The organism is Photobacterium sp. 1_MG-2023 (assembly GCF_030547945.1).
Taxonomy (GTDB): domain Bacteria; phylum Pseudomonadota; class Gammaproteobacteria; order Enterobacterales; family Vibrionaceae; genus Photobacterium.
Genome location: NZ_JAUORR010000005.1, coordinates 1 through 57,671 on the forward strand (window position 1 = coordinate 1; position 57,671 = coordinate 57,671).

Here is a 57,671-nt window from a genome sequence, read left to right on the forward strand (position 1 = left end):
TTCTGAAACTCATTGATCCTTCAAGAGCAACGGTTGTAAAAGGCAAGCTGGGCAGCACTGAGTATGACTTCCTTCAGACAAAAGTGGTTTGCGTGGGTCAATATACAGGCTCAAATCAAGTTGCAATTCAATCAAATGCCGATTTGACGCTCAATCAGGAAGTCTGGATTGCGATCAAGAAACACGGTGAAGGCACAAATCCGGAGGAGTATTGGAATGACTTGGCTGAGCCATTAACCAAACAAATGCCACCATGGCACATGAAAAATGGGCCGGAGGCTAAGCTTCCGATTACGGTGGATGGCACCGTTCAGATCCCGGACATCCCGTTCAAAATTGAGGCCGGGGAACACTTGGGCTATCTGGGTAAATATGAATTTCTGAAAAATGCGCAGGGCAATATTGATCAGGAATATCGTGTCCATCTTGAGGTCTTTTCAAACGATCGCCCGCCAGAATATTTCCTCAAAGCGCTGGCAGGCGGTCAGGAAGAACATGGCTTTCAGGTGATCGACGGCAGCGGCAGTACCGGCGTCATGGAACCAGCAAACGCCTTCTTCAACGACATTCGCCGCGCAATCGACACAGATAACGACGGCCAGATCTCAGAAAACGAACTGGTTGCCTTCTATCAGGCCGCCACCAACAGACTTGAAAAAGTAATCGCCAAGCACCCGAGTGAGTGGTATTTCAAGGCAGAAGAGCACTGGTTTAATCAAGTATTGGCAATGAGCCAAAAGTTGACAGAAGCAAGTTTAAGCCGATACTTTGATTCGACTGAAAGTTATATGTCGTCGGAATTTCGTAATAACTTCGTACAGTCATACGACAGTTTTGCCATCCATGAAAAAGAGCGCATCGATAACACCAGCTGGATGCAGGACATCAACCCTGAAAAACTAGAACTAAAGCCAGAGGTCTGGCATTTTTGGCCGCTGGGTGTCACTTCTTTATTAGATGATGAGATGGATGTGAGATGGCTGAATGTAACAATTGGTCAGCTTACATTTAATGCTGAAGGGAATGATAGGAATGACTCAATATATTTTTCAAGAGTCATTCACTGGCCTGGTGGGGTGTCAGGTGTGACTATTGGGCGAGGTTACGATCTAGGTACTAGAACGGAGCAAAGCGTTTTTAGTGATCTGACAAATGTTGGCATTAATAACGAAGTGGCAAGAGAAATTAGTCGTGGTGCGGGGATTATAGGGAGCGCAGCTAGGGATTTTGTACAACAAAATAGAAATAATATTGGCGAGATAACTAGAAAGCAACAATATATGTTGTTTGATATGATATTTCCTAGGTATGTAGATAGGGCGCAAAGGAATTATGATAGATGGACTGAAAGATATACTGATAGGGTTGAATGGGAACAATTAGATGCTGCAATAAAAGATGTATTAATAGATTTTGTCTATCAAGGCTTCACTCAAGGTGAAAACCCTATGATACATGGGATGAGAAATGATAGACAGGTATTGATAAATTATATAGAAACTAATCAAACTATGAGATCTTATGAAGAAGGCCGTCATAGGGCGGACTACTTGAGGAATAATTAAATGAAAATTTTTTGGCTTATTGTTTTTACTCTTGTTTCATTTTCTTCTAGAGCGGACAGTGAGGATGTTTGTAAAGATAGCTCTGTTTCAGCTATGTATTTTTGCGCTGAGAAAAATCATGAAGTTATAAAAATGCAATATGAAAGAGAATATGAAGAATTAATCAAAGCTATAAATATAAATGAAGAGTATAAAAAAAATATAGTTAAAGCTAACAGTTTATGGAAGGAATTAATGGTTCAGGATTGTGAGAATTCAGCATATTATGTGGCAAAAGGTACGGTTACTTTTGAAACGTGGAAGCTAGAATGTACAAATAGTATGCTAAAAAATAGAACTGAATATTTAAGGGTTTTAATACAAAGAGCTCGAGATTTGAGCTAGTTTGATGATAAACGTTGACACTATTCATAGCTCAGTGTCAACGTAAAACACAGCTCCATATATTGACCATCCTGCTAGGGAATAGATACTCAGCAGGCATAAATTTAGAATCAATCATCGGATGTATTTATTATGGTGACCGTAGGTTTCCTTTCTATTGTGATGAAGGTTGAAAAATGCAAACCTTAATTTTTATAATGTTGATTTTTTTCAATAGATACCGTGTTGGCAGTAGACACTGAGTCATTTGAGTATAAACTTGTTTGCGTTGATTTACAAAAAGGAAGAATGATAGAAAATAAAGGAATCGGATATTATCCTAAATACGGAATGGATGATGGATATAGTGGTATTATTGATTTCAAGTTGGTAAATGATGAAATAAAAATTTACCATCAAGGATCACTTGTATCTTTAATAGATATAAAATCCGATTCGGTTGAAGTTAATGGTGAACAATTTACTGTTATTGCTTCACCATCTAAATATTTCACTTTTGCGTTTATGAATGAATTGTCAAATATTGAATATGTCAATCTTGAAAATGAAGGGAATGAAGAGGAAATATTTACGTGCAAAAACCAAAATACAAAAGATGAAACAGAAAAATTGATAAAGTATATAAGAAAAATAAAGTCTAACAACATGGAGGTAGTGAAGTTTATGATAAATATGAGTTTTGTCTGATATTATGTAAAGGTGTTAATATCAAAAGACTATTTTAATGATCTATATAATAGCTGTAAAAATTTCCAGAAGTAAAGATTCTGCTGGTGATTTTTTAAATTATAAACTCTCTGAGAGTAAGTTGATTACACTAGATAATTCTTTGTATTCCTGAATTCAGATTAGATAGGAGGGGGCGTGAGTTCTGTGAAAAGTATATTTGTATCAGTTTTGCTGCTCTTCAGCATGAAGTCATTTGGTGAATCTGAATCTGGTTGCCTTGAGGGCGATCTGAGTATCATCCATCAATATGAACAGGGAAACGATGCTGAATTCAGAGGCAATATAGAATCGATTCAGTGTAAAACACATCCGCAGCATGAAGATATCGTGTTTGCTTCTTATATCAGGAGTCAGCATAAAACTGAGCGACATCAGAATTATTTGTGGCGTGTGTTGTTGTTAGACTCCCCATCAGGAAAAGTTATTTCCAGTTACAAAGATGTCATCGTTGAAGGTGGTGATACTGAGATAAAAAGTACAAGCATTCAGCTGGACACAGCGAGATATTATTTGGACGATAATACTCGCGCATTAGGTATCCGACTGAATGTTGGCACAGCTCCCCGATGTGCTAATTTTTTAGTCGATGATTATCTAACTTTGTTTGTTCAGGATGGCGATAACCTGAAACCTGTCCTTAAAAATATGCCAACTTATTTCTGGTATTTAGCCGAAGGAGACCACTGCAATGATTATCAAGGCGTTATTAAAGAAAGAACGGTTAAAACTGTATTGCATCTATTAAACTCTGATTCAAATGGATTTAGAGACATAAGATTATCAAATAAAATTGAGGAAATGACTCATTATAAATACAATGATGAACAAGTTGAAACGAAAAGGGTCAATAAAGTCATAAAATATAATGGGGTGCAGTATTTCATTCCGCAAGGAACATTTTCATTTTTTGATGGCAATTATGAAAATATAGGGTCATCAAAATATAACCGATAAGAAATCTATCGAAGTCCCTTGTGAGCTTACTCAAATTGATCATCAGATGAGTCAATCATTGATATATGGATAAATCCAAGATTGGCTCATCAACAGCCTACACGCTTCATCGCTCTGCTGATGGCTGGGAAGCTGAGCTAGTTTTATGTGCGGTGCTATCAACTTATTTAACAATTTGGTCGCCTTGAATGATATGGCCGGATACAAGAAGTTTCGAGTGGCGTAAATGAAAGTAAATAATAAAGTTTTTTTCTATTTTATATTATCTTTGCTCATGTTTCTGATACCAAGAGCTGATGCTGAGGTATTTCGCTATGCGCTGGTTTGTCATGATCTTCACAGGGGGGAAATGATCGTTGATCCAGTTATTGGAGCATATCATGAATATGAAATGGATGATGGATACAGTGGTCAAATTAACCTGATCGTTTCTGATACCCAAGTTTTTATTTATAAAAACAATGATCTTATGGTGAATGCTGAATTAACTTCCGATGCTGTTGAAATAATAGGATCATCTAGAATAAAAGTGTCAAAAACGAATGATGAATATTTTTCTTTTCATCTGGGTCGTACAGGTTTGGTGTTGATACAGCATTTTATACAAGAAGGTAAAACATTTAGAGATTTCTTTCTGGAGTGCCCAAACATGCCGACGATAGGAAATGCAGAAAAATTATTTGAACATATACATAATATTAATCTTAATTAATGACTATAAGAATGCTTACTGGTATTGTGCTTACTGGAGATTATATGGCTAAGTTTTCCCGATTCAACACTGACTTGACCCTGAATAGATTTCATATCACTTTGAACCGATAGTTTTAATGACTGAATATGAGTACAGATAAAATGCAGAAAAATGATATCAAACTGTGTGTAAGAACTATCGTGACCGCCTCCTTGCTTATCCTCAGTATGAAGGTGAATGCTGCGTCAGAGTCTGGGTGTCAGGAAAGCGATCTGAGTCTGATTCATGAATATCAGGATGGCAACGATGCTGAGTTTCGGGGCAATATAGAATCGATCCAGTGTAAAACACATCCGCAGCATGAAGATATCGTGTTTGCTTCTTATATCAGGAGCCAGCATAAAACTGAGCGACATCAGAATTATTTGTGGCGTGTATTACTGCTTGACCGGAGGACCAAGCAAGCAATCGCGAGCTACAAAAATATCATCGTCGAAGGAGGCGATACACGCATCGATGAAAACAACATCATGCTGGATACAGCAAGATATTATGTGAGCGAAGAAGTTCGTGCATTAGGTGTGCGTTTACATACGGGGGATAAACCACGTTGTGCCGGATTTCTGGAAAATGATTTTTTGACTTTGTTTGTCCAGAAAGGCAAAGAACTCGTTCCGATTCTGAATAACATGCCAACCTATTCTTGGAGATTAGTTGAAGGGGATCATTGCAATGGCGATGACGGTGTGATTCAAGAGGAAACCGTTCACACCATTTTGCATTTACTGAATACGAAAACGAATGGTTACAGAGACATCCGACTTTCGAATAAAGTTGAGGATTTTACATTTGATCCGAAAGGAAGCTCAGAAGAAAAAACGAAACGAGTCAACCAAATCATTCGGTTCAACGGTATACGATATGAAACATCGTCGGGTGGATTCTTATTAAACGATGTTTTAGAGAGCCAATCGGCGTCAACGCTTCTGGATGAACTGAACGAAGAATCAACCGAAGAATATCAATCCCGTGTAAGTATTGATGCTGATGGTCTCTACCTTGATCAGACGATAATGAATGAAAATATCATTAAAGCAAGTACTTACGCTTATCAGGTTGCGGAAGAGAAAGCAGATGGACATCTGAAAGTCGTAAGATATACCTTTCATTCCAGTACCAATCAGGAATGTCTCTTCAACATGAACATTGTGAACGACAGTATTCAGTTGAATGATGTCATTTGTTTGAATTCATTATACGACAGAGAAAAAGAGCAATTGAATCATTATCTGTATCAGTACGATTATCATGGACTCAATCTGAAAGCATTTGATGAACTGCCGTCAGAAGAAATATTTTCTTCAAAGTTTAACCGTCTGGAGCAGTCATTTTCGAATGTCCCTGTCATGGATGAACACGGCAGTGATAAAAGCATGACTCGAAAATGCAAGATAAAAACTGAAGTCAGGAAAAGTGGCTTTGATAGTTTTGATATCAGTAGTGTTTACTGTGATATTGAATCAAAGTTGTGACTTTTATCTTCAATGAGTGCTCTGTGTTTCATCCCAACCGTCTGCTTGTCGAAAAAATGAATAATCCAGAAAATGGTTTTGAAAAAGGAAACATAAAGCCTATATTTGACCATTTTTGCGAAAAAAAAGGACGATTTTACGATCTATACGATGGCAGGGAATCAATTTGATGAAGTTTTCCGGTTGGAATATTGGTATGGGAAAGATTACCAGAAAAAACACCCTGAATGGAAAGATAGTGACTATGAGAAAATATATCTTGAACAAATGAATATGAGAAAATCGCTGCAATTTTAAGATAAGGCTTCGTTCACACTCATCATCAATGAAAGAACACAGGAGCGATTCGCGATGATACGCATGATTTTATTTATGATTGGAGCTCTGGTGATTTGCTTTCCAGCATCTGCCACGCGCTCGGTGAGCCTGTGCCAAAACGGGCAGGCGCAAATTTTTGAGTGTCACACGGAAAATGGGAAGCTGATCTCAATTTGTGGGCGTGACCAAGTGCTGATGTATCAATATGGTCGCCCTGGTCATGTTGAGCTGGCCTTGACACCCACGATGCATTTCAGCCGTCAATCTTTTGCGGGCTGGAATGAAGGGATGCTGTTGTCGTTTCAAAATCACAGCTATCAGTATCATGTATTTGGCTTTTACAGTCAGGCTCTGGAAAGAAAAGGGAATCAATCTCAGGTGACTGCAACGCATTTCCAATCCGGTATCTATGTTGAAAAAAACGGAAGGCCGCTGACGACGATTCGTTGCTCGCAGAGTTCAATCGGGATGGTGCCAGACGATCGTGAAACCGAAACACTGCTGTCGCAGTATCGTAATCTGGTACCGGCCGAGTTCGATTTTGAAGTCTGGATCAATAAAGACCAAGATGCAGACGACTACGGAGAATAATGGGATGAGTCGAGTGGGTTTTCAATGCCGCTTAGTTTTTGCAGGGATTCTGGCTGTGTTTGGCAGTATCTCTTCTGCGAATGCGGATGATCGGGTCAACCCCGGGGCCTTGAAACTGTGACGTTCATGATTTTGAAGAATACACTTGCTTGAAATGGAAACTGACTGATGAAAAGTACCATCCGTTTTATTTTTACGTTGTGCGTTTTATTGTTCACCAGCCACCTTTATGCGTCCGACAATCAGCCTTGTTCTGAGGCATCGAAATCAATTCTGTTACTCGACTTATCTCATCAAGGATTCGCCGATAAAAAGTTTGATGCGATTGCTTGCAAAATATTGCCTCACAAACAAAAGAAAATGTTCGCGTCGTATCTGAAGAATATGACGCAAGTCGGTCACGGTGATCGATATGTATGGCGTGTGTTAGTGATTGATCAATCATCCGGAAAAATCGAATCCAGCTATCGGGATGAAGTTCAAGAAGATGGTGGTATTCGAGTGAGTCCATATAGTATCAAGCTGGATACTGCCAGATATCACTTAAATGAAACAACACGAGCATTGGGAGTCCGGCTAATGATCGGCACTGCGCCCCGGTGTGCTGATTCTTCCATGACTGATTTTCTCTCGCTGTTTGTAGAAAAAGATTCAGAGCTGACGCCTGTTCTTTTGAATCTTCCCACGAATCTTTGGCAACGACTTGAAGGGGATCACTGTACGACGAACGATGATCTGCTGATAACAACACAGAGCCATGTGTTCCTTTCTTTTCTCAAGGATCAAACCCAGGGTTATCGGGACATTCGAATCACAACAAAGGTCGAAAAGTCGACCGATTACCCATTCAAGAACATCCATGAATCTGACGTCACGAAAACAGACCAAACGCTTCGTTTTGATGGGAAATTTTATCAAGCGACAGAAGTACAGCCAACTGATTCGCAATTACTGAAAGATGTCTATGAGAATCTGGATATCACCACATTCAGAAGTTCTTTGATGCCGAAACGTATAGGGAATGAAAATCGTTTTCCAGAATTTGAGAGCATTCCCAAGCCAGTTTATTCAGAAAAGATGATTGTGATGGAAAGTGAATATTGGTATTACGCTTTAACCCTCACCAAAGAGAACCATTTAGGTTATCACTTTTGTTTTGTGGATAAGTCGACACTGGGTACTTATTTTTCGACAAGTTCCTTATTGCTGAGGAAGTACGGGAATCGCTATGTCGCATTGAATTTTGAGATAGATGCGTGTGAATAAATGATGATATTCAATCTATGAAAGGACATGAATCATGAAACGATTGAAATTGATGGTGCCGGTTGCCCTCTTTTTCTCTGTGTGGGGTGGTACGGCACACGCCGCACAAACTCAGTTATGCAGTAACGCCATGATGTCGGTGTTGAAGTCTGATGCCCGTCTTCAGAATGATTCTGAATGGCGCGAGGATAACTTCAGCTCGGTTGCATGTAAGCGCTTACCGGGTACGTCAGGCATCATATTGGGGTCATATTTTCAGCGCAATTTTACTGATTCGCTCGATGACTCATCTCAGTACCTTTGGCGCGTTGTTCTGGTTGATACCACAGCGCAGCAGGTGGTTTCTGCTTATACCGGTTCCGTTGGCGATGAAGGGGGAATTCGGATTGATCATGATCAGATCTGGCTGGATACCGCGCGTTACTATCTGAACGATGAAACGAGAGCCTTCGGGGTCCGCTTGGATATTGGCCATGCTTCCCGGTATGCAGAGGGTGGCGCGTCTGGCTATATGACGCTCTTTGTGCGCGAGCAGGAAAAGTTGCGGCCTGTACTGAAAAGTTTGCCGATGAATTACTGGACGAATCAGGCAGGCCATTTTTCTGTGACCGATGAGCCTGTCCCGATTCATCAGGCCAAAGTCTATATTAATCTCGGAAATCAGCGTTCTCATGGCTACCGTGATTTAAAACTGACGACCAAAGTTGAAGATAAGATGAGCGATCAATATTTTTCAGATGTTTATGAGAAGGCCTGGAGTTTTGATCAGACGCTGAAATTTGACGGAAAAGCCTATCAGGGATTTAAAGCATGGCCGTGATGTTCGGGTGCAATAGGCGCACAGGGTTGTCTGTTGCCAGTCTTGTTTGATGCCTGTGAATTCGGGGACGAAGCATGATCTTACGTATTTTCTGGCTGGTCATTGTGTTGTTGTCAGGCCCGGCGGCAGCCCTTGACGTACATACAGAGAACCGCCGCGACAATGGCGAACCCTATTGTGCGATACAACTCAGTTCACAAGAACAAGTGCTTGAAACGCAATTATGGGGGACCTGGTGTGGCGGTGTTCAAACAGGGGCGGTGTATCGTGACAGTGATCAACTGCAACAGCTGACTGTGATGCATGACCGGGGCAAGTATTCAACCCGTTATTACATCAATACGGCCGGTCCGCTGACCATTGCGGCACAAGTGTCTTTCACCCGGCAGCAATTCCTGCCAGATTTCCAAATGCTTGAACAGCAGGTCTTAGCGCCTCTGGCTGTGGATTTGGATCGAATACGTGCCTCAAGGGATGTGCATCTTTTATCCACGCTGTACAACTTGCCCCTGAATACCCGTCGCTTTTCTCCGGCTCAACTTTTTGACGAGCAAAACTTCTCTTTATTGAATCGAATCGGACACGCCACCCACGCAGGTTGTCTGGATGGGGAAGCTTATGTCTATCTCTGTGAGATCGGGCGTGAACGTGTGGCCAGTGTCTGTCTCCGCGAGCAAGATCAGACGATGAGTTACAGGTTTTCTAAAGCAGGTATACAGGAACTCACAATGGCAAAAAACCTGGCCGAGCCCGGGACAATCGACTTGTCGTTCCAGCGCGGTCACTACAGGTATCAGATTGATTCGCAGGCGCATCAGCTTCGGGTCAGTCTACAATCACAATTGCTTTTCGAAGCGACATGCAGGTAGTTCACCATGAACCAAATGAAGTCTTTACTGACTGTGCTGAGCCTGATGTTCAGTGCTTCTGTCTGGTCTGAAACCACAGCCGGGGAAAATCCGGTGGCTTTGGTGAGGTCGGTCGAGATTGGTGAGCATGCGGTCAGCGTTCAGTTTTCTGATGGAAGGATGCAATCCATCCCGGTGCCCCATGAAGTTGAGTTTCTGGATTACAGTGCCCGTTTTCTGGATATTAACTTTGATGGACATTCTGATTTGGTGATTGACGATAATCTGGGGGCCAATCAGTTCTCTGAAGTGTTTTTATTTCATCCGAAAGCGCGGTTGTTTTCTCAGGAAGCGGACTGGGAAATGAATGGGTTGCACTTGAACCCGCGGCGAAAACTGGTGTGCGGTCGGCACCGTATCAGCAATACTCAGTACGAAATTCAGATTCTTAAGAAAGGTGGCAGTTTGCAGCATGTGACATTTGATTACGAGCGAAATATTGGTACTTCCGGGATGACCCGGCAAAGTATAAGCCGTGAAGTTTTTGAAGCACTTGAACAGCGTTGCCTGAACTGAGTCGTGAACAATTTCTCGCATTGATTGAGGAAACCCTTAAGTGTCTGCATGCTTATGTCGCTTATACCAGTAGACCCAGCGACCTGAAGTCGCTTGGGAACCGCTTTCTGGCCAATGTGTCCAGATCTGCTTTTCGGCGCAAGTCGTCATGGTGTAATTAGGTCGGATCGCTCATGAAAATCATTCGCTTGGTGTTGTTGGTCTGTTTGTGGCCGGGTTTGCTTAATGCTGCCGGGCCAGACAAAGTGGCCACAATGGACAGGGCATTGTGGCCGGAAATCATCGATTCGCAGATGGCTTTTGACCGGGCTTCCGCGGCGGAAATTCTGCAGTTTGCGAATGTCATTCATCAAACCAGCCTAGCCAATGCGGCAGACATCAACGCGCTGACGGGTGTAAAGCAAGTGAGTCTGTCTTCGGTTGAGCGCTGGCTCCGTGCCACACAGCAACAATTGGTGGCTGGTTACCAAAGTGCGACGCATCTGCCTGTTCATGACTGGCAGGGATTGGTCCGTCAGGCTCAGGCGCAATTGCCGGTATATGACCCCCATTGGCGACAGGCCAGTGAAGCCTTCTATCGCTATTATTTATTCGAGCAAATCAGACTGGCGGCATTATTTCCGCGAATCAGCAGTGAAATTCTGACGATGAACGCGAATGAAATCCGGGGCGACCATTTTGCCGATGGTGAATTTCTGCTGACCTTTGATGATGGACCGCACCCGACCCGAACACCGCGGTTAATTCAGGCACTGAATCAGAAAGAGATTCAGGCGATGTTTTTTATTCTGGGTCATAAAATAAACGCCACACAGCATACAACGCTCTATCAGCAGCAATGTCTTGGCGCTCATGGCTGGCGTCACCGGGCGCATCAGGATCTGAAATGGTCTGAATCGTCGATTGCGCAAACAGAACAAGCCATGGCACCGCTGCTTTCACTGAACACGACAAAAACATTTCGCCCGCCTTATGGGATGAGAAGCCCCGAGTTTTCAGACTGGCTGGCACAGCATCAGATTCAGACGTATCTCTGGAATATCGACAGTCAGGACTGGAATCGCACCCTGAATGCAAAAGCGGTGACCGATCGGGTCGTGACATTAATGCTGCTGTGGCGCAAAGGCGTGATTCTGTTCCATGACATCCATCCGCAGGCTGCGATTGCTTTGCCGATACTGGATGATCTCATCACGCAATCAAATAAGCATTGGCGGCGTTGTATTTAAGGAAACGGGGTGCAGTTCTGAGGATTAGCGTTGCATCACAGTTTTTATTTTCGGGGAAGTGATCATTTCCTCTATTCAAAGAAAAAGGCAGGTCTGCCTGTTGATTAAAATCAGTGAGGATGGCTGGGATTTATATGGTTTTATCACGTTACCGGAACAGTTGGCGGCATATTGGGCTACTGCTGTTTTTATTTGCATTGTCGACGCTGAGTCAGGCGGAAACCACAGACGAAAATAAACAACAAACACCGGATGTATTGTTTGTCGGCAATGGCCCCTTAGTGCCTCAGGCGGATGACCAGTCGATTCCGGTGAATTTTATCAACCTTGAACAGGTGGATATCGAGATTCTGAAAGTCACCGAACCGGGACAATTACTTAGCCGTCATTATATTAACGACAGAATGTCCAGTTATGATCTGGACCATATCAAACACGCGTACCAAAGTGTTTTTTCCGACCGTTACACCTTGCCGCCCAGTCAGAAAGATCAGCAGACGCCTGCGCGTTTACCGATTCCGCATGCATTGCCTTCCGGCTGGTATGTGGTGGTCGTCAAAGTGCCGGGCAGCTTTTATAAAGTGAAAGCGAAACACATGCTGCTGACCGATGTGGGGATTCAGGCCCGTATTCACCAGCATCAGGCGATTTTCAGCCTGGCCAGACTGTCCACGGGTGAAGCGATCACACAGGGTAAAGTTGAGATTTACCGCGAGAACAAATTGCTGGCCAGTCAGGATGTCAATCTGAACGGCGTCAGCCGCTTCGATTTCAGCATGAAGCGTGAAGATATTGTGGTTGCTCGCGTGAAAGGGAAAGATGCGGCAGGCAAATCCAAAGAAGACATGGCGATTCTGCCCATGCGGGAATCGCCTTTAGATCTGGCCGACAGCAAAGTGGGTGGCCGGAAGTATCAGCCTGCGGAAGCCTATATTTACAGTAACCGCGATCTCGTGAAGCCCGGTGAAACCTTGCCTATCAATGTGTTGCTCCGCGATATGGATGGCCGCAAGATGTCGGATCGTCCGATCACCTTGTCGGTGATGAACCCCTGGAATGAAGAAATTCTGAAAGTTCAGCTGGCGCCGCAAGCCGCTGGCTATTATTCCCGCGAACTGGCGACTGAACTGAGCTGGAAAACCGGACGTTACCGGGTTGAAGTCCGTTTGGATCCGACAGCACCAACCCCTGTCAGTGAATTCGCATTTCAACTGGAAGAGTTTGTGCCTGAGCGTATGGATTTAACATTTGAATCGCCAGCATCTTTTGTGGTGGCGGGTCAGACCAACGATGTTCAGGTGAAGGGACGCTATTTATTCGGCAGCCCGGCCGCAGGCAATCGCCTGAAAGCGGCGGTGACGTACCAGCCGGTTCAGTCGATTCCGGGTAAATTCTCAGATTACGTGGTCGGTCAGTCCTTCAGTTTGGATACCGATTATGAGCAACTGGAAGAGCAGAAACTCTCTGACGAGGGTCAGTTACGGGTGAAACTGCCTACACCAAAACCGGCAGAACTCAAAAGCCCGGTGAAAGTCGTGGCAAACTTCAGCTTACTGGAATCCGGCGGGGCAGCGGTTCAGCGCAAGCTGAATTACGTGACCTGGAAAAAGACGCCGGTTCCCGGAATTCAGCCGCAATTTGTGGACGTGCCTTACAACTCGGATGCCTTGTTTCATGTGGGTTTGCTGAGCAGTGACGGCCAGTCTCTGGTTGCAGGTGAGCTGGAAGTCACCATGGATTACGATCAGGGGCCTTATTACTGGATTTACGAAGAAGGGATCGGCTGGGAACGCAAAAAACAGGACCGCTGGAAACAGGTGTCGGCGCAGACGATTCAGGTGAAAAATGAACCCACGCAACTGGTGTTTCCGACCACCTGGGGCGATTATCGCCTGACGGTGAAAGATACAGCCACAGATGTGACCACAGTTTATGATTTCTATGCCGGCTGGTACGACGGCAGCGAACAGCTGAAAGCCAAGCCGGATCATCTGACAATGTCGACCGACAGGAAAGCTTATCTGGCGGGTGAAACGGCTCAGGTGACGCTGACCGCACCAGTTGCCGGAAATCTTTTGCTGACGCTGGAAACGGATGAACTGGTCTGGTCCGAAAGTTATCCGGTTCAGGCGGGGGATGTCACTATTCCTGTGCCGGTTGATGCAAAACTGGCACGTCATGATCTCTATCTGACAGCGACGCTGACGGGGCGTGATGGTCAGGTGCCGAAGCGTTACTTCGGAATCCGCCCGCTGACACTGGACCGGAGCAGCCAGCAGTTGTCCGTCACTGTGACAGTGCCGGATCTCATTCATCCTTCAGAAACGCTGTCGGTGCCGGTCACCCTCGACAATCTGGACGCGGCACACAGCGGTGACACTTGGGTCACATTGTCTGTGGTGGATAAAGGCATTATCAACCTGAGCCGCTTCAAACCGGTGGATCCGCATCGTTACTTTTTCGAACAGCGTCGCTACAGCGCAGATGTCGTGGATTTATATTCGCGGATGTATGACCCGCGACCGAATCCGTTTGCACAGTCCCGCTTCGGAAGTGATGGCAACGATAAAACCGAGAATAAAAATGATGGTCTGGTGGAAAGTAAAACCGTCATTCTTATGAGCAAGCCGGTCCAGGTGGTGCAGGGGAAGGCCGTCATCGAGATGGATATTCCCGATTACAACGGTGAAGTTCAGATCATCGCAACCGCCTTCAACGGATCACAGGTCGGTCAGCAAGTGCTGGATAAACCGGTGAGTGCTCCTGTGGTGGCCGAACTGAGCGTGCCCCGGTTCCTGGTCCCCGGTGATATTTCAACGGTGACCGTAGACCTGCACAATGTCAGTGGTCAGCCGCAGACGCTGAATGTCTCGCTGGCCCTGAGTGAAGCACTGGCGCTGCAGCGTCAGCCACAGACAGAACCTTTAACCCTGCAACATGGTGAGTACTGGAGCCAGAGTTTCAGTTTCCGCGTGTCTGATGCCATGGTCAGTGACCGGGTGAATCTGGCGCTGCGGGTCGGCAATGATGAGATCAACATTGACCGTGACTGGGATGTGCCGGTTCGTCCGATTATGCCATGGGTCACGCAGGTCCATTCAGCGGTACTGGAGAAAGGGGCGTCTTATCAGGCGGGTGCCGGACTGTGGTCCGGCATGGATGTGGTGCAAAGCGCCATGGGTCAGGCCTATATCAGCCGGACACCCGTGCTGAGCCCGGAAGAACACGCACGGGGCCTGTTCCGTTATCCGTATGGCTGTGCCGAGCAAACCACCAGTAAAGCCTGGCCGTTTTTGATTCAGGCACCTGAGCTAGCGAAGTTCAAAGCGACGGTACATCAATCACATCGGCAGAACACGGATCATGAGGGGATCCCGGCAGATGCGGATCGTCAGGTGATCGAAACCTCCGTATTGCGCCTGAAGACCATGCAGGTGGGAACGGGTGGCTTTGCGTTGTGGGACAGCAGCGGCCACGAAAACCCATGGCTGACTGCTTACGTGTCGGATTTTCTGATGGCAGCAGAGTCCCGTTATCAGGGGATCGTGCCAGAATCGATGCTGAGCCGGGCTAAACAACGGCTGATGGCTTATGTCCGCAATGGTTCGCTGGTCGACGGGCTGGCTTACGACGGTCAGTCTGCTGATGTTGCCCGGGCTTATGCGGCGTATCTCACCAGTCAGCAGGGGATGCTGAAGTGGAGTGATCTGGACAGTATGCAGCTGCCGGAATTGCCGACTCAGCTCAGTTATCTGCAACTGGCTGCGAGCTATGCCAATGTTGGCGCAAGCGAACAGGCCAAGGACATGCTTGAAGACATGAAAGCGTTCGACCGTCGTCGGTATCGTTATTACGGCGACTATGGATCTCAGCTGCGGGATACCGCGAAGTCTGTGCTGATCCTTGACGCCATGGCGAAAGACAAAACGCTGCAAAAAGAAGCCAGAGCCTTGCAGACGGCTCAGTTAGAGCGCCTGCCGGATCTGTCACAGAAACGCTGGATGAGCACGCAGGAACGTGCTGCGCTGGTTCAGGCATCAGCGCTGACCAGTGCTGCGAACCGCGATCAGGTGTTCAATCTGGCATTCAACGATCAAACCGTCACACAGCAGGGCATGTTCAGTCAGCCGCTGACGACGGATCTGGTGATCCGAAATCTGGATGAGCAACCGGCTTATGTAAAAGTCATGGCGGAAGGCTATCAGGTACTGGATCGGACTATCGCGAATGCTTCTAATTCGTTCAATACCCTGAAAGCAAATTCGGTAACGCGCAAATGGTATACCCCGACAGGGCAGCCGTTGGCGGGTAACCGGGTGAAAGTCGGGGAGCGCGTGGTGGTGGTTCTGACTGTGAACCTGGATGAGAAACTGAATGATGCGTTGCTGGTGGACAAGATCCCGGCGGGATTCGTGCTGGAAAATCCGGCGCTGAATCAGGGACTGCCGATTGATCGAATGCTGCCTGAAGGGGTGAAGCTGAATACACCGGAACATCAGGAGTACCGTAACGACAGATTTGTCCTGTCTGGCAAACTCTACGAAGACCAGAAGTATCACTTTGGTTATGTACTCCGGGCTGAAGTTCCTGGCACCTTTGCTGTACCGCCGGTGTTTATTGAGTCGATGTACCGTCCTGAAAAACATCTGGCCTATTGGCAAACGCCGCAAACATTTACGGTGGATAAGTAATGCGTCAGTTCGCCTTCTGAAGATGAAGTGTCTGCGGATCGCATCGGGCACAGCGCTGCTGAAACAATTGGCAGTGCTGTGTGCCATTTTCATCATCATGGCGGGAACACTGAATCTTGTGTTCCCGCTTCCGTCGTTATATCCGGATGGCCCGGCCACGGTTGTGGTCAGCCGGGAAGGAGCATTGCTGCGATCCTTCGGTGATCGTCAGGGTGTGCATCGTTACAACGTCACTTTGGAGGCCGTCGATCCATTTTATATTCAGGCCCTGCTGAATTATGAAGATCGCTGGTTTTATCACCATCCCGGATTCAATCCGGTTTCGATTGTCCGGGCTGCCTGGCAATGGGCCAGCAATGGCCGTGTCGTTTCCGGCGGTTCGACTCTCACCATGCAGGTTGCGCGTTTGATCGACCCGCACGAGCGTTCTGTTTCAGGCAAGCTGAAACAACTCTGGCGGGCACTTCAACTGGAATGGTATTTCAGCAAGGATGAAATTCTGACGTTGTACCTGAATCTGGCGCCCTTTGGCGGCAACATTGCCGGTGTCGAGGCTGCAGCAAACCGTTATTTCGGGACGTCTGCGAAACATCTGAGTAAAAACGAAGCCGCATTACTGGTGGTGTTACCACAAAAACCCTCGCTGTACCGGCCGGATCGTTATCCTGAGGTCGCGAAGGAAATGCGCAATAAAGTACTGGCACGTCTGACTGACAGCGGCGTACTGCCTTCACAATCGGCGTCTTATCTGATGCAGGAAGCCGTGCAGCTTCGACCCGCAGACCATGCACAACTTGCGCCTCTGCTGAGCCGGACCCTGAAACAGGCCCTGCCGGATCATCATGTGATTCAAACGACCATAGATGCCGGGATTCAGCAGCGCGTGGCCCGTCTGCTGGCGAAAGTCAAACGCGATTTACCTGCGCACTCATCGGCCGCGGTGCTGGTGGTGGATAATGAAACCGCAGAAGTGCTGGCTTATCAGGGATCGGTTGATTTTCAGGATGACAGCCGATTTTCTCATGTGGATATGACACAGGCCGTGCGCTCGCCCGGTTCAGCTCTGAAGCCATTTATTTACGGCATGGCGTTCGATCAGGGATTGATTCATACCGAAAGCCTGCTCAGTGATATCCCATTTTCGTTTTACGATTACAAACCTCAGAATCTCAATGGCCGGTTTCAGGGGGCTGTCAGCGTGAGTCAGGCGCTGAAACAATCGCTGAACATTCCGCTGATTCAGGTCTTCAATGCGCTGGGTCCGGAAACGTTCGACCAGCAGCTCAACGCTGCGGGGATTACCCTGATTCAGGACAAACCCAATCTGACGGTGGGGCTGGGCGGTACGGGTACAAACCTGATGACGCTGGCCACCCTGTTCCGCTCGCTGGCAACCGGCGGGGAAGTTGCACCGCTGACAATGCTGAAACATGCGCAACCGCAGCCAGTCACCGATGAAAAGAATCAGCTCCTGAGTCCGGCCAGCAGCTGGATGGTGTTCAATATGCTCAGTAGCATCAGCGCCTCCGATCGTGTGGTGCCCCGGGTCCGGCGTGAAATCGCCTGGAAAACCGGCACCAGTTATGGTTACCGGGATTTCTGGTCTGTCGGTGTCAGCCCGGCGTATACCGTGGCCGTCTGGGTTGGCCGGCCAGACGCAACCCCGGTCGTCGGCTACCTGGGGGCGACCAGAGCCGCACCGGTGATGTTTGATGTCTTTGATCAGTTGCCTGAAGACCATCGCCGGCTTGAACAACCGGATACGGTGAAGCGTACACTGATTTGCTGGCCGGGTGGCCGGGCGAAAGCTGCAACTGCCGAAGAACGGTGCCTGGCCCAGAAGTATGCACTGACCCGGAACGGTATTACGCCACCGACCCTGGAAAGTCAGGGGCATTTTGTCCGGCAGGATCAATGGCCGCAATCGCTGAGTCTCTGGCAGCAGCAACACCAGATTGTCAGTACAGCTCAGCCTGAAGCCGTCCTGAAAATTCAGTCTGTCAGAGAAGGGCAGCATTATTATCTTGGCCAGCTGGATCGGATTGCGCTGACCACAAACCGACCCGATGCGCAGGTATTCTGGTACGTCAATCATTTGCCATATCGTGAGAACACGCTGTCATTAAAATCCTACCGTGGCGAAGTCACACTCACGGCCTGCGAAGGGCAAACCTGTGATCAACGGCGTATTCAGGTGCATCCGTGATTGGAAGTAGTGCACGCTTAAATATTGCTTCCAGAACCGTCGAGTTTTTGACCGCAGGCAAAAGGGCTGAATGGGGGGCTGGTTCAAAAAAATGAAATATCACCTGAAATGGCTGGAACGGCTTGACTGTCAGAATAACTGGCTGACAAGTGCAAAACACAGGTTGAACCGTGAAAATAAATGGCGCCATCAACGAACCAGAGATGATCTGTAAGATTATTCTGGCGAATGAAGCGGATTTTCTTCAATGATTTCAGATAAAAATAATTGTCCGCCTAGTGTGGGAATGATAAATTCAGGTCACATTATTTAACGTTTTCTTATATACCGTCGCAATTTTTGACTGGTTCCCTGAAGGTATAAATTGATAAGCCTGTAAATAGTTGGTAAGCATGACCATTGATGAAATGATTTCGATCCTGCTCTCTTTCCCGACGAATGTTTTTTTCGTTCCCTGTGTCATCTTTTTGGTCATTATGCTGGTCGATCTGCTTTTTAATGTGGTCGAAAGTATTGCACCGGATGTTGATCTGTTCGATGCCGAAAATATTCCGGGGGCGGGTTTGATTCTGCCACCGATTCTGTCGAAAGTGCCGCTCATGGTGGCTTTGTGTGTCAGTTTCTTTGTCGGAACCATGATTTCTTTTTATCTTGCACTGGCATTGAGTACTGTTTCAGAGGCAAGTTGGATGCTTCCGGTTGAGTTGGCGACGATTCCGTTCACGGCTTACCTAGCACTCTTCATTGCAGCCTGGTTGCTCAAACCTTTAGCACCTCTGTTTGATAAAAAGAAAAGCTTTGCCAAGGTTGATTTCATCGGCCTGAAAGGCCGGGTTCACAGCAGTTTAGTGAATCAGAGCCGCGGCGAAGTTGTCGTTCAGCATAACGGCAGTGAATTCTTACTTGATGTCCGGGCGGTTGAGCCGGAGATATCAATGGAATATGGCGATGAGGTCATCATCGTTGCTCAAGATAAAACAACAAATCATTATATAGTAACGAAAAATAGCTGAGCATAAGGAGTTGGCTATGCAAATCTCTCCAAGCGTTATCTTTATTAGTGCTGGAGTCGGTATATTTTTACTGATCTTAATTTTTCTCACATCCAGGTATAAAAAAGTCAGAGGAGAGGGTGATGCACTGATCGTCAATGGTCTGCATGAAACCCGCGCTTCACTGACCGGTACTTTCGTCTGGCCTGTCATCAACCAGTACGAATACATGGATATCACCCGTAAAAAGATTTCCGTCATTCGCAGTGGTCGTAAAGATCAGGAAGGCGAAGAATATGAAGGTCTGCATTGCCGCGATAATATCCGCGCTGACCTGAAAGTCGATTTCTATATCGGTGTGAACCACGAAGAGGAAGATATTGTTCGTGTGGCGAAGCTGTTTACGGCGCACGAAGCATCAAATATCGAACGTCTGAAAGAACACTTCCAGCCGAAGTTTTCTGAAGCCCTGAAGACTGCGGTGAAGCAGTTTGAATTCGAAGAACTGCTGACCAACCGCCGGACTTTCCGTGACGCTGTGGTTGAAGTGATCGGCAGCGAAATGGATGGCTTCAAAATCTATGACGTTGTGATCGATAAAATTGACCAGACTTCACTGGACGCGCACAGCCCGGATAACATTCTGGACGTTGAAGGTATCCGTAAGATCTCCATGATCACTGCGCACAAAAATACGGAAACCAACGCGATTCGTCAGGACGAACGCACAACAATCAAGAAGAAGAATGTTGAAGCGGAAGCGAACCGCCTGCAACTGGATAAACAAGAGCAGGAAAGTGTCGCCCGTGCCAAGCGTGAAATCGACATTATCAAAGCGCAGGAAGAAGCCCTGTCTTCTGAGAAGCGTGAAGAATACGAGCGCGTGACGCAGCTGGCGAAGCTGGAAACCGAAGAAGAAGTCGCCAAGAAACGCGAAAGTGTTCAGATGGAAGTTGAAATGACGCGCATTGCGAACCAGCGTCAGGTTGCTATCCAGCAAGAAGAACTCAATCGTGCCGTGGAAACGGAGAAAGTCCGCACTGCAACTGAAGTTGCAGAGAAAGAAATGCATAAAGAGACCACAGTGGAAGAGTCTCTGAAAGCCGTTGCGGAAACGCGTTCTCAGCGTGTTGAAATCGAACGTAAGATTGCACGTGAAGAGGAAGAAACAGAGAACCTGCGTGTTCACGAGCAAGTGAATCGTAAGAAACGCGTCACGCTGACAGAAGCGGAAGCGCTGGCTGAATCGAAACAGCTGGAACTGCTGGTTGCTGCCCGTGCTGAGAAAGATGCAGCCCGTGAGAAAGCGGAACGTCTGCTGATTGAAAATGATGCAGCCCTGAAGATTAAGACCCGTGATGCTGAAAACGCGCTGGCTGTGAAGACGCGCGAAGCCGAAGCTGACCAGATTGTTGCAACCAAGCGTGCTGAAGCCGAATACGTGGCGAAAGAGCGTGAAGCTGCAGCGAAAGAGCGTATGGCGAAAGCTGAGAAAGAAATGATCAGCTCAACTGGCCTGGCTGAAATTGAAGTTGAACGTGAGCGCGCACTGGCGATTCGTGAAGTGGGTGAAGCGGAAGCTTACGCACTGCAAAGCGCGGGTGAAGCAGAAGCTCAGGCAATGCGTGCGAAAGGTCTGGCAGAAGCTGAAGCGCAGACAGCGCGCTTCGAAGCCGCTCAGCAGTACGATGAGCACACGCGTGAGCACGATAAGTGGGTGATGCAGCTGCAACAGGATAAAGAGCTGGAAATCGCACGGATCGACGCGCAGAAATCTGTCGTGGGCGAGAACGCGAAAGCGCTGGCTCAGGCACTGTCTCAGGCAGATATTAAGCTGTTTGGTGGCGAAGGTATGGATCAAATCCGCCGGACCATCATGGATGCTGCTGCCATGGATGCGAAATTTGCAGAATCTAAAGTCCTGAACCCGCTGGTGTCTGAATATGTGGATGGCCTGCGCAGCATGCCTCAGGACATTAAAGATATCCTGGAAAACACAGATCTGAAAAGCAGCGACCTGAGCAATGTTGCACTGGCCGGCCTGCTGAATTCACAGGGCGGTGCTTCAGAATTACTGAAGAAAATTCAGAATACGCTGAACACTCAGTCCGACGAAAAACTGTAATCCTCGTCAATCATCCCACACTTCCCGCCTCTTCCGAGGCGGGATTTATTAGGTAATTGCATGTCCGAAACAACTCAACAAGCGGTGAGCGAGGGCGGGGCGTACGAAATACTGAAATCCAGGCTATTTCAGCAAGGCAAACAGCTCAAGTCCCTGTCTCAAACCTTTAATCAGAATCGTCAGTCGATTTTTGGCGGCACCGAAAGCCAGCTCGTCGGTAAGGCGAATGTCCAGACCGAAGCCCGTTCGATTCCAATCGACATGGCACAGGTTAATCAGCAACTCTTATTTGGCTATCAGGTGCATGTGGGCCTGAAAGCATTGCCGTCTCTTCAGGATGTCTTTGGCTTATATCAGCTGCACGAACAAGACGGCACCTTCCGGATCGAACCGCTATCTATAGAAGGCAGCTTCCTGACGGATGCCCGCTTCCTGCACGAATTCACCGAACTCTTTACGTATTACAGCGATGCACGTCTGACACAGATCTCCCGTCAGGAAAGCATTCTGTATATCGCATTCCAGATCGGGATGCGCCCGGAAGACCGCAAGGTTTTCCGTTTCCAGCTCAATGCCAACTCCGTTGAATACATTGATTCGCTGGGGAACAAACAGCTGGAAAGTGTCCAGCAACACGATTTTGATTGGATCATGACGACCCGCGACGATCAGATCGCCGGGGCTCATCCGCATGTGTCGATCCGCGATAAATTGTTTGTCGAATGTATCGGCGGTGATCTGACCATCAAAGTGGAAGATAACACGGACGATGGCAAAGGGATCTACAGTGAAGCGGTGGAAGATCCGCATCAGAGTGTGTCCGATGCATTGATTGAATATGCCTTGCTTGGCGATCTGATCGCGTTAAAGATCAAACCGCACCGGGAAAAAAACGCGCGCTATTTTATCTATAACCCGATCAATCAGTCGGTCACCCGCGCCGATGCACTCGGACTCAGTGCCAAAGCCCTGCCGGAAGATCATGGTGTGCTTTACTCCCATGGTTTTGTGCTGGCAAACGGCGAAAGCAAGCAGTTTGACATGCCGTGGCAGCATCTGAAGTTTTTCCAGAAAATTGCCTCGCCAAATGGCGAAGATATCCTTTACTTCTTCTTCAACATGATGGAAGGCCATTATGTGGGCTTTACCTACAACATGATTGAGAAGAAGTTTGCTGCGCCGCTGGAAAGTCATGGTTTCAGTTTGTACCCCGATGGCCGGATGCTGGTGTTCCAGTTGTCTGAAAATGCGGAAGCGTCCACCATCCATCCGCTCCGGATCTGGGATACGCCGTTTTCCACGCCGGAACATTACGCCGCGCAAAATGCCAATGCCGACAGCGGCAGTCCGCTGTTTAATCTGGGTAACGCAGAGCTGGTGCGTGCATTGTCGTCGGTGTTGTCGATCTGTCAACTGGCTCAATCGGAGGAAGTCACTCAGGCTGCGTTTGAAGTCTTGCTGAAAGAGTGTCAGAGCACACTGGATCATTATCACTGGCTGAATCACAACTATGCGTTGGGCATGGGCGATGTGATCAACAGCCTGATGGACACAGCAAACAAGATCATTGATGAGTTTGCCAAAGTCCTTCAGATGCAACGTCATGCTGAAGAAAGCCTGGCAGCGCATCAGCAGGTTGTGACGGACTTAATTGCGAAGATCAAACTGGCGCCGAAAGAGCAGGCAAATGTGCTGCTGTCGCTGCTGTCTGATCTGAAAGCTCAGGTCGGGGCGACCATGGCACTGCGTCAGCAGCATTACATGGACACCGACAGTGTGGATGCGCTGCTGGACAACCTGCAAAACAATCGTGAACAGCTCAACCAGCAGTTGCTGGCATTGCTGCAGGAAGAAAAAGCGTATCAGCCGTTTAAGCAGCAGATTCACGACATTGAAGCCGCGTTAACTGAGGTCAGCAAAACCGCAGAAATTCAGGAACTTCAGCAGCAGGTGGAAACCCTGCGTGCAGACTTGCAGCTGGTTTCTGAAGAAGTGACCGATATTGAAACCGATGATCCGACGCAGTCGACCCGGATTCTGGATTTAACCACGGAAGTCTCGTCGTTACTGAACGCGGCCTCGGCCAAACTGAGAAATAAATCGCAGAGTCTGCAAAGTAACGAGGCTCAGGCTGAGTTCAGTGCCCAGTTCAAACTCTTGGGTCAATCGGTCAGCAGTGCGATGGAGCAGGCGACGACGCCAGATGAGTGTGATACCCAATTGGCGAAGCTGGTGGGTCAACTGGACAAACTGGAATCCCGGTTTGCAGATTTCGATCAGTTCCTGGTTGAGATTTACGCCAAGCGCGATGAAATTCAGTCCACGCTGGATAATCACAAACAGCAACTGATTTCAGCACAACAGCGTCGGGTTCAGAACCTGATGCAGGCAGCTAATGTCACCATGGGCAGCATCGAAAAACGGGTGTCCCGTTTTGATGATGTGAAGGCGCTGAACAGCTATTTTGCCACGGATGCGATGGTGCTGAAGCTGCATCAGTTGTCGCAGTCGATTCGTGATCTGGGCGACAGCGTCAAGGCCGATAGCCTGGATGCCAAGCTGAAATCTCTGCAGGATCAATCCCTGCGTGCGCTGCGGGATAATCAGGATATTTTCGAAGACGGCGGCAAAGTGCTGCGGCTTGGGCGTCACAAATTCAGTGTGAACCAGCAGGCGCTGGATCTGAGTCTGGTCGAACATCAAAAGCAACTGTGTACGCATATCTCGGGCACGGATTTTTATCAGCCAATAGAGGATGAAACCTTTCTGTCGTTACAAAATATTGCACGATTGGACGTTTCCTCTGAAAGCGACGCAGTTTATCGTGGCGAGTATCTGGCGTATCTGATCCTGCACAGTGCCATGAATAAAGCCGACGATCTGTCGCTGGATCAGCTGTATCAGGCCGGGCGGGACAAGTCACTGCTGACACGGGTTCAGCGCTTTGCAGCGCCGCGCTACAAAGAAGGGTATGTCAAAGGGATTCATGACCATGATGCAGCGCTGATTCTGCAACAGGTGCTACCGACCTTTGAGCAGGCTGGCTTGCTGCGTTTCAGTCAGCAGGCACGTGCAACGGCGCTGCTGTGGCTGATGAAGCAGGAAGAATCCGATCTGCATCGCTGGCAGCAGGAAGCTAAAAATGCGCAGTTGCTGAAAGAGCATCTGAATTCAGCTGAGGCGTTCCTGTCACTTCAGCAGACACTGGCGGCATCGCTACCGGGACAGGCTGCGATGGAAAGCAGTGATTACCTGATCCGGCTGCTGGCTGGCACGGATGGGCGGATGGAAGTCAGTCAGGATGCATTTGAGCTGAGTGAAGATTATCTGCAATTCCGTCGCAGCCTGGGCTGGGCAGGCGAGCAACAGGCGCTGGATACTGCATTTGCGGATCATCAGCAATGGCTGATGGCTTATACGGCTCAGAAATCTTACGGTCAGCCGTTTGTGGTGGAAGCCGCCGCGATTGCGGTGTGTAAAACGCATTCCGATCGGCTGTTGAGTCCGGTGGACTTCTCACTGGCTTGTCCGGTTGAGGGCTTGTTGGGTGAACACGATCGGGTTCAGGAAGGCAAGCTGACATTGGTTCTGGATGATTTCATTCAGCGAAGCGAACATCACCGCAGCGTGGTGGTGCCTCAGTTTGAAGCTTATCTGAACCAGCGAACCGCGTTGCTGAATCAGGCCAAAGATCAATTCAGACTGAGCGAGTTTAAACCGCGTCCGCTGACGTCTTTCGTCCGAAACAAGCTGATCAGCGATAGCTATCTGCATCTGATTGGCGATAACTTTGCCAAACAGATGGGCACCGTCGGTGATAAGAAACGGACGGACCTGATGGGGATGCTGCTGCTGATTTCTCCGCCGGGCTACGGTAAAACGACCCTGATTGAATACGTGGCGCATAAGCTGGGACTCGTATTCATGAAGATCAACGGTCCGTCGATTGGTCATCAGGTCACCTCTCTGGATCCAGCCGATGCGCCTGATCAGAACTCTGCCCGTGAAATCGAGAAGATCAATCTGGCCTTTGAAATGGGCAATAACGTGTTGCTGTATCTGGATGATATTCAGCACACTAGCCCGGAACTGTTGCAGAAATTCATTTCACTCTGTGATGGGACGCGACGGATTGAAGGGACCTGGCAGGGGAAAACCAAAACCTATGACATGCGCGGTAAGAAGTTCGCTGTGGTCATGGCCGGTAACCCGTACACCGAAACCGGTGAGGCCTTCCGGATTCCGGATATGCTGGCCAACCGTGCGGATATCTACAACCTGGGTGACATGTTGTCGGATCAACAATATGCCTTTGAACTGAGCTTCATTGAGAACTCGCTGACCTCCAACCCGGTTCTGGCACCACTGGCAACACGGGATCTCAACGACCTGTATCGATTCGTGAAAATGGCTCAGGGTGACGGCGTCGCACTCAGCGATATGTCACATTCGTATTCTTCAACAGAAGCCAACGAAATTGTGGCAACGCTGCAGAAACTCATGCTCGTTCAGCAGACTGTTCTGAAGGTAAACCAGCAGTACATTCTGTCGGCAGCAACGGCAGATGATTACCGCGTTGAACCGCCGTTCAAGCTGCAGGGTTCTTACCGGAACATGAACAAGCTGGCTGAGAAGATCGCTTCCGTGATGACGGATGATGAGCTGAATACCTTGCTTCAGGATCATTATCAGGGTGAAGCGCAGACGCTGGCCAATGGCACCGAAGAGAACCTGCTGAAGTTGGCTGAACTGCGCGGCAATATGACCGCCGAGCAGAAAGTTCGCTGGGAAGACATCAAGCAAGCTTATCAGCGCAAGCAAATGATGGGTGATGAAAGTGACCGGGCAGGACAAGTCGTTCAGCAACTGGCGATGCTGAATCAGCACATTGCACGGTTTGCTCAGCCAGCCAAACTGGAGGATCTGGAATGAATCAGCAACAGTGGCTCGACTGGCTGAAAGCGTCGCTTGAAGATGGCCGGCTGGATGACAGCGAGCGCCGGGAATTGCAGGCTTCGCTGGTGGAAGTGGGTTTGTCAGATGATGAGCGATCTTTTTTGCGTAATCAGAGCTTTAAACTCGCCCAACAGGCGATACAGGAAGGGACGGAGTCCCTTGCTGTGCTTCGCTGGCTGGAACGGGTGGTGAAAGTGCTGGATAACACCCGCAGTGCGGCCACGGCAGAAGTGGCAAGCAGCTGGTTTTCACCGGGCCGTACCTGTGCGGCCGGCATTATTGAGCAATTGCGTCAGGCACGAAGCAAGATTGATATCTGTGTGTTTACCATTGCAGATGATGAACTGACCAAGCATATTCTGGCAGCTCATGAACGCGGTGTGCAGGTGCGCGTGATCACAGATAACGACAAGATCAATGATGCAGGCAGCGATATTGATTATCTGGCACGCAAAGGCGTGGCTGTGAAAATTGATACATCGCCTTATCACATGCATCATAAGTTTGCTGTGTTTGATGGCACCCGCCTGATCAACGGCAGCTTCAACTGGACACGGAGTGCGTCCAGATACAATCAGGAAGACATCACGCTGACGGATGACCGTCGTTTTCTGACTGCGTTTGAGCAGCAGTTTGAAGAACTCTGGCAGCGTTTTCCCTGTCATCAGCCTTAAGGAGCCGCTTACATGAATGGCATTATGAACCCGGATTCTCCGCCTGCGGGCGTTGTGAACACCGCAGGCACACTGGAAGTCACACCTGAAATCGTTGCATTGTCAGACAGCTTCGATCCATTTGATGCTGTCGCGACCATCACCTTCGGGAAAGAAGCACTGGAGGAAATCACTGCGTTCTCGGATAACGTTCTGGAGCAGGTCCGAGTTCGTGACACCGGTGATGCCGGAGACATTCTGCAATCTATGGTGGAATCGATGGACAGCGCTGCTTTTGATCAGCTCAAAGGCAACAGCTTTCTGGCGAATCTGCCGCTGATTGGTGAGTTGTTTGACTCATTCAAGAAGTTTTCCCGCAGTTTCGATTCCGTAAAGCAGCAGCTTGAACAGCTGTCTCAACAGCTGGAAGCGCAGGAAGTGAAGCTGGCACACGATATCACGCAGCTGGATGGTCTGTACGATAACAACCTGACTTTGCTGAAAGGTCTGGAGCAGTACATTGCTGCCGGAAAGTACAAAATCAGCCAGTTGCATGCTGATGTGCTGCCCGCGTTGCAGGCGGCTTCAGAGCAGTCTGGTGATGCGCTGGAAGCTCAGAAGTATCGTGATGCCAGTCAGGCCGTTGCCCGGCTGGAAAAACGGGTTCACAATCTGGAGCTCACCCGGCTTGCTGCCGTACAGACGGCACCACAGATTCGTTTGTCGCAGGAGGGTAATAAGATGCTGATGGAAGATATTCAGGATATCGTCCACAACACTTTCCCGCTGTGGAAACGTCAGTTCCTGATTGCGATTTCCAATTACGAGAAAGAAAAAGCGTTAAAAGTCACCCGGACTGTGAAGGATTACACCAACAAACAGTACGTGAAAAACGCTGAGCATCTGAAAGTGCTGGAAGAACAGATTGCTGAGAATTACCAGCGCGGCATTCTGGATCTTGAATCTTTGCAGGCCGTGAACCAGTTGACGATTGAAACGCTGCATAACACCTTATCCCGCGTGAAAGAAGGTCGTCAGCAACGTGAGCAGGCCGAACAAGTGATTGCGAAAGCCGAGCAAGAATTGAAAGTGGCGTTGCAGCAGACGCTGGATTGATGCACTCAATCGCGAATCAATTTGAACGGCAGCATTTGCTGCCGTTTTTTTATCGCAGGGGTTCCAGCTTGCTGTGTTTGATTTCAATGCTGACAGTTGTGTTTCTTCCATCTGACGATTGCATGATTCTGATCAGACGTAAGCTTGCGCAGATTACTGAAGTTCAGTGTCTGTAAATCGGTGATGCCGGAGAAATGCCGAATCAGCTCAAGCACTGGCTTTCAGGTCCACCAGGTCAAATCATTCACGAACATCAGGTAAGCGGCCAGACCAACACTGATTGCCGCCAGCGCGTTATTCAGGAACCAATACAGCACAGCAGCCAGAAGGGTTGAGATGATCTGCGGTATTCCGTAAGGCGCAACCGTGAAGTCAACATGAATGAATGTATAAACGACCAATAATATCATCACACCCACAGGCATTTTCTGACCGATAAATTTCAGATATTGGCTTTTCGCTAAGACGTCCATCAGTACGAAGGGCAATGCACGTAATAACAAGGTCACGGCTGCAATGGTCAAAATTGTCGTCAGAACGTGATGATCAGGAATCATGGACGAGCACCTCTTTACACTCAGTTTTATAGTCTTTGCTGATCAGGATCAGATAACAAATCAGGCCCGTTGCCAGGAATGAATGCTCGGCTATATAACGCTCAGACAGTATCCCTGCGACACTGGAAATCACGGCGTAAAGAATCAACTGGTTCTCCCGGTGGTGACGGACGGCATCAACGGCAAGGGTCACAAACATGGCCGTGAGCGCAAATTCAAATCCTTTGATCTCCGGTGGGATAATCGTCCCGACAAAGGCACCGAACAGTGCACCACCCACCCACCATAAGTGGCTGATCACCTGCAGTAAGGTGATCTCTGAATCCCGGAGTTTTTGGCCCGCACCTGCGGAGGTGATGCCATAGGTTTCATCGGTTAATGCGTAAATGCCATAAATTTTTTGCCAGCGGGAACTGAATGAGGAGAGGGGGAATGACAGCCCGTAGAACAGATGCCGAAAGTTCACAATCAGCGTCGTCCAGGCGATAGCAGCCAGAGGCAGGCCGGAGATGATGAAACTGACGGCCAGAAATTCAATCGAGCCTGCGAAAATGATCAGTGCAGAGAGCGGGGCCCAGAACCATTGGATACCACTTGAAACCATAAAGACACCCAATGCCAGACCCAAAGGCACATAGGCCATGGCCACGGGGATTGTTAATTTAAAAATAAAGTAAAACTGTTGAATATTCACATCTGAACCTGATTGAAAAACAATGTTGTGAGCATAGAAAGCGGCGCTTTAGGGAGAACGCACCGCATTCGAATGACTAATAGAATGCCCTCAGCACATCCACATAGATTGTGACTGCAGCGATAAAGAACATGACGGCCATAAACAGGCTGATCAGCGTTTTTTTCTGAACGTAATAGGCCATCATTTTCGGCGTTGAAAAAGCTAAGGCATAAAATGAAAAAATGAGAATCCCCAACACAGCACATCCCAGAACAATCCATGAAGGCGTGACACTGCTTGAATTGGCATTCATGCCTGTGCTGATGACAGCAAGCCATACAACCATGGCTTTCGGGTTGGTTAAATGAATGCCCAGCCCTCTTAAATAATGCCTTCCCAGTCGATTCACCGGGTGTTTCTGCTGGCCTTCCGGGCTGGTGGATTGCACCTCCGGATTCACGGAAGCCGCCGCTTCTGAACCCGAGCGGGCAGACAAGACCGTTTTCAGAGAAAGATAAGCCAACCAAAGCAGGTAGGTGCCGCCCAGAACTTTGAGTAAGTTAAATAACTCGACAGAGCGATGGACTGCCGTCCCCAAGCCGAACGCAGCAATCACGCCCCACATGACCGATCCGGTAATGACGCCGAAAGCGATCGCCAGCCCGGCAGAGCGTCCGGATGCCATTGAAGTCCCCATGATCGCCAGATTTGCCGGTCCCGGGGATAGGGTGCCGATACAATAAGTCGAATAAGCAATCAGAACGGGCAGAAGACTTTCCATCGTCTCTCCTATATGTTGTATAGCGTTCGATTCAGATCAGGCAGCGATGTGCCGGATCCTGCGACATTTTTTCTTCCAGCCAGCGGTCAATCTCCGATTGCCGGTAAAGCCGGTCTCCCCACTGTTGTTCCGATTTGGGCAGCGGCTTCCCCCGACTGATATAGTCCGTCAGTAACATCATGTACTGGGACAGACAATTGGCCCCGACTTTCATTCTGAGACTGCTCGCTGTTTCGTGCTCTGCAATCTGAAATTCATTCACATGGATAATCTGACCGGAATCTACCGACGACGCTAAATGGTGACAGGTCGAACCATAGGTTTTCTCACCGGAATCAATGGCATAGTGCTGGCTGCCCAGTCCACGGTAGCGGGGGGGAGCCGGATGCAGATTAATTGCCCCTTTTCTGGCGCGCCGAAAAATGTGCTCACCAAAAATGAAATCGCCCCGGTAAGAGATGATCCAGTCGCCTTCCCAGTCATCCACTTGTGAAGGATAGGGATCACCTGTATCCCAACACAGGACTTCCACATGACTGAATAAAGTTTTCGTGTATTCAACGCCGTAATGACACCAGTCCATATCCACCACAGACAGCAAAATTTTATCCTGACATTTCATGATTTCACCCTCCCTGTTTCATTGAATGATTCAGCCCAAGCTGCAAAATTCGGACGGAGTCGGTTGAATAACAGAGTCACTTTTCCGACCATTGTTTCGATATCCTGTGACGAGGCGATGAATGGCGGCGCCAATAAAAGATGATTTCCGCGGACACCATCGACGGTACCACTCCCCGGATAGATCAGTAAATTCATCTCGAAAGCGGTTTGTTTTAAGACACTGACAAACTCAGCGCCACCGTTCAGCGGAGACTGTTCCTGCCTGTCGCCCACAAACTCCAGCCCGGTAAACAGACCACGTCCGCGGATGTCCCCCAGATAATCAAAATCTGATAAAGCATCCTGAAAAAGTTGCCGCATCTGAATGCCTCGGGCGCGAACATTGGCCAGCAGATCCTCTTCTTCCAGTATCTGCTGGGCGCAGAGCGCAATCTGGCAGGCGAACGGATGGTTTACATGCGTCTGACCGTTCCGCAAAATCCCGGAACCCTGAGCGAGCACATCATGAATCGTGTCTGAAAGCAGATAAGCCGAGATTGGTTGATATCCGGCGGCCAGCCCTTTGCCGATCACAACAATGTCCGGCTGTACATCGTCTTCAAGGTGCGCGAACAAATAGCCGGTTCGTCCCATGCCGGACATCACATCATCCAGCATCAGTAATATGCCATGACGCTCACAGACCGCTTTCATTGCCCGAAGATAGCCTTTTACCGCAGGAACAGCACCGTTCGTTGAACCGACGACTGGCTCCGCGATAAAAGCAGCAACCTTCTCCGCGCCAATCGACTGAATTCGAGACTCCAGCTCGTGAGCCAGTCGATGGACATATTGTTCATCACTTTCATCTGCCCGTTGATCACGATAGGCATAACAGGGAGAAACAAACTCGGTTTGACTCAGCAATGGCGTGAAAATGGATTGTCTTTCCAGATTGCCAGACAGTGCCAGTGCACCGAATGTACTGCCGTGATAACTCTGGCGCCGGCTGATAAATTGCGTCCGGGATGGCTGACCGTTTTCACAGTGATACTGATAAGCCGCCTTCATGGCGACTTCAACCGCTTCGGAACCGCCGGACAAGAACTGAATTTTTCCCAGACCTCCGGCGCGTTCAACAAGAAACTCTCCTAATGCTTCAGCAGCGTGCGTCGTAAAACTGCCGGCATGGGCCCAGGACAGCATGTGAGCGTGCGCTTTCATGGCCTGTATCATTTTCGGATGACAATGGCCCAGGCTCGAAACCGCGACGCCACCACAGGTATCCAGAATTTTGTTACCTGCAGCATCATGCAGCCAGACGCCATCACCGCCAGACAACAGGATCGGTCTTTCATTCAGCTTTTTGTTGATTACGTAAGTCATAAATACCTGTGATCTGCTATTGGTTTGTCTGACCTGAAACTGCACGCTTGAAGGAAACCGCCTCTGTTGCCTGGCTCTTCAGGGTGATCGGTTTGTCCCAGGTGGAGTGGCGCTGGTGGAAGCGCCGGTTAAATCGCCCGGTTCCCAGCAGAGCCGAAACTGCCCACACCGGCAGAAAAATGAACAGATAACTGATTAAACACAGAAATTTCATCATGGTTTATTCCTTCATTGATTCATGTCAGTCCAGAGGAATGTCACGACGCCAGTCCACCTTTTCTTCAAAAGGGGGCTGTTCGGTCTTCAGCAGCAGGCAATTCCCAAGCACAAGCACATCCATTTCGGTTCGCATAAAACACCGGTATGCTTCCTCTGGTGTGCAGACGATGGGTTCACCCCGGACATTAAACGAGGTATTGACGACAACCGGGCATCCGGAATCTTCCCGGAACTGCTTCAGCAGACGGGCATATTTGCCGTTTCGTTCTTCCGAGACGGTCTGAACCCGGGCCGACATATCGACGTGGGTGATCGCTGGCAAGGATGACCGGCATTCGTCAATCGAACCGAGAGAACGATTGATTTTGTCCGTCTGACGCAGTGCTTTCTGTACATCGGAAACCATCAGCATGTAAGGGCTGTCGTCAGACATCTCAAAATATTGTGTGGCGTCCTCTTGCAAAATCGACGGTGCGAACGGGCGAAAAGACTCACGATATTTAATTTTTAAATTCATGGTCTTCTGCATTTCCTGATTCCGCGGATCACCAATGATTGACCGGGCACCCAACGCCCTGGGCCCAAATTCCATGCGTCCCTGAAACCAGCCAATCACCGCACCGCTGCTGAGATGTCCACTGACTGCTTTGAGCAGCGCTTCTTCAGGCAATTGCTGAAAAGGGTAGTGATGCTGATTCAGGAAAGCGGCGATTTCGTCGTCCGAGAAGCCGGGGCCCAGATAAGCACCTTGCATTAAGTCACTGACTTTTAAAGCATGTGCGTACTGGCGTCCGGAACGTTTGATACTGGCATCCAGCGCGCTCCCCAGCGCACATCCAGCATCACCGGCGGCAGGCTGTACCCAGATTTCAGAGAACAGTCCGGCGCGGGACAACCGGCCATTCGACACGCAATTGAGCGCCACACCCCCGGCGAGGCACAAATTTTCTTCTCCGGTGAGTTGGCGGGCGGTTTGAGCGAGCCCCATCACGGCTTCTTCAATGACGACCTGAACGGAAGCAGCCAGATCGCACTCCCTTTGTGTGAGAGGCGATTCTGCTTCTCTTGCCGGACCACCGAACAGTTGGGCAAATTTTTCACCGACCATCTGTTTGCCGAACATGAATTCAAAGTATTTCAGGTTCAGTGAAAATGAACCGTCTTCCCGTAAAAAGATGAGGTGCTCTTTGATGATATCTGCGTACAGCGGGGTGCCGTAAGGTGCCAGCCCCATGAGTTTGTACTCACCGGAATCGACTTTGAATCCGCAAAAATACGTCATTGCAGAGTAAAGCAGCCCGAGTGAATGGGGATAAGAGATGGAATTTACGAGCGTGAGCTGATCCCCCCGGCCATGCCAGACAGACGTTGTGTGGTATTCGCCGACACTGTCGATACAGAGGATGGCTGCGTTTTCAAAAGGAGACGGAAAAAAGGCGGAGGCCGCGTGTGAGCGGTGATGATCATTGGCCTGCGCAGGTGGCGCTGTTCCCAGCGCCAGTGCTTTCAATTGTAAATCAACTTTATCCAGAACCTGATACTTCCACTGAAGCCACTGCGGGATCACCCGCATAAACGAGTCGAACCCCTTGGGCCCGGCATGTGCAAAAGAATCAAGCACCCGCCGAAATTTCATTTTGGGATTTTCGTAATAGCTGACGGAGGTCAGGTCATCGAATGTGATCCCCGCTTCCTGCAGGCAGTAACGAATGGCATCGGCAGGGAAGCCTGAGTCATGACGAATACGGCTGAAGCGTTCCTGCTGTGCTGCCGCAACCGGTATACCATCACAAACCAATGCGGCTGCGCTGTCGTGATAGAATGCTGAAATTCCTAAGTGGTACTCAGGCATACACCTGCTCCTTTGCCTTTGGTGTCCGATTCAGTTCATGATGATGAAGCAACCCGTGCTGAGTTTTTTCATCTGTAATGTTTGACGGGTGAGTGGTGTGGTCAAAAAAGTTGAGCGCATCGGCATGCTTCACAATCGGCGCAAGTGACTCGTAACCAATCCGAATACGCTGCCAGAGTGTTTCTGCGGCTTCCTGATGCAGATACTGGCTCATAAAGTCATCGATCGATTCCGCAGCCCAGGCCGAATGCCCGGTGGAAACGTTATCGATGGTGTTATGAAGATCGACAAATGTGGATGGAAAGCCGTGATGATGCAGAAAACGGCTGGCATTCATATAACTGCCGCCAACACCTGAAAGCTCCATGGCCAGGTTCATTCCCAATATTTCAGGTAAATAGGAAATTGCTTTTTTTCCGAGGCATAACCAGTAAACGGGCAAATAAAATGAGGCGTCCCGGAAACGCCCATCAAAAGCAAAAGCCGGGCTTCCCGTTGCAGGCAATTCAATCGCCATCGCGCGTAACACATCCCGGTAAACCTTTGGATGGTTGATCGCATACATTCCGTTACCCAATTCATCCCAGTAGGTTTTAAAGAGCCGCGCACCATAGCGGCTGGTTGCAAGCTGGATGTCTGTAAATCCCTGTAACCAGGAACCATCAATCAGGGTCAGCGGCGCAAGCTGCAGTGTCTGTTCGATGACGGTTTCTCGCTCTGGAATCGACTCGTCATCCATCTCACCGGCAGCATGACTCTGCTGCGCATGGGTGCTCAGCAACCACGTCTTCAACATGCCGGGCTGATAAATCCGGGGCAGGGAACGCGGTGTCTGATCAAGCGAGCCAGCAGCTCGGGTCAGCCAGAACTCAATGTAGTCGGTAACAAATGCAGACAACACGGGTGTCAGTGCGCGACCTTGCAGCAGATGATAAGCCTGACGGATACTCTGGGGAGCCAGCCCTTGTTGTTCATCACCCTGTGCAACGGTGACATGATGGGAAGGTTTGAAATGCGCTGTCAGTGCTTCAGCGGCGAAGCCCAAGCTTGCGTGAAGCCCGGTTTCGGGCGTTTTTGTTGCAGGTAAACTCAGAATCCAACGCCGGATCACCTGAACTTCAGCGTCATCGAATATCCGGAACATCGGGCCGCCATATTGAATGAGCTGTTGAATCAGCGGACTTTTTTCTGGCTTTCCGGGCCGGATCAGGCGTGAACGGGCCAGGACGTTTAACAGCGGAATCGGATCGGTCACGGCATCTTCAAACCAGTCCGACAATGGCTTTCCTTCCAGAGGGAAGTCATGGTGATAAACTGCCGCTGCCTGCGCTTTGTTCTGAATCAGAGTTGCCATCGCAAACGCCGGCTCCTGACGAGACTGAAGCTGCTTGAATAATGCCTGATGCCACTGGTACAAACCATGGAGCGCAATACTGAATCCTGCTTGAATCCGTTGCCAGTGTGCAGGATTGCGGGAAAATTCGGTGATCAATTGTCGGGATACATCGACTGGAGACTGCTGATCCGGAATCTCCTGGGTCAGGGGAAGGCTCAGATCCAGAAAACCGAGATCATGCTGGGGGCATGCTGCTTTGAGTGCTTGCCAAGCAGGCACAATGCCCATAGAGCGCATGATGTAGTCGATTCCGATCAGTTCGGGAATGAATGCATCACTGCGACGACTCAGCATCAAGAGTAAAGATGGAAAACAATACATGGCATCACCAATCTCCGGACGGGTGATCAGGTGATGGCTCTGCGTGGAGTAATCGCGTATGCCCAGATGTTTGCCAAGGGTTTCAAAGCAGTCTTTTCGACTGTGTAAAGCGGTACCACCGCCAAAGTCATCTGCGAGCAGGCTGAGGCAAGCCAGCATATTTTGATCTTCAAATACGCCGGGTGCACTGAGACCTTGCAGCCACACACCAAGCGAAGCAGCGAGCGGGGCAGACTGAATGACTATCTCAGAAATCCGCGTTTCATCTGCTGCCAGTTTGTTCAGGTTTGCCTGCCATAAGGACTGTAAGCGGGAAAGATGTTCATCTATCTGTTGTTCGACAACCGTCAGCGAAGTCGCAGGCATATCTGCCCACCTGAAGCAGTCGGATGTCTCGCTCTTCAGCTTTTCCAGTTGTTCACAGATATTCTGCTGATCTAAATATATTTCCGGATAGATGACATATTGAAACGTGTTTTTCCAGAACACTGGTCAGAACTCCCTTTCCCAAACATGGTGTGATCCGTGAATTCAGTGACGCTCAATCAGGTGATTTCGTCGTATTCAATCCAGTCTGATACGACGAAGTCACCCTGTTCGTGTATAAGAGAGCAATCAGGCGGGTTTTAAAACATCGGATAGATCGAAGCATCCTTTTTCTTATTTTTGTTCTTTCTTTTGCCTGATTTATCTCTCGAAAACATGCTCTTGATTTTTTTCATGAATTTCTTCATCAGCTGTCTCTCGCTTTGTTAATTCATTCAAAAGTAATCTTGATACAATGTCGTGCCCAGTGTCAGTGAAATGAATTCTATCAACAAATAACCAGTCATCTGACGTTGTTGCTGCATCAAGGATGGGGGAAAAATTGATAAATCGAACACCCAGACGACGGGTTTCTTTCTCAATTTCATCGGCGTACTTCTGGCAGACATCTTTAGAAAGAATGTCGCCATACATTTCCTCAAAATTTCCCCTGGCTTCCAGTTCAGAGAAAATATCTTGTTCTTCTTTCGAGCAATTCTCGCGCACCCAGTTTGCAAGCGGTTGAAGCACAAAGGTTAATGTTGCACCCATGTCCTTCGCCAGTGCGTTCCAGCTTGCGATATGTCTTGTGGTGAGCGACACGGCATAATCCATTTGCTCATCTAGTGTAGGAATATTTTCATCCGGGCCGTCGTCTGATTTTCCAAACCATGAACTGAATCCAGAATTTTTTTTCTGCTTGAAGGCATCGAAAAAATCACGACACATAAAAAATGCGCCATGTTCCATACGCAGAGATGCAGGCAAGCGGGCAAGACCGAGATCATTAAAGCCGGAGAATAATACAATTTCTTTGACGTGCTTCAGGCGGTGGCGATTTAATGTGAATAAAATCAATTCCTGCGTGGAGTTGAAGCTGCGGCCGCCGAAATTGAGCCAAGGCTCGTTTCTGGGATCATATTTGCTCATCAGCGACGCTAGCGTGTAGCGATCCTGGCTGGCACCTATCCCGAAAACGGTTGAACTGCCGGCAATTAATCTGACTGGCTGCTCGGGATCGATATCGCCGACAGCATATTTCTGATTGTTTACTTCTGAATATCGAAAGCCAAACTGATCCGTATTCACCACTGCCGAGCAGTAGTTATACGGATGAAAATACATTAAGTAAGGCATCCAGTTGATCTTGCCAGAGTCGGCAAAATCATCAGCATAAGCTGACATATGTGGCGTATAGTGCTCGATATGTGACATGATCCTTGTCTCTTTTCTTTTGATTTTGCTCGTGTTTTTGATAAACGACACAGAGGTAAATCCAGTGCACTGCGCCAGATTGCACGGTAAAGCTAGTCAACCCCTCTGATTCTGTCAATGTAGAAGATAGAAAAATGCTGCTACGTTTCTGCTGCAATTTTTGGTGGGAGTTTAATTTTATTATTTGTACTTATGGCCATATAAAAAGTGAGGTAAATGAATAAATTATGGTGTTTTATGGATGTGTTGCTTGATTAATATAGTAGTTTGGCCTTCTCTGAAATTTCAGTCTGATGGATAAATACCAATATCATTGGATAATCCATAAAAAATCAGAGTGGTGTTGGGTTTAAAGCAGGAATTAAATAGTTTTCTGCGCGATGAAAAATCACCAACAATCCATTACTTCTGACAGGGATGTATTACTGGTTTGATGTCTGTGTTTTTGAAGGGTGTTTATAAATGTCGCCATTTTGTCGTCGATTGCTAATTTTCAACATGAAAAAGGCCGCTCAAAAGCGGCCTTCAATACTTCGGAAAAACCGAGTTATTCTTTCCCGTACACGTTATTCTCTTGCTCTTGTACACGGATGAAAGTGGTGCGTTTAGTTAGCTCTTTCAACTGCGCCGCGCCAACGTAGGTGCAGGTTGAGCGCACGCCGCCCATGATATCCTGGATGGTGTTTTCCACCGGGCCGCGGTAAGGCAATAGGACGGTTTTTCCTTCAGCGGCACGATAGTTGGCAACCCCGCCGGAATGCTTGTCCATCGCGCTCTGGCTCGACATCCCATAAAATTTCATGAAGGTTTTCCCTTCTTTTTCAACAACTTCGCCATTGCTTTCTTCATGGCCGGCCAGCATGCCGCCGAGCATCACGAAATCGGCGCCGCCGCCGAATGCTTTGGAAACGTCACCAGCACAGGTACAGCCGCCATCGCCGATAATCCGGCCGCCCAGACCGTGCGCGGCATCGGCACACTCAATAATGGCCGACAATTGCGGATAGCCGACGCCGGTTTTCACGCGGGTGGTGCAGACAGAACCTGGGCCAATCCCGACTTTGACAATATCGGCACCTGCCAGAATCAGCTCTTCCACCATGTCGCCCGTCACCACGTTACCGGCACTGATGACTTTGTCCGGGAAGGCTGCACGGACTTTCTCAACGTACTCCACCAGATGCTCCGAGTAACCGTTGGCAATGTCGATACAGATGAAAATCAGATCGTCCGTCAGCGCCATGATATCTTTGGTTTTCTGGAAATCTGCTTCGGATGTACCGGTTGAGACCATGACATGCTTGAGTACTTCCGCATGGTTTTCACGCACGAATCCGGCCCAGTCATCCACAGTGTAATGTTTGTGGATGGCGGTCATCACCTGATGCTTCGCCAGGGCTTGCGCCATTTCGAAGCTGCCGACGGAATCCATGTTGGCGGCGATAATGGGTACGCCAGACCATTGACGGCCACTATGCTTGAATGTAAAATCGCGGGTTAATTCAACTTGAGAACGGCTTTTCAGGGTGGATCGTTTTGGACGAAACAGAACATCTTTGAAGCCCAGTTTCAGGTCTTGTTCGATACGCATTGAAGTTCCTTCTTTATCTTCAGTGTAACGATTGAATATTGCTCCCAGGGATGAATCATTGGCAGATGGCTTCATTCCCGAAGAGCAGGCACAAAAAAACCGGAGCGTTGGCAGACGCTCCGGTTTTCAGCATTATAGGCAGAGAAATTTTTTCCACAAGTCTGAAAAGTGCATTTTTTTTGTGGTATCCTCCCGAAGATTCCATCCTCGCTTTCCCCGATAGCCGTTTCTGAAACGGATTGTCAAAATTGTCATTTTTATGCTTTTTTCTCTTCCAATCTGTGCTAATCCAAGGATAATTCTGTTGTCTCGCTGGCTGAGTGGATAGATATACCTTGTTGAACAAAAGAAAAATAAAGCAGATATTCCCGCTGGATTTTTACGGTGAGGATGGCAGCTGGCGTTTTATCATCCGGGCCTATACGCCGGATGAAGTGCTGGATGCGATGTATTGGCGTGCTTATGTTTCCTGCCATCGGAAGGAGTTTGATTTGCTCCACATGGCGGTTGATAAATTCAATTACAAATACAATTACTCCGCTTCGGATACCTCTGAATTGCACCTGGGTGCTGTGGGTTCGCCGATGCGGGTGAATATGATGGGACCGATCGTGCCGGTGAGTCATTTGTTGGCGAAGTTGTCGGGGCAAGATACTCAGCCGTCGTCTGCGACGGCCCAGTCTGCCGCAGATGCTCAGGTGTCTTTGCAGGTGAAACCATCCTGAGCCATGCCAAATGAATCAGATCAAGGAGCTACGGCTCCTTTTTTCATGTCTGATTTTCAGAAAACTTTGTGGAGCCATCCGCTGAAGTTCGCTATGTTATACCCATCGCAGTAAATAATTGGTCATCCTAGCTTGTTCAAATGTTCGATAACCGCGTTAGATTTTTTGATTGTAGGATGACTACTGATCTAAAAAATCTGCCTTGTTCTCAACCATTTTTTCTGCGCTATTTCTGATCATTTACTTACTTTGATTGGTATTTGCTGAATGAAATCTTGAGGGTAGAGGGATGATGTCATGGATGCAGCGCGGTTGTCTGGCCGCTTTGTTTTTTTTGGGGACGCAGCCGGCCATGGCGGCGAAAACAGCACATGCAACGGATATCGCGTCAATCACTGAACTGGTCGGACAATGGCAGTGTCTGCCGGATCGAAAGGCGTCTGATAAAGAAGAAAGCTGGGTGAACTACGACATTCAACGTGATGGGAAGGTGATCTCCAAAGAGTGGATTCGCTATACCGAGCAGGGTGAAACCGAACTGGAATTTAATCTTTTTGTGGACTATCTGCTGGAAAGCCATGAGGGCCAGTATCGACTGAAGCCAGTGGCGATGAAGCGTGAAATTCTGGTTGATCCGAATGAGGCCAATCCGTTCGGCTACGATGCTCAGCGGGATCTGATGGGTTATCGGATTTTCCTGCAACCTGTCATGAAAGGAAAAAACAAGGTGCATTTTGAAATGTGGTATCACATTACACCGGAGAATCACTTCTCGATGCAATGTCAGCGCCGGACGACATAATGGCTAATCTTTTCGCAGGTTTTTGGCGCTGGAGATCGGCGTCGGAAACCGGCTGACCACCCAATAGGTTGACACTATAAAGGTGGTAAGTGTCGCAGCCTGAATAAACAACATCCCCTGATCCGAAATGAGCCCAGCCGTGAGGGCGGCGTAGGCCAGTAAGAGAGAAAACTCACTGGCCTGGCTTAAACGGGCAGCAAGCTCTCGGGTCGCTTTTTCTCTGGCAAGTTTGAGTGCGAAGGCAAATCCAACCGCTTTTACCCCGATTAAAATCACCCCGAACAGGCATCCCCATATCAGCATCATGTCTCCCTGGTTAAAGTCCATTTTTGCGCCTACGGCGAAGAAAAACAGAATCAGAAAGAACTCCCGCAATGGTTTCAGGTGTAACGAGATTGCCTGAGAAACACGGCTGATCGCGATGGATAAGCCTGCAACGAATGCACCAATTTCATAAGATAACCCGGCCAGATGCGCGGCTTCTGCCCAGAGCAGACACCAAGCCAGTGCCGCCACAATGGTATATTCCTGAATCACATCAAATCGGCGGAATAAAGGCAGGATCAGGTATCGCACGCCCAGATAAGCCAGCAAACACAACAAAGCCAGCTTCAGCAGGATCAGACCAAAAGCACTGAGCATGGCATCCGGGCTGCGGACGTTCAGAAACAGAATCACAATGATCGCCAGCATATCCTGAATCAGCAGCACGCTGGTCATGACTTCACCGAGTCGCTGATGATGCAGCGTGGTGGTTGGGATGAGCTTCAGGCCGATCACTGTACTGGAAAACATCAGGGCCGCGGCTGCGACCAGTGCATCTGTCAGTGACAGGCGGATCGCCCAGCAAAACCCCAACGTGACCAGAAAAAACAGACAGCAGGTGCCCAGCGTGATCAGGGCGGATTCCTGAAACAGGCTGATGAGCTTAAAGGGCTGGAGGTTGAGCCCAAGCAGGAAGAGCAGCAGAATCACCCCGAACTGACCAAATTGAATAATCCGGTCATTATCGTTAAGCAATCCGAAGCCGCTGGGTCCGAGCAGAATACCGGCGGCAATATAAGCCAGAATGATGGGCTGGCGCGCATAGAGAAAGAGAGTACCTAAGATTGCTGAACTGACCACAATGATCCCGAGTTCGAAAATCATGGTTTGCAGCTCGTTCAGCATACAGCCCCCGTACGGCCAGAATCAGGACAGACCCTTTACAAGCATAGAACGATTTCGAATTCTGGCTGTGGGGCTTATACCAATCGCAGTCAATCATTGGTCATCTTAGCTCGTTCAAATGCTCGATCACTGCGTTAGATTTTTTGATTGGTATGATGCAGATTTGGTTTGTGCAAACCCGGCGAGAATTGCCGCCAGACGTTCAATCTTGAGGTTCGACAACTGCCTGTAGTCGAAGTAGGGACAAACAACGAGGCGATGTTCCTGATTGACGGCGAACTCATGATCCAGCCAGGTGAGTGGAGCATTCAATAAGCCTTGGTGGATAAGTTTTTTGGCGTAGGTTCGTCCCATGATGATGTGATAACGGGAGGGCACTCGGTTCAAATCCAGAACGGGTGGGCTAAACAGCAGTGCTGTCTGGCTTCCTGCCTGCAGCAGAAACTGGTCGCGGAAACGCTGCCAGCTGTCGGCGCTTGTCGCATAGTCAAAATAGGTTGGATCGAGTGCGTAGAGCAGCTTGGCATAGACATTAAAGACTTTACGCCAGCCGTTGCCGCAGGCTTGCCCGATACAATGGATTTCTCCCGAAATGGCAGGCTGAAGTTGCGCTAATTCGGCCATACCTGGCATGTCGGGACGATGCTCCATATAAGCCGCAATTTGAAATTCAGGACAACCCAGCCCAACGATGTGAATGGCGGGTTTTTTGGTGATTATGTCGGTATTTTCAGTCATTAGCATTGAACGTCTGCGATATGCAGAATGTTGAGTGAATGTGGCCAGATTTTACTTTCGCTTTACCTGTTGCTGACACTGCTTTACTGAATGAAATGTACGCTGTACATAAATGCGGTAAATACAAGGTAGCATCTGATGAAAACTCTATGGATTGGCGTGTTGTGTCTGTCTTTAGTCATTCCGGCTGTGAGCTGGGCACATGGCGGTAAAGGTCATCACTATGACGATGACCATAGAAGGTATCACAAGCACAAACATAAGCATAAAAAGAAACACTGGCATAAGCATCATTACCGGAAAAATGTTCATCACCACTATCATCGAGATGTGGTTGTGGTTCATGAGCGTCCACGCAGGGAGTATCATCGCTCGAATTTACCCGATTTGGTGACTTTCGCGGTGATTTCAGGGATGACTTACGCGATTATTGATAATGCGTTTTATAAACAATCTGGCGAACGGTATATCTACACACCACATCGTCCTTAATAATCCTCCGTTCTTTATTGAGCACTTTTTGATTGCCTCCCGATTGAATCGGGAGGTTTCTCTTTTCGAAGATCGCCATTGAATGATGGAATGTGACAAAATTTTGGATGGGATTCTGGTCACAAACAGAATGATCATCTGGGGTTTTCACACCGACCCCCCCCTTCTGAACCCGCTGGCATCATTTGGTAAACACTTTGAAATCAGTAGTTTAGTTATTTCAGTAGCAAAGAATACTGTATTTCTTGAGCGGGGCCAAAAAGGATTGGACGATCAAGCCAGTGTTTTTCACTTTGGTAGTGATTTTTTCTTTATTTTGATTATTTATCAAACTTTATCTCTGCTTGATGTTGGCATCCGAGAATTTTTCTTTATCCTCTCCTGTAACTGAATTGTTAATCGATGTTTGCATTGATGTGCAGTCAACCAAGGATGTCTGGCAGGACGCGAGACGTAGCTAAGGAAATAGCGCTTGCTAAGAGGAGCGGATGCAATGAGTGTTTCAGTGGATCGTACCCTTCAACTTACCCAACTCAGCGGACAGGCGATCAGCGACCTGACACCGTCGTTTAATCATCTTCCGAAAACGGGTCATGCCGATGGTGAATATCGTTTACGCCGGTATTCTGTCGTGAAGGCAACCGCGAATGGTGTTGAGCATTTACCGCCGAGGGCTTTTGTTCAGTCGGATCAGATCAATCATTTCCAGGGGAATGTGAGTCGTTCTTTTGAGCCCTTGGAAGACAGCATTCTTCACAGTGACGGGCTGCGCGAAATGTGCGAAGTTTTTCAGCGTGCCAATGCCTTAACGGAAGATCAGGAAATAGAGATTCATCAGATTCGTATTGCGGCGATGGACGGTGAGACTCAGGTTGCACCGGAAGGTGTGCACCAGGACGGTTTCAACCACATTGCTGTGATTGGATTCGGCCGGGAAAATGTCGAAGGCGGAGAGTTTATGGTTTACAAATCCAAAGATGATCTGCCTATTCTGAGCATGGCTCTGGCTGAGGGTGAAGTTGCAATTTTAGCGGATGATCAGCTGTGGCATAACGCACGTCCAATCAAAGCGGTGAAACAGGACCAGCAAGGTTACATGAACCTGTTTGTACTGACCGCTCGGGAGACAAACTATGCCCTTTAATGTGGATCAGGTACGGCAGCAGTTTCCTGCACTGAATCAAACCGTGAATGATCAGCCCGTGTATTTCTTTGATGGTCCCGGTGGATCTCAGGTGCCAGAATCTGTGCTTCAGGCCATGACGGATTACCTGGGACGTTACAATTCGAATCTGGGTGGGGCTTTCTTCTCCAGCGAAGCGACCGTGTCTTTAATGGCTTCTGCGCGTCAGGCAGTACAGGCGCTGCTGAATGCCCCAGCGCCAGAAAACATTGTCTTCGGCCCGAACATGACGTCGCTGACCTTTCAGCTGAGCCGTGCGATTTCCAGAGACTGGCAGCCGGGCGATGAAGTGATTGTTACGTCACTGGATCATTATTCCAATGTCTCGAGCTGGCAGCAGGCAGCAGATGATAAAGGTGTGCTTGTGCGTCAGGTGCGGGTGAATGAAGAAGACTGCACACTGGATTACGACCATTTTGAGTCCCTGCTCAATCCGAACACAAAACTGGTCGCTGTGACTTATGCGTCGAATACCACCGGCTCTGTGGTGGATGTGGCGCGTATTGTACAGGCCGCGCACAAGGTCGGTGCGAAAGTTTTTGTTGATGCGGTGCACTATGCTCCTCATCAGCTGGTGGATGTACAGGCATTGGGCTGCGATTTTCTGGCGTGCTCGGCATACAAATTCTTTGGTCCCCATGTAGGGATCGCCTATGTTGCACCACAATGGTTGCAGACGCTGAAACCTTATAAGGTTGAACCTGCGACCGATGTCGGTCCGGGACGCTTTGAAACCGGCACTCAGAACTTCGAAGGCTTAGCCGGTGTTGTGGCTGCGATCAACTACCTGGCGCAGTGGGGCGATGAAAAGGATAGCCTTCGTCAGCGGCTTGAATCCAGTTATGTACACTATCAGGCACATGAAGCGTCATTGAGTCGTTATTTTTTGGAACGAGTCAAAACGTACCGTAATCTCACTTTGTATGGCATCAAAGATGAGAAGCGAATCGCAGAACGGACGCCGACTTTCGCGCTTCGTCTTGATGGGGTTCCGCCGTCGGATGTAGCATCCCGGCTCGGTCAGCAGAACATGTGTGTCTGGCATGGCCATTTCTATGCTCTTGGGCTGTGCAGACAGCTTGGTGTCCTGGAAAAGGGTGGTGTCGTCCGGATTGGTTTCATGCATTACAATACGCAACATGAAATTGATCAATTGTTTGACGCTTTAGCGCCGTTTTTAATTTCAGAAACACATAAAAATTAAATCAGCAACTTGCTGAAAACCTGTCACGGGCTTTATGCATAAAGCCACCGAAAAACCCACGAGCAATCGTGGGTTTTTTCTTTCCCGCGGACCGTGATTGTCGCCGTTGATTCATTTCTTTTTCATCGTACTCCGAACTTATACCAATCGCAGTCAATCACTGGTCAACCCAGCTTGTTCAATTGTTCGATAACTGCGTTAGATTTTTTGATTGTAGAATCACTACTTATCTAAAAAACCTGCTTTGTTCTCAAACATTTCCCCTGCGCTATTTCTGATCATTGACTGACTTTGATTGGTATTAACCGTTTTCTGACTCAGTTGTGCCACGCTGGTGTCTCCGGATTTGCCGGGACAAAGCTGACGGAGTTGTAGCGAAATTCTGGGAGCGGTCTTGCAGGTTCGAGCGGAGCGATGACGTTATACTGGCTTGGGCGATGCGAGCGGTCATTGATTGATTTCATTGTGATGCAACGCCATTGCAAACGACTTTGCCAGAAGCGCATCAGAATAATCAGAAAAGAGAGAGAATCAGAATGCTGAAATATATTGCGATTATTTTAGTCGGCTTGGGGATTTATGTCGGTGTGACATACAAAGATCAGATTGAAGATGCGCTGGATTCCCGTCCGATGGAAGAAGCACAGGATTTGATGGAAGAGATGGGGGATCAGGCATCAGGTGCCAAAGATGCGCTGAACAAACAACTGGAGTCGCTGCAAAACTAATGGATCAGGGCAGGGCATCGTTGCGTGACAGCGATGATGAAGACGAAAACGGCGACCCTTGGGTCGCCGTTTTTATTGCTGCCTGCTGTCTCAGACAGCCAAGGTCATTTCATTAAGCTTTTGCAGTTTGGGCTGCGCCTTCCTGTGCTTCAGCAGCACGGCAGGCTGCCGCAGTGAAGATGACATCTGTTGAGCTGTTCAGGGCTGTTTCAGCAGAATCCTGAATCACACCGATGATGAAACCAATCGCAACAACTTGCATGGCAACTTCGTTGGAAATACCGAACAGGCTGCATGCCAGTGGAATCAGCAGCAGAGAACCGCCAGCAACACCCGATGCGCCACAAGCAGAAACGGCCGCCACAACACTCAGCAGCAGTGCGGTGAACAGGTCAACCTGAATGCCCATCGTATGAACAGCGGCCAGCGTCAGAACTGTAATGGTGATCGCCGCACCTGCCATGTTGATGGTCGCACCTAGTGGGATGGATACAGAGTACGTATCTTCGTGCAGGTCCAGATCTTTACACAGTTGCATGTTCACAGGGATATTCGCAGCAGAACTACGGGTAAAGAACGCGGTGATACCACTTTCGCGGACACATTTCAGTACCAGCGGGAATGGGTTTTGTTTGGTCTTGTAGAACACAATGATTGGGTTCACAACAAAAGCAATGATCGCCATTGAGCCCAGCAGAACACCCAGCAGGCGAGCATAGCTAAGCAGGGATTCGAAACCTGTTTTTGAGATGGTTGCCGCAACCAGACCGAAAATACCGATAGGTGCCAGACGAATGACAAAGCGAACAATCAGAGTCACGCCATTCGACATGTCCTGGAACACTTGTTTGGTCGCATCAGAAGCAGAGTGCAGGGCAAAACCAAGACCCACAGCCCAAGCCAGAATACCGATGTAGTTACCCGTCATCAGAGCATTGATCGGGTTATCAACCACTTTGAACAGCAAGGTGTTCAGAACTTCAGCGATGCCTTCAGGTGCTGCCTGATTTGCGGAGCCATCCAGAGTCAGAGTGGTTGGGAAAAGGAAACTCATGGTAACGGCAGTCAGCGCAGCCATCAGTGTCCCCAGCAGGTACAGGCCGATGATTGGCTTCATATTGGTGTGAGCGCCTTTTTTCTGATTTGCAATCGAAGATGCAACCAGAATAAATACCAGCACAGGAGCAACGGCTTTCAGGGCACTGACGAACAGATTCCCCAGAAATTCGACTTTTGCTGCAGCATCAGTGGAGTATCCGGCCAGCAGGATACCCGCCACGATTCCAATGAGGATCTGAATAACCAGATTGCCATTGGCAATTTTAGCGAGAAATGGTTGTGGTTGACTCATAAGACATCCTGAATGTTTTGAGTTGGTTTAGAAGCGTTTTATGTTGTTTGCGGATGGTTTTTTAACAGGATAATCGATAGATTTCCACAATTCTTTTTATAAACTTTTAGGTTACACATTTTTAACCTTCATATTTGCTGACATTTGTGAGCTGGATATCAATAATGAGTGACCAGAAACAGAGCAATCTGCCTGTTTTCGTGCTTCCGCTAGAAGAGTGTGTGGTCAGCGTTGTTCCGGGACTTGTTAACAGATAAAAAAAATCCTGCCCGAAAGCAGGATTGTAAGGGAGAAATTGTTAACAATCCAGTTGCATAAAAGATTCGTACACAAATCAATTCAGCACTTGAATGCTTACATGTTTTTCTCGTTGGTAGACGGTAAATCAGGCACGATCGGTGCGAGTGTCTGCTGCTGTTCAGTCTGCTTCGCTGGTGAACTATCCCGTTGTAAAAGATGCAGTAAAGGCTGGTTATCCCATGCTTCGGGTGATTTTCCGTAGAAAGCAGCCATCATGGTCTGAATGGCCTGATCCAATGCTGTACGTTGCGCCGGATCAAGCTGAGATTTATCCCACTGCTGATAGAGCGTTTGAATCTGCAACGGCTGACGGGCGCGAACGGCTGACACCAGGCGTTTTTTCACCGGCTCCGAACTTGCCACAACGCCAGTGTTTCCCGGTTGGTGCTGTTTAGACTGGCGTGCTTTCAGCCACAGCAGGAGCGTTGCAAGCCAGAGGATCGTCATCAGCAGGGTCAGCCAGGGCCACCACGGGGAAACATCTTGCTGGGTGCTTCCGCCGGGAACGGATGGCGTTGAATGTTGCGCTCCGTTTGACTGGCCGTTGGTACTGGCGGTATTTGTGCTGCTCGTTGACGATGCGGTCCCCGGTGTTGTGTTGTCTGGTTTCACCTCAAGGATTTTCCCCGTCGCAAGACTGTGTGCCTGTTGCCCTGTTTCGGTATTCCACCAGTTCACTTTGAGCGGCGGCAGTGTAATGGTGCCAGTTTCACGGGGAATGATGACCTGTTTCAGAGTCATCACACTATAGTTATCCTGCTGAGTATAGACGGGTTTTTCACTGTAAACCCGGACGGAGTCCGGATAGCTCAGCGACAGATCCGGCATCTGACTTTGCGGTGTCCCTTTCATTTTCAGGGTCAGAACCCGGGTGATTGGCTCGCCGACTTTCAGCACCGGTGCATCGTTCTGCCACTGCTGATTCAGCTGCAAATCTGGGGTTGGCAGCCATAGCCCCTGATAATGCGCCGGTTTGGCCAGAACGGTTAACGGCTCAGGATCGGCCTGAAGATGCACGGGAATCCGAAGTCCCAGAGTTCGGCCACGGCCGCTTTTGAAAGCGGTGCCTGTCAGCTTGGCTCCCTGGAGCGTGATGTCTCCGGGTTGTTTGGCCGTAATCCGGTATTTACGGTTCACGATCATGTAGCGGCGACCATTCAAGACCGTTTCTGCCTGATGATCGTCGCCCACCTGAACCACTTCAATTCCGTCTCCCTGGGGGGCAATCAGGCTGGCTTGTTCCAATTGTTCGCCCACTTTGAGCTGGACCTGATAGATCTGGCTTTCACCCACATAAAGCTTGGATTTGTCTAACCGTCCTGAGATTTCAATCGCAAGATCTGTATTCAGACTTTTTTGTGAAGGCTGATCGCTGACCTGAATCACGATGGGTTCAGAACGTGAAGCGCCGATCCGAAAGGCGGGAATGGTGAATTGCCCGGTTTTGTTCGCGGCCAATGCCACGCGCCATTCTGTCCGGCGGGACACGGTGCCATTCACAAAGCTGTTGAAAGAACGGGTACTGGGGGTGCCTACCGTAAAATCTTGAGCCAGCGGAGAAAGATCTAACGCTTTTTGGCTGACATTATCATCAATGCTGACTTTCAGTTCGAAAATCTCGTTGACCCCAACCTGATTACTCGACACGGTTGCAACCACCTGAGCGGCTGAGGCGGAATAGGAGAGAAGGCCCGCCAAAAACAGAATGAGGCTCAACCAGAACCGTGTATGGCTGAGGTGAGAAAAAAAGGTGTCATGCTTGAAATTCATCATAAGTCCTGCTGTTCAGTCGACATCATTACCAGCGGTTTTCCGGGGCATCCGGTGCAGATTTCTCTCGGGCTTGCAGAAGAATCTGCGCCCGGAGTAATTCGCTGGTACTGTCGGGAATTTGTTCGAGTTTCTTCAGCGTCGGATGACTGGCTGTCAGGCCACTGGCCGGTTCATCCTGTGGATTCTGACCGCCTTGTGTGCCTGCGAGTGCGTCAGTATTCTGTTCGGCATCGTCCGCATGACTTTGGTTCGGGTTCTCCGACCATGCTTCTCCGGGCTGATCGCTATCTTGTGAATCGGATGGGCGACCCGAAGTGTTCGCCGTCTGAGTTGGTTCAGAGCCAGACGCGTCATCTTGCTGGGTCTCCGACGGCGCACGCTGTCCGGGATTGCGCTGTTGCGTAGATTCTGAGCCTGGGGCCGAAGCAGCGGCGGTGTGTTGTCCGGCTGAATCCTGGGATCCTGAACCGTCCGTTTCAGAGGTCTGACTTGGCTGCTGTTCATGTTGTCTTTGATTAGCGACGTTGCCGGTTGACTGTTGCCCGCCGGATGGGGGGGCGTTATCCTGACCCTGCTGACCCTGCTGACCCTGCTGACCCTGCTGACCCTGCTGACCCTGCTGATTTTGCTGATTTTGCTGATTTTGCGAATCTTGCGGGGGACTGTCGCCATTTTGTGCTTGCTGCTGGGCTTGCTGTTGTTGGATCAGCGTCTCGACCGTCTCAAGATTGTGTCTGGCGTCTGTGTTTTCAGGATCCTGCCTGAGTACATCCTGATAGATATCTTTGGCTTTTTGTAACTCGCCGGACTGAGCGTAAGCATTCGCCAGATTATATCGGGACTGAGGATCTGTCATCGGGGTCAGCGTCTCAATGGCACCGGCATAATCTCCTGCCTGATATTGTGCTGCGCCTTTCCATGCGGGGGATTCAAACATCCGCGCGGCTTGTTCATAGTTCTGCTGCTGGTATTGATCGTAGGCTTGCTGTTCCTGATTTTGCCATGGGGACGCAAAGCTCTGATCAACAGGCATGAACAGGCCGAGCAGCACGATGAAAGCAATACCTTTGCGGCATGCGGGCAGACAGAGCAAGAGCACTGGAATCATCAGCCAGAAGCCACCATTCAGCCGTTCAACAATTTGGTTGTCCTGATCCGGCGTTTGTGCCGTTTTCCGGTTCGTCGTGGCTTGAAGCAGCGTATGAATATCCTGATCGTTACCACGCCAGGCTGTCATCACCCCGCCATGACTGCGAGCCAGTGACCGCAATTGTGTCAGGTTGGTTTTACTGACGATTGTCTTGCCCTGATTGTCTTGTAACAACCGGCCATCAGACATGGTAATCGGCGCGCCTTGTGCTGTTCCGACCGCAAGAATAGAGAGATGGTAATCTGTACCATTCAGAATCGTATTGGTCTGGTCCGCCTCACGCTCACTGAGCCCGTCGGTGATCAGAATCAGATCCCCTTGGGGATGACCGCCCTGTTTGAGCAGATTCACTGCGGCCTGAATGCCGGTTGCTGCGTTGCTGCCCTGAATCGGCATGATTTCAGGCGACAGGCCGGGAATCAAAGCGGCAAGGGTGGCACTGTCCTGAGTAAGCGGGCTGATCACATAGCCATCTCCTGCGTAAGCGATCAAACCTGTTGAACCTTCACGCCAGTGGGGCAGAAGATCCATCGCTTTGTATTTGGCCTGTTCAAGCCGGTTGGGCTGAAGATCGGTGGCGAACATTGAATTCGACATATCCATCACCAGCACACGGGCTTGTTTCAGATTGAACGCAGGCATCTTTTGTTTTTCCCAGCTGGGCCCTGCCATGGCCAGCACGGTCAGCAGCCAGCCGAGGCTGAGTAGCAGCACAGGCAGGCGGCGGGATTGCTGGGCCTGCGAGGCACCTTCTGCCTGCAGGTGGGGCGCAATCAGTCCGGTTTGATCACGTCGTTTCAGGAGTACAGGGACAAGCACTGCTAACGGGATCAGGGCGGTGAACCACAGCGGGTGCAAAAAGGTAAAATCAGCCATAGTGCCTCCAATGCATCGCCAGTATCATGCTCAGCAGTAAGGCGACTGCGAGCGGGATCCGGAACAGTTCCTCCTGAGGACGCCACGTCTGACTGGCGCTCGACACCGGTTCAAGATCATTGATGCTCTGATAAATACGCGCCAGCTGTTCCGGGCTTCGTGCCCTGAAATACTGTCCGCCAGTGAGCGTGGCGATTTGTGTTAAGGTTTTTTCGTCCAGATCCTGTGATGGATTGACAATTCGCTGGCTGAAAAAGCTTCGTTCAATCATTTCATCCGCGCCGATACCGACGGTATAAATTTTGACCTGATTCTCTGCGGCCAGTGTTGCGGCTTCTATCGGGGCGATCACACCTGAGGTATTGGCGCCGTCACTGAGCAGCACGATCACGCGCTGGTCATTTTCGCTGTTGATAAAGCTTTTGGTCGCGATCCCCAATCCTTCACCGATGGCTGTGCTTTGACCAATTAAGCCCAATACACTTCGGTTCAGTTGTTGCTTCACCGTATTGAGATCAAAGGTCAGGGGTGTTTGCAGGTAAGCATGATTGGCAAACAAAACCAGACCCAGACGATCGCCCTGACGCTGGCTGATAAAATCGGACACAACCTGCTTTACAGATGTGAGTCGATCGATGCTGTTGCCGTCTTCATCCACCATATCTTCCGTGGACATCGAGCCGGATAAATCCACAGCCAGCAGCATGTCGCGATGTTCTGGCTGGATTTGTACCGGATCGCCGAACCAGACGGGTCTTGCAATCGCGGTAATCAGACATCCCCAGCATAAACAAGCCAGGATCACAGGCCATCGGCGTGAAGGTTGCCGTGTGGCCTGCTGCGGTAAAACGGGCAGAAAGACTCGGGCTGACGGTTCAACCGGACGGGCGACACGGGAAATCAGCCAGGGCAATGGGAGCAGGACAAAAGCCCACCACCAAAGAAAATCAAACATGCTTGTCTCCCTCCAGTGTTGCAGCACCTGACGCCTTGCAGGTTTGCTGTACCCAGCGGATTGTGAGTGTCCGGCATTGCTCCAGGGTTTGATCGGTTTGATGGTGGCTGTACAACGCCTGTTGCCAGCATTCACTCATGGCCAGAAATCCCCGGTGTTGTTCCGGTAACTGATGGTCCAGAAAAGTAAGCCACTCTGTGCCGCTCAGGCCGGCGACTTGGTCACGCGGAAAATAGGTGAGTGCTGCCTGGCGAAGGACAGTATTCAGCTCAGTCACGGACTGCGCAGCATGGATGTGTTGGAACGCCAGCTTTCTGATCGTCCGATGCGCATGATGTTTCCGGTAAAATTGACGCAGAAAGTACGCGAGTCCCAGAAGCACAATGACAATCAGCGCGGCGCTCCACCATCCCCAGGCTAAAGGCCAGACATCCGGTGGTGTAGGCAGATGGAGATCGGCCAGTGGAATCGGGTGTGTTTGTGTTTGTGACATAAATGACGATTTATCCGACAATTTTTGCCGCTGACGGACGCGTCGGCTGAGTCAGTTGTTTCAGCAATGGCGTCGCAGCAGATAAAGAATGCAGGGGAATGGCCAGAGATGCGGCCAGTTCTGTCAGCGTTTGCAGACGATGAGCGAAATGCGACGCCATGTCCTGCCGAACTCTGGCGGAACCAAAGTTCATCCAGGCAGACTGGGATCTATCCGACACATGTTCACGTCCCCGATAACCGGTTTCACCGGTTTCCAGCGGATCATACAGATGGACGAACTGAATTCGGTTATGGCTTCGCAGTTGACTGAGTCGTTTTCGATCCTGCGCCTGAAGCATGTAAAAATCACTCAGCAGGATGATTTCGCTGCCTTTCGGACAAACATGGTGTAGATGCCTGAGTGCATCGGCAAAAGACACGCGGGCGGCAGCCGGGGCAGAAGCACTGTGCTGGTGCAGATTGATCATCGCATTTAAGACAGACAGCGGACCCTGTTGTCTGGCCGTTGGTTTGCACTCACTTAGGGTTTCGCCATTGTAGATCAAGGCACCGACACGATCTTGCTGCTGTACAGCCAGCCAACTGATCAAACTGGCAAAATGCGCCGCCTGCACGGATTTCAGTAAAAGCTGGCTGCCAAAACGCATGCTGGGGCTGAAATCAATCAGCAGCATGACAGGTTGTTCTCGTTCTTCGCTGAATAATTTGGTGTGCGCTTTGCCGGTCCGGGCGGTTACCCGCCAATCAATGGCTCGGATATCGTCGCCGGGCTGATAAGGACGGACTTCAGAGAAATTCATGCCCCGTCCTTTCTGGCGGCTTAAGTGCTGGCCGTTGAGCTGGGACCAAACGCTTCTGGCTGGTGGCAGCCATTGAACCGTCTGACTTTTATACTGGAGCAGCTCAGCCAGACATAAGTCATGCCCGTTGCTGTGCCTTGGCAGTGAAGCGGGCAGGGTGTCTGTGACTTTGCTCATGCACTGGTTACCTGCTGAAGCAGTACCTCAACAACCCGATCCGGTGCAATGCCTTCAGCTTGCGCTTCATAACTCAGCAGTAGGCGGTGCCTCAAAACGGGGTAGGCCATTTTCTGAACGTCATCCGGGGTAACAAAATCCCGGCCTTGCAGCCAGGCATAAGCACGGGCACAGCGGTCTAGCGCGAGCGTGGCCCGCGGGCTGACCCCCATTTGAAGCCATGCGGCCAGTTCATCACTGTAACGTTGGGGCTCGCGTGTCGCCATCACCAACCGAATCAGATACTGCTCGACTTCAGCAGCCATATGGATTTGCAGCACTTCCTGCCGCGCACTGAAAATCTCAGCCTGACTGAGCATCACAGCAGGTGCTGATTCCTGATGATGCTCAATTGCCTCACCGCGATTCAGTCGTAAGATTGCCAGCTCACTCTCTTCATTGGGGTAATCGACGTTGAGCTGAAGCAAAAACCGATCAAGTTGGGCTTCGGGTAGCGGGTAGGTGCCTTCCTGCTCAATCGGGTTCTGTGTCGCCATGACCAGAAATAGTTCAGGCAACGGATAGGTCTTTCTGCCCGCAGTGATTTGTTTTTCAGCCATCGCTTCCAGCATGGCTGCCTGCACTTTTGCGGGGGCGCGGTTGATTTCATCGGCCAGCAGCAGTGCGTTAAAAATCGGACCGGGCTGGAAAACAAACTCACCGGTTTCCGGACGGAAGATGTCTGTACCCGTAAGATCGGCTGGAAGCAGATCCGGCGTGAACTGAATGCGGTGAAAATCGCCTTCAATGCAGGCAGCAAGCGTTTTGACGGCTCGTGTTTTTGCAAGCCCAGGAGGGCCTTCGACGAGAATATGCCCGTCTGCAAGGAGAGCAACGAGCAGTTGCTGCACCATTTCGGGTTGTCCGATGACCTGTTGTTGTAAGTATTGTCCGAGTTGCTGAAAGGTCTGTGAAAGCATTGTTTCTCATTTCCCTGGGATAAATGGCTATTTCCGGCGGCTGACTTCGTTGTCAGGCTGCGAAACACGGCTAGCATCCGGAAAAAACGCTGTAAATTCAAGTGTTCCTGTAAAGTCTAAGTGCGATATTGTCCGCATCCTTTGACCTGACAATCCGTCTGATTGTTTCGGTCCTGAACTTCGGGCATTTTTCCCCGGCGCTGTATGAATGACATTTGACTTTGTCCTTGCAGGGAAGTTCACGGAGAGAAGCAAACAAATGATAAATGTTATTTTTCTTTTTTACATATCATAGTGACCATGATCATCTTTTAAGGAAAAAGTCGCTAAAAATAAATCGATAAAGAGCTGATAAAATCACAATATTTACTGGTCAGATGTGTTTTTTGTGTTGCATTTTTGCTGCATGAATTTGTGCAAGATCAAAAAACTTTAATTTTTTTTATTTTTCGATTTTTAGTGATTCGTTGGTGCAAGACTGCTCGATAGTGGTGCATTGCAATAAAAAATGCGATTGAAATAGGAAAGCAAAAGAGAGAAATCATCGAAATTGCAGCATTTTGTAAACTTGGCATCAGTGATGCATTGCAATATACCGTTAACAAATCTCAGCTATTGTGTAATCGATTAATTGTTTTTTGGTCCATTCCATAGAGGGATTTTTTCGAAACCATAAATTCCTTATGTTGATATATATATGTGACTGTGTTCTTATAATATTTATGCAATGTAAACTTCACGCAAGTGTCTTGTGGGATAGATACGCTGCGAAAGTGTGGTGTTGAGACGAAGTCTGGTTGAGCTGTACAGAAAGAGGTTCTCATCGAAGAAAGTGCGCATTAATTGTTTGTTATAACAATAATTTTTGCACTGTACAGGATGGAAAGGAGTCTGCTTGATGACTAAGGTAGCATTGGTAACTGGCGCAAAAGGTGGCATTGGTTCTGCAATCACTCAGGGTTTAGTTGATGCAGGGTATCGTGTTATTGCCACATATTTCCCCACTGGTGAAGCGAAAGCGAATGAATGGTTTGCTGAAAATAACTATTCTGAGGCTCAAGTTCGTTTATTCCCTCTTGATGTCACGGATGCGGCATATTGTGAAGAGGCACTGACTACTCTTTTAAATGAAGAGGGTAAGATTGACGTGCTGGTGAACAATGCTGGAATAACCCGTGACAGTACTTTTAAACGAATGACGGCACAACAATGGCAGGAAGTCATCTCAACGAACTTAAACAGCCTGTTTAATGTGACGCATCCATTATTCGCTTCCATGTGTGATAAAGGGTTTGGCCGGATTATTAATATTTCGTCGGTGAACGGACTGAAAGGTCAATTCGGTCAGGCGAATTATTCTGCTGCGAAAGCAGGCATGATTGGGTTTACCAAAGCGCTGGCTGCTGAAGGTGCGCGCTATGGTGTAACCGTGAATGCGATCGCGCCAGGATATACCGGCACACCCATGGTAGAAGCCATTAAGCCTGAAGTGTTGGATGCGATTAAAGCTGAAATTCCAATGAAGCGTTTAGCGCAGCCGAATGAGGTTGCTGCTTCTGTCAATTTCCTCGCCAGCGATGCTGCCGCCTACATTACCGGTGAAACACTCTCGGTAAATGGCGGCCTCTACATGCAATAAGACGAAGTAAGGATACCCGATACATGACCAAAGTTTTTATCGTAGCAGCGAAACGGACTCCGATTGGCAGCTTTAATGGATCGTTGAAGTCAGTTTCACCGGCTCAACTGGCAGCTGTTGCCATTAAAGCGGCGCTGACTCAGGCAAATGTTGATCCTGCAAAAGTGGATGAAGTGATTCTGGGGAATGTGATTGCTGCAGGCCAGGGGATGGGCCCGGGTCGGCAGGCATCGATTTTTGCTGGTATTCCAGAGCAGGTCCCGGCGTATAGCCTGAACATGGTTTGCGGTAGCGGCATGAAGGCAGTCATGGATGCAGCGGCACATATCAAAGCAGGCGATGCTGAACTGGTCGTTGCTGCTGGTGCGGAGAGCATGTCTCAGATTCCATTTACAGTCCCGGCTTCGATTCGTGATGGACAAAAGATGGGCAACCTGCAGATGACCGATCTGCTGATCAATGATGGCCTGACGGATGTATTCAATCAGTACCACATGGGCGTGACTGCGGAAAATGTGGTTGCGAAAGTTGGTTTGACCCGCGAGCAGCAAGACAACTTCGCGCTGGCAAGTCAGCAAAAAGCGGTTGCTGCGATTGAACAAGGCAAGTTTGTGGATGAGATCGCCCCTGTAGAAGTGCAGGAGCGTCGTGAAACCAAACTGATTGATACTGATGAGTATCCGAAAGCCAATGCAACTTTGGAAGGTCTGCAGAAACTGCGCCCGGCTTTCAATAAAGAAGGCAGTGTGACTGCGGGGAACGCATCCGGAATTAATGACGGCGCTAG

46 protein-coding genes and 1 pseudogene (1 of these 47 running past the window's edge) are annotated in these 57,671 nt (G+C 49.0%); 28 read left to right on the top strand and 19 right to left on the bottom strand.

The features are described 5' to 3' along the window. The 19 genes and pseudogenes from Q4579_RS06295 to Q4579_RS06385 all read left to right on the top strand — a co-directional run. Positions 1–1,565 (top strand): annotated as a pseudogene (locus Q4579_RS06295) (hypothetical protein); the annotation flags it as partial. Then, positions 1,566–1,949 (top strand): hypothetical protein, encoded by a 384-nt coding sequence (locus Q4579_RS06300; protein ID WP_303562557.1) that lies wholly within the window; start codon positions 1,566–1,568, stop codon positions 1,947–1,949. A 225-nt stretch (positions 1,950–2,174) separates the two neighbouring features. Continuing rightward, the gene (locus Q4579_RS06305; protein WP_303562558.1) at positions 2,175–2,636 is read left to right on the top strand and encodes a hypothetical protein; all 462 of its coding nucleotides are present in this window, start codon (positions 2,175–2,177) and stop codon (positions 2,634–2,636) included. Between the two features lie 177 nt (positions 2,637–2,813). Next, the gene (locus Q4579_RS06310; protein WP_303562559.1) at positions 2,814–3,632 is read left to right on the top strand and encodes a hypothetical protein; all 819 of its coding nucleotides are present in this window, start codon (positions 2,814–2,816) and stop codon (positions 3,630–3,632) included. 226 nt (positions 3,633–3,858) lie between these two features. Continuing rightward, positions 3,859–4,344: a hypothetical protein gene (locus Q4579_RS06315; protein WP_303562561.1), complete on the top strand. Its 486-nt coding sequence runs from the start codon at positions 3,859–3,861 to the stop codon at positions 4,342–4,344. A gap of 128 nt (positions 4,345–4,472) precedes the next feature. Continuing rightward, positions 4,473–5,858 carry a hypothetical protein gene (locus tag Q4579_RS06320; RefSeq protein WP_303562562.1) on the top strand — a complete coding sequence of 462 codons (1,386 nt, stop codon included), beginning with the start codon at positions 4,473–4,475 and terminating at the stop codon, positions 5,856–5,858. A 351-nt stretch (positions 5,859–6,209) separates the two neighbouring features. Then, positions 6,210–6,767, top strand: a complete 558-nt coding sequence (locus Q4579_RS06325; protein WP_303562564.1) for a hypothetical protein — start codon at positions 6,210–6,212, stop codon at positions 6,765–6,767. 168 nt (positions 6,768–6,935) lie between these two features. After that, entirely contained in the window at positions 6,936–8,033 is a 1,098-nt protein-coding gene (locus Q4579_RS06330) for a hypothetical protein (RefSeq protein ID WP_303562566.1), read from the top strand. A gap of 34 nt (positions 8,034–8,067) precedes the next feature. Then, a complete protein-coding gene (locus Q4579_RS06335) occupies positions 8,068–8,853 on the top strand; it encodes a hypothetical protein (protein WP_303562568.1) in 786 nt (261 codons plus the stop codon). 74 nt (positions 8,854–8,927) lie between these two features. Beyond that, positions 8,928–9,722, top strand: a complete 795-nt coding sequence (locus tag Q4579_RS06340; RefSeq protein WP_303562580.1) for a hypothetical protein — start codon at positions 8,928–8,930, stop codon at positions 9,720–9,722. Positions 9,723–9,728: 6 nt separating this feature from the next. Beyond that, the gene (locus Q4579_RS06345; protein WP_303562581.1) at positions 9,729–10,277 is read left to right on the top strand and encodes a hypothetical protein; all 549 of its coding nucleotides are present in this window, start codon (positions 9,729–9,731) and stop codon (positions 10,275–10,277) included. Between the two features lie 173 nt (positions 10,278–10,450). Next, entirely contained in the window at positions 10,451–11,506 is a 1,056-nt protein-coding gene (locus Q4579_RS06350) for a polysaccharide deacetylase family protein (RefSeq protein ID WP_303562583.1), read from the top strand. 134 nt (positions 11,507–11,640) lie between these two features. Beyond that, on the top strand, positions 11,641–16,197 hold the full coding sequence (locus Q4579_RS06355) for an alpha-2-macroglobulin (RefSeq protein ID WP_303562586.1): 4,557 nt from the start codon (positions 11,641–11,643) through the stop codon (positions 16,195–16,197). A 22-nt stretch (positions 16,198–16,219) separates the two neighbouring features. Continuing rightward, on the top strand, positions 16,220–18,403 hold the full coding sequence (gene pbpC / locus Q4579_RS06360; protein ID WP_303562588.1) for a penicillin-binding protein 1C: 2,184 nt from the start codon (positions 16,220–16,222) through the stop codon (positions 18,401–18,403). A 392-nt stretch (positions 18,404–18,795) separates the two neighbouring features. After that, on the top strand, positions 18,796–19,416 hold the full coding sequence (locus tag Q4579_RS06365; RefSeq protein WP_303562589.1) for a DUF1449 domain-containing protein: 621 nt from the start codon (positions 18,796–18,798) through the stop codon (positions 19,414–19,416). A gap of 16 nt (positions 19,417–19,432) precedes the next feature. Then, positions 19,433–21,520 (top strand): peptidase, encoded by a 2,088-nt coding sequence (locus Q4579_RS06370; RefSeq protein WP_303562591.1) that lies wholly within the window; start codon positions 19,433–19,435, stop codon positions 21,518–21,520. A gap of 60 nt (positions 21,521–21,580) precedes the next feature. After that, complete coding sequence (locus Q4579_RS06375; protein WP_303562593.1) at positions 21,581–26,452, top strand: DNA repair ATPase; 4,872 nt, start codon at positions 21,581–21,583, stop codon at positions 26,450–26,452. Then, positions 26,449–27,150, top strand: coding sequence for a phospholipase D-like domain-containing protein (locus Q4579_RS06380; RefSeq protein WP_303562595.1), 702 nt, complete (start codon positions 26,449–26,451; stop codon positions 27,148–27,150). Before Q4579_RS06375 ends, Q4579_RS06380 begins: the two co-directional genes overlap by 4 nt. 24 nt (positions 27,151–27,174) lie before the next feature. After that, positions 27,175–28,245 (top strand): toxic anion resistance protein, encoded by a 1,071-nt coding sequence (locus Q4579_RS06385; RefSeq protein ID WP_368501969.1) that lies wholly within the window; start codon positions 27,175–27,177, stop codon positions 28,243–28,245. A 221-nt stretch (positions 28,246–28,466) separates the two neighbouring features. Here the strand turns inward: Q4579_RS06385 and Q4579_RS06390 are convergent, their stop codons facing one another. From Q4579_RS06390 to Q4579_RS06435, 10 genes are all read right to left on the bottom strand, one after another. Then, positions 28,467–28,802: a branched-chain amino acid transporter permease gene (locus Q4579_RS06390; RefSeq protein ID WP_303562597.1), complete on the bottom strand. Its 336-nt coding sequence runs from the start codon at positions 28,800–28,802 to the stop codon at positions 28,467–28,469. Next, positions 28,792–29,496 (bottom strand): AzlC family ABC transporter permease, encoded by a 705-nt coding sequence (locus Q4579_RS06395; protein ID WP_211650620.1) that lies wholly within the window; start codon positions 29,494–29,496, stop codon positions 28,792–28,794. The genes Q4579_RS06390 and Q4579_RS06395 overlap by 11 nt, the downstream gene beginning before the upstream one ends. Before the next feature lie 76 nt (positions 29,497–29,572). Then, positions 29,573–30,259 carry a LysE family translocator gene (locus Q4579_RS06400; RefSeq protein WP_303562599.1) on the bottom strand — a complete coding sequence of 229 codons (687 nt, stop codon included), beginning with the start codon at positions 30,257–30,259 and terminating at the stop codon, positions 29,573–29,575. Positions 30,260–30,290: 31 nt separating this feature from the next. Beyond that, positions 30,291–30,881 carry a formyltransferase family protein gene (locus tag Q4579_RS06405; RefSeq protein WP_211650618.1) on the bottom strand — a complete coding sequence of 197 codons (591 nt, stop codon included), beginning with the start codon at positions 30,879–30,881 and terminating at the stop codon, positions 30,291–30,293. Then, on the bottom strand, positions 30,878–32,248 hold the full coding sequence (locus Q4579_RS06410) for an aspartate aminotransferase family protein (protein ID WP_303562601.1): 1,371 nt from the start codon (positions 32,246–32,248) through the stop codon (positions 30,878–30,880). Before Q4579_RS06410 ends, Q4579_RS06405 begins: the two co-directional genes overlap by 4 nt. 16 nt (positions 32,249–32,264) lie before the next feature. Continuing rightward, the gene (locus tag Q4579_RS06415) at positions 32,265–32,465 is read right to left on the bottom strand and encodes a hypothetical protein (protein ID WP_303562603.1); all 201 of its coding nucleotides are present in this window, start codon (positions 32,463–32,465) and stop codon (positions 32,265–32,267) included. A 24-nt stretch (positions 32,466–32,489) separates the two neighbouring features. Further along, the gene (locus Q4579_RS06420) at positions 32,490–34,319 is read right to left on the bottom strand and encodes a carbamoyltransferase (protein WP_303562605.1); all 1,830 of its coding nucleotides are present in this window, start codon (positions 34,317–34,319) and stop codon (positions 32,490–32,492) included. Then, positions 34,312–36,402 (bottom strand): iron-containing redox enzyme family protein, encoded by a 2,091-nt coding sequence (locus tag Q4579_RS06425; RefSeq protein ID WP_303562606.1) that lies wholly within the window; start codon positions 36,400–36,402, stop codon positions 34,312–34,314. Before Q4579_RS06425 ends, Q4579_RS06420 begins: the two co-directional genes overlap by 8 nt. 321 nt (positions 36,403–36,723) lie before the next feature. Next, the gene (locus Q4579_RS06430) at positions 36,724–37,776 is read right to left on the bottom strand and encodes an SGNH/GDSL hydrolase family protein (RefSeq protein WP_303562608.1); all 1,053 of its coding nucleotides are present in this window, start codon (positions 37,774–37,776) and stop codon (positions 36,724–36,726) included. Positions 37,777–38,323: 547 nt separating this feature from the next. After that, positions 38,324–39,367: a GMP reductase gene (locus Q4579_RS06435; RefSeq protein ID WP_303562609.1), complete on the bottom strand. Its 1,044-nt coding sequence runs from the start codon at positions 39,365–39,367 to the stop codon at positions 38,324–38,326. Positions 39,368–39,702: 335 nt separating this feature from the next. Here Q4579_RS06435 and Q4579_RS06440 point away from each other — a divergent pair, with 335 nt between their 5' ends. After that, positions 39,703–40,092: a hypothetical protein gene (locus Q4579_RS06440; protein WP_303562611.1), complete on the top strand. Its 390-nt coding sequence runs from the start codon at positions 39,703–39,705 to the stop codon at positions 40,090–40,092. A gap of 289 nt (positions 40,093–40,381) precedes the next feature. Next, positions 40,382–40,894: a hypothetical protein gene (locus Q4579_RS06445; protein WP_303562612.1), complete on the top strand. Its 513-nt coding sequence runs from the start codon at positions 40,382–40,384 to the stop codon at positions 40,892–40,894. 3 nt (positions 40,895–40,897) lie between these two features. Here Q4579_RS06445 and Q4579_RS06450 read toward each other — a convergent pair whose 3' ends face one another. Together Q4579_RS06450 and Q4579_RS06455 are read right to left on the bottom strand one after the other, a co-directional pair. Further along, positions 40,898–42,064, bottom strand: coding sequence for a cation:proton antiporter (locus Q4579_RS06450; RefSeq protein ID WP_303562613.1), 1,167 nt, complete (start codon positions 42,062–42,064; stop codon positions 40,898–40,900). Positions 42,065–42,190: 126 nt separating this feature from the next. After that, complete coding sequence (locus Q4579_RS06455) at positions 42,191–42,808, bottom strand: hypothetical protein (protein ID WP_303562615.1); 618 nt, start codon at positions 42,806–42,808, stop codon at positions 42,191–42,193. 132 nt (positions 42,809–42,940) lie between these two features. On the opposite strand from Q4579_RS06455, the gene Q4579_RS06460 reads away from it, so the two are divergent. The 5 genes from Q4579_RS06460 (at position 42,941) to Q4579_RS06480 (ending at position 46,409) form a co-directional block, all read left to right on the top strand. Next, positions 42,941–43,294: a hypothetical protein gene (locus tag Q4579_RS06460; protein ID WP_303562616.1), complete on the top strand. Its 354-nt coding sequence runs from the start codon at positions 42,941–42,943 to the stop codon at positions 43,292–43,294. A gap of 82 nt (positions 43,295–43,376) precedes the next feature. After that, entirely contained in the window at positions 43,377–43,685 is a 309-nt protein-coding gene (locus Q4579_RS06465) for a hypothetical protein (RefSeq protein ID WP_303562617.1), read from the top strand. Positions 43,686–43,787: 102 nt separating this feature from the next. After that, positions 43,788–44,438, top strand: a complete 651-nt coding sequence (locus tag Q4579_RS06470) for a 2OG-Fe dioxygenase family protein (protein ID WP_303562619.1) — start codon at positions 43,788–43,790, stop codon at positions 44,436–44,438. Continuing rightward, the gene (locus tag Q4579_RS06475; protein WP_303562621.1) at positions 44,428–45,681 is read left to right on the top strand and encodes a cysteine desulfurase-like protein; all 1,254 of its coding nucleotides are present in this window, start codon (positions 44,428–44,430) and stop codon (positions 45,679–45,681) included. Before Q4579_RS06470 ends, Q4579_RS06475 begins: the two co-directional genes overlap by 11 nt. Before the next feature lie 536 nt (positions 45,682–46,217). After that, a complete protein-coding gene (locus tag Q4579_RS06480) occupies positions 46,218–46,409 on the top strand; it encodes a YtxH domain-containing protein (RefSeq protein ID WP_303562622.1) in 192 nt (63 codons plus the stop codon). A gap of 112 nt (positions 46,410–46,521) precedes the next feature. On the opposite strand, the gene sstT is transcribed toward Q4579_RS06480, so the two are convergent. The 7 genes from sstT to Q4579_RS06515 all read right to left on the bottom strand — a co-directional run bounded on the left by sstT (position 46,522) and on the right by Q4579_RS06515 (position 55,245). Continuing rightward, positions 46,522–47,760: a serine/threonine transporter SstT gene (gene sstT, locus Q4579_RS06485; protein WP_303562623.1), complete on the bottom strand. Its 1,239-nt coding sequence runs from the start codon at positions 47,758–47,760 to the stop codon at positions 46,522–46,524. A 354-nt stretch (positions 47,761–48,114) separates the two neighbouring features. After that, a complete protein-coding gene (locus Q4579_RS06490; protein ID WP_303562624.1) occupies positions 48,115–49,830 on the bottom strand; it encodes a BatD family protein in 1,716 nt (571 codons plus the stop codon). 28 nt (positions 49,831–49,858) lie between these two features. Continuing rightward, entirely contained in the window at positions 49,859–51,859 is a 2,001-nt protein-coding gene (locus Q4579_RS06495; protein WP_303562625.1) for a VWA domain-containing protein, read from the bottom strand. Continuing rightward, on the bottom strand, positions 51,852–52,814 hold the full coding sequence (locus Q4579_RS06500) for a VWA domain-containing protein (protein WP_303562626.1): 963 nt from the start codon (positions 52,812–52,814) through the stop codon (positions 51,852–51,854). Before Q4579_RS06500 ends, Q4579_RS06495 begins: the two co-directional genes overlap by 8 nt. Beyond that, complete coding sequence (locus Q4579_RS06505; RefSeq protein ID WP_303562628.1) at positions 52,807–53,307, bottom strand: DUF4381 domain-containing protein; 501 nt, start codon at positions 53,305–53,307, stop codon at positions 52,807–52,809. The genes Q4579_RS06500 and Q4579_RS06505 overlap by 8 nt, the downstream gene beginning before the upstream one ends. A 10-nt stretch (positions 53,308–53,317) precedes the next feature. Continuing rightward, positions 53,318–54,286, bottom strand: coding sequence for a DUF58 domain-containing protein (locus Q4579_RS06510; RefSeq protein WP_303562630.1), 969 nt, complete (start codon positions 54,284–54,286; stop codon positions 53,318–53,320). Then, positions 54,283–55,245 carry a MoxR family ATPase gene (locus Q4579_RS06515; protein WP_303562631.1) on the bottom strand — a complete coding sequence of 321 codons (963 nt, stop codon included), beginning with the start codon at positions 55,243–55,245 and terminating at the stop codon, positions 54,283–54,285. The genes Q4579_RS06510 and Q4579_RS06515 overlap by 4 nt, the downstream gene beginning before the upstream one ends. Positions 55,246–56,143: 898 nt before the next feature. On the opposite strand from Q4579_RS06515, the gene Q4579_RS06520 reads away from it, so the two are divergent. Together Q4579_RS06520 and Q4579_RS06525 are read left to right on the top strand one after the other, a co-directional pair. After that, positions 56,144–56,884 carry an SDR family oxidoreductase gene (locus Q4579_RS06520; protein WP_303562633.1) on the top strand — a complete coding sequence of 247 codons (741 nt, stop codon included), beginning with the start codon at positions 56,144–56,146 and terminating at the stop codon, positions 56,882–56,884. 23 nt (positions 56,885–56,907) lie between these two features. Further along, positions 56,908–57,671, top strand: the 5' portion of a protein-coding gene (locus tag Q4579_RS06525; RefSeq protein ID WP_303562635.1) for an acetyl-CoA C-acetyltransferase. Its footprint extends 454 nt past the window's final position; 764 of the gene's 1,218 nt are visible here — the first part of the coding sequence; its start codon is at positions 56,908–56,910; its stop codon lies off the right edge, out of view.

Bases quoted from the DNA above. Each gene is read 5' to 3' on its own strand.
- Q4579_RS06320 (WP_303562562.1), top strand. From the start codon at position 4,473: ATGAGTACAGATAAAATGCAGAAAAATGATATCAAACTGTGTGTAAGA.
- Q4579_RS06300 (WP_303562557.1), top strand. From the start codon at position 1,566: ATGAAAATTTTTTGGCTTATTGTTTTTACTCTTGTTTCATTTTCTTCT.
- Q4579_RS06390 (WP_303562597.1), bottom strand. From the start codon at position 28,802: ATGATTCCTGATCATCACGTTCTGACGACAATTTTGACCATTGCAGCC.
- Q4579_RS06425 (WP_303562606.1), bottom strand. From the start codon at position 36,402: ATGCCTGCGACTTCGCTGACGGTTGTCGAACAACAGATAGATGAACAT.
- Q4579_RS06355 (WP_303562586.1), top strand. From the start codon at position 11,641: ATGGTTTTATCACGTTACCGGAACAGTTGGCGGCATATTGGGCTACTG.
- Q4579_RS06405 (WP_211650618.1), bottom strand. From the start codon at position 30,881: ATGAAATGTCAGGATAAAATTTTGCTGTCTGTGGTGGATATGGACTGG.
- Q4579_RS06465 (WP_303562617.1), top strand. From the start codon at position 43,377: ATGATGGAATGTGACAAAATTTTGGATGGGATTCTGGTCACAAACAGA.
- Q4579_RS06410 (WP_303562601.1), bottom strand. From the start codon at position 32,248: ATGACTTACGTAATCAACAAAAAGCTGAATGAAAGACCGATCCTGTTG.
- Q4579_RS06495 (WP_303562625.1), bottom strand. From the start codon at position 51,859: ATGGCTGATTTTACCTTTTTGCACCCGCTGTGGTTCACCGCCCTGATC.
- Q4579_RS06450 (WP_303562613.1), bottom strand. From the start codon at position 42,064: ATGCTGAACGAGCTGCAAACCATGATTTTCGAACTCGGGATCATTGTG.
- Q4579_RS06385 (WP_368501969.1), top strand. From the start codon at position 27,175: ATGAACCCGGATTCTCCGCCTGCGGGCGTTGTGAACACCGCAGGCACA.
- Q4579_RS06340 (WP_303562580.1), top strand. From the start codon at position 8,928: ATGATCTTACGTATTTTCTGGCTGGTCATTGTGTTGTTGTCAGGCCCG.
- Q4579_RS06380 (WP_303562595.1), top strand. From the start codon at position 26,449: ATGAATCAGCAACAGTGGCTCGACTGGCTGAAAGCGTCGCTTGAAGAT.
- Q4579_RS06520 (WP_303562633.1), top strand. From the start codon at position 56,144: ATGACTAAGGTAGCATTGGTAACTGGCGCAAAAGGTGGCATTGGTTCT.
- Q4579_RS06335 (WP_303562568.1), top strand. From the start codon at position 8,068: ATGAAACGATTGAAATTGATGGTGCCGGTTGCCCTCTTTTTCTCTGTG.
- Q4579_RS06400 (WP_303562599.1), bottom strand. From the start codon at position 30,259: ATGGAAAGTCTTCTGCCCGTTCTGATTGCTTATTCGACTTATTGTATC.
- Q4579_RS06375 (WP_303562593.1), top strand. From the start codon at position 21,581: ATGTCCGAAACAACTCAACAAGCGGTGAGCGAGGGCGGGGCGTACGAA.
- Q4579_RS06435 (WP_303562609.1), bottom strand. From the start codon at position 39,367: ATGCGTATCGAACAAGACCTGAAACTGGGCTTCAAAGATGTTCTGTTT.
- Q4579_RS06420 (WP_303562605.1), bottom strand. From the start codon at position 34,319: ATGCCTGAGTACCACTTAGGAATTTCAGCATTCTATCACGACAGCGCA.
- pbpC (WP_303562588.1), top strand. From the start codon at position 16,220: ATGAAGTGTCTGCGGATCGCATCGGGCACAGCGCTGCTGAAACAATTG.
- Q4579_RS06460 (WP_303562616.1), top strand. From the start codon at position 42,941: ATGAAAACTCTATGGATTGGCGTGTTGTGTCTGTCTTTAGTCATTCCG.
- Q4579_RS06515 (WP_303562631.1), bottom strand. From the start codon at position 55,245: ATGCTTTCACAGACCTTTCAGCAACTCGGACAATACTTACAACAACAG.
- Q4579_RS06455 (WP_303562615.1), bottom strand. From the start codon at position 42,808: ATGCTAATGACTGAAAATACCGACATAATCACCAAAAAACCCGCCATT.
- Q4579_RS06445 (WP_303562612.1), top strand. From the start codon at position 40,382: ATGATGTCATGGATGCAGCGCGGTTGTCTGGCCGCTTTGTTTTTTTTG.
- Q4579_RS06470 (WP_303562619.1), top strand. From the start codon at position 43,788: ATGAGTGTTTCAGTGGATCGTACCCTTCAACTTACCCAACTCAGCGGA.
- Q4579_RS06490 (WP_303562624.1), bottom strand. From the start codon at position 49,830: ATGAATTTCAAGCATGACACCTTTTTTTCTCACCTCAGCCATACACGG.
- Q4579_RS06510 (WP_303562630.1), bottom strand. From the start codon at position 54,286: ATGAGCAAAGTCACAGACACCCTGCCCGCTTCACTGCCAAGGCACAGC.
- Q4579_RS06330 (WP_303562566.1), top strand. From the start codon at position 6,936: ATGAAAAGTACCATCCGTTTTATTTTTACGTTGTGCGTTTTATTGTTC.
- Q4579_RS06480 (WP_303562622.1), top strand. From the start codon at position 46,218: ATGCTGAAATATATTGCGATTATTTTAGTCGGCTTGGGGATTTATGTC.
- Q4579_RS06505 (WP_303562628.1), bottom strand. From the start codon at position 53,307: ATGTCACAAACACAAACACACCCGATTCCACTGGCCGATCTCCATCTG.
- Q4579_RS06350 (WP_303562583.1), top strand. From the start codon at position 10,451: ATGAAAATCATTCGCTTGGTGTTGTTGGTCTGTTTGTGGCCGGGTTTG.
- Q4579_RS06345 (WP_303562581.1), top strand. From the start codon at position 9,729: ATGAACCAAATGAAGTCTTTACTGACTGTGCTGAGCCTGATGTTCAGT.
- Q4579_RS06500 (WP_303562626.1), bottom strand. From the start codon at position 52,814: ATGTTTGATTTTCTTTGGTGGTGGGCTTTTGTCCTGCTCCCATTGCCC.
- Q4579_RS06325 (WP_303562564.1), top strand. From the start codon at position 6,210: ATGATACGCATGATTTTATTTATGATTGGAGCTCTGGTGATTTGCTTT.
- Q4579_RS06365 (WP_303562589.1), top strand. From the start codon at position 18,796: ATGACCATTGATGAAATGATTTCGATCCTGCTCTCTTTCCCGACGAAT.
- Q4579_RS06430 (WP_303562608.1), bottom strand. From the start codon at position 37,776: ATGTCACATATCGAGCACTATACGCCACATATGTCAGCTTATGCTGAT.
- Q4579_RS06415 (WP_303562603.1), bottom strand. From the start codon at position 32,465: ATGATGAAATTTCTGTGTTTAATCAGTTATCTGTTCATTTTTCTGCCG.
- Q4579_RS06475 (WP_303562621.1), top strand. From the start codon at position 44,428: ATGCCCTTTAATGTGGATCAGGTACGGCAGCAGTTTCCTGCACTGAAT.
- sstT (WP_303562623.1), bottom strand. From the start codon at position 47,760: ATGAGTCAACCACAACCATTTCTCGCTAAAATTGCCAATGGCAATCTG.
- Q4579_RS06370 (WP_303562591.1), top strand. From the start codon at position 19,433: ATGCAAATCTCTCCAAGCGTTATCTTTATTAGTGCTGGAGTCGGTATA.
- Q4579_RS06315 (WP_303562561.1), top strand. From the start codon at position 3,859: ATGAAAGTAAATAATAAAGTTTTTTTCTATTTTATATTATCTTTGCTC.